Here is a 56146-nt window from a genome sequence, read left to right as displayed (position 1 = left end):
GTGGGTGGCCCGGTCGGTGCTTCGGCTGATGAGGGTGCTGCCCCCGTTCGACCTGGACCGCTACCTGGAAGCTCATTTCACCAAGGTGGCCGATCAGACCAGGCTGATGCTCGACGGCTGGATCGCCGAAGGTGAAATCCGGGCATTGCCGGTGACGCGTCTGCGTGAGCTGCGGAACCGTCTCTCGGCCGGGGAGACGGCGTGACTCCCACGGGCGAAAGCGTGCTGGGCACATTCACCGAATGCCAGCCACTGTTCACCGCGCTCGGCGACGACCGGCGGCAGGCGATCATCGCCCTGCTGCTGAAAGCGGGCGGGGAGGCCAGCGTGGGAGAGATCGCCGTGCAGCTCGGTCTCTCCCAGCCGGCCATCTCGCATCATCTGAAAATTCTGCGGGCGGCACGACTGCTCACCGTCGAACGGCGCGGCACCCTCCGGTTCTACATGCTCAACGATGCCGAACTGACCGATCTCCTGGCCCCGTTGCGCGAACTGGTGGACCAGATCACCTCCTGCGCCGACCGGTCCGGCACTCATCGGTGTCCGAGGTAGATCCGCGCGGGACTACTCTTCGTCGGCATCCCATTCCGACTCACCGGCGCAGGCGATCCAATGCAACGCGTGGAATCGTTCCGCCGTGAGCATGGGATCCAGGTCGCCGAGTATTTCTCCGGTTTGCTCGTAGATATCCTCCATGAAGTGATTCAGGAAGAAGTAGTAGTGCAGTTCCGCGAGTATCTCCGGGCCGGGGCGCAGGCCGGCCTCGCGGATGAACGGCTGCAAAGGCCGGCCCAGCGCCGGTAGATGATCGGCGACCAGTGAACCGTCCATTCTTGCGCTGGGATCGACGAGACTCGGAACTCTTCCCGAGGCCCAGAGCAGGACATACAGGGATTCGGCTCGCCAGGTCAGCAGGTTCGACTGCATAGCTGCCTGCTGCCACAGCATCTGTTCTTCGGGCAGTTCGGTCAGTGCGAAGACCCATTTCTCTCGCTCGGTCAATTCCTCGAGGAAATCTTCCGCTCGCAGCCATTCCGAGATCTCTCTCGGATCCGGATGGAAGATGACACCGAGCAGCGCGTGCAGGGCGAGGGTACGTCTGGCCAACTCACCGGGTTCGCGGAGCCGGATGGGGAGGATCTCCGCTATCTCGGGTAGGGAATCCACTTCCAGTCCGTGCTGTTTCAAGCGGTCCTGTGTCGATACGGTCATCGAATACCTTTCCATCGCACTGTGTGTCAGCGAGACCGCGGCGGAACCCTTCGGGTGGAGGGCTGGGCGATCTGGTCTTCGAAGGTGCGGTTCACCCTTTACGGTGCGCAGCGCCGATCTCGCCCCAGCTACGAAATCCACTGTCGCTCAAATCTTTTCCTATACCTATGATCGTCCACGGTCGAGCCGTCAGTTTTTCGCGCCCAGGTTCGTGATGCAAACGGCGGGAATCCGGGAGATCGGATGGGTACCGGCTGTGAAACACCTCTCTCACCGCCGCCGAAGCGGGTCGCGGGGGCGTTACCGTGTACGCCGACCTGCCACGCGACCCCAGCCGCCCGCTGCGGAAACTTTCGGAACGAGGAATCCATGTCGGGATATGTGTTCGATACCAAGCACGACCGCTACCCGGTTGCGGCCCATATCTTCCTTCTGGAGCACGGCCGAATCCTGTTGTCGCGGCGGGCCGGTCGCGGGTACGCCGACGGGCGGCTCGGGTTGCCGGCCGCCCACGTCGACCGCGGTCAGGCTCTTACCGTGTCGGTGGTCCGTGAGGTGGCCGAGGAACTGGGGATCGCCCTTGCCGCGGCCGATCTGCGCCCGAGCGGCACCATGTTCCGCTGGGCCGGGGAACCTCGGGTCGATATCTTCTTCGCCGCGGAGTCGTGGCAGGGCACCCCGGAGATCCGCGACCCGCGTAAGTGCAGCGAACTCGTCTGGGCCGACCCGGACGATCTGCCCGCAGACACGCTCGATTTCGTGGCGACCGCGTGGGCGGATGCGAGAGAAGGCCGGATGTTGCGGGAATTCGGCTTCGCGTCGGTCCCGATGTGAAACGTGGCCGACATGCTGCGCCGTACCGACGGCCGGCCGCCGGATGTGGTCGGCAGTACCTGTTGCGATACATTCGAATCCGCCGCGACCTGCGGCGATATCGATTCCGACCCGTCCGCGGCGGAGTTGCGTATTGGCCTCGCCGCAGGGTGTGGTGCTGTGCTGCCGGGGTGAAATTCTCCGCACTCGTTCAGTTCGTCTCGTTCGATCGCCGCCGGCTCGCGGCCGCCGCACTGGCGGTGTCCGCGCTCTCGGTGGCCACCGCATGCGAGGCCGGCCCCGGCACTACTGTCGCGACCGCGCCTGCGAGCACAACCGGCCAGGATGCGACGACACAGCAGTTCGCCGACCTGGAAGCGGCACACGGTGCGCGGCTGGGGATCTTCGCGGTCGATACCGCCGACGGCCGCAGCGTCGCCTACCGTGACGGTGAACGGTTTCCGATGGCTTCCACGTTCAAGGGCCTCGCGTGCGGTGCCCTGCTGCACGAGCATCCGCTGTCCTCGGGGTTCTTCGACCGGGTGATCCGGTATCCGCGCACCGATCTCGTCGAGAACTCGCCGGTCACCGAGCAGCATGTCGATACCGGGATGACGGTGGCCGCCCTGTGCGATGCCGCGATCACGGTGTCCGACAACACGGCCGGTAACCAGATTCTGAAACTGCTCGACGGACCCGCGGGCTTCACCGCGTTCCTCCGCACCCTCGGCGACGACACCTCCCGGCTGGACCGCTGGGAAACCGAGCTGAATACCGCGATCCCCGGCGACGAACGCGACACGACCACGCCCGCGGCATTGGCCGCCGACTATCGCGCACTCGTCGTGGGCGACAGTCTCGCCGAACCCGAACGCGCGCAATTGTCCGCGTGGCTCGTGGCCAGCGCGACCGGCGGCAACCGCATCCGAGCGGGGCTGCCCGCCGACTGGAAGGTCGGCAACAAAACCGGGTCCCCGGCGTACGGTTCCGCCCTCGACGTCGCCGTGGCCTGGCCGCCGGGACGGGCCCCGCTCGTCATCGCGGTGCTCACCACGAAATCCGAGCAGGATGCCGAACCGGCCAATGATCTCGTGGCCGCCGCCACCCGTGCCGCGGTGGAAGCGCTCGGGACCCGATCGGCCGGCTGAGCGCTCGCGGCGTTCGGAGCCTTCGCCGTTGACAACATCGATCTCGGCTGCGCCAGTACTGTGTGCTCAGTCGATCCACGACACATCGAAAGGTGAGTTGACAATGAATTCGGGTTCCGCAGAAGCATTGGAAGGTATTCGCCAGGGCTACCTCAACGGCGACCCCGTCGCCACTGCCCTCTTCATTCCGCTGTTCTTCATCGCCGGCGCGTTCGCGCTCCTGCAGGGGCAACCGTTCTGAACGCACTACAGCAGCGGTAGCCGAGAACATCTGAGGTGAGCGCGGGCACCGTGTCTCGCGGAGCAACACGTGGGGCACGGTTCGGCACCGCCGGTGGGCCCGTGCTCGGAGGAGACAAATCTCCAAGTCGATGAGCGACGTCGCCACTGATACTGCGTGTATGAGCATCGAGCAGATCACACCGAAACTGATCGTCGAGGGAGCCGACAAGGCGATCCGCTACTACAGCGAAGCATTCGGCGCCGCTCTCCAACAGCGGCACGAGGCCGCCGGTCGGGTGGTATTCGCGGCGCTCGGGCTTCCCGGTGGAGCCGTATTCGAGCTGAAGGATGCCGACGAGGTCGATCAGGATCCACTGCGACTCGGTGGTCGCGGGCTGCTTCTCACCGTGGTGTCGGCGGATCCCGACGGCCTCGCCCGGCGGATGGTGGATGCCGGGGGCGAGATCGTGTTCGAGGTGGCGGATCAGTCGTACGGCGTGCGGCAGGGTCGGGTGCGTGACCCGTTCGGTCACGAGTGGATCATCGGTACGCCGATACCCACCGAAGGGTGAACAACCCGGCGGGCCGGGTCGTATGCGGGCCGGTCTTCTTCCGGCCCGCCGTGCCGTCATGACCGGCCGCGGTCGAAAGTCACGTACCGGACGACTCGACCGGTGGACAAGGACAAGATGTGGGACACAGTGGGGTGGGATGCCCGAGCCCGGTTCGCCGAGTCGCCCTGATCGGCTCGGCGCTGATCGTGGCAACCCTGATCGGCGGATGCGGGATCTTCGGCCGGGCCGAGAACGATCCGCCCGTCGCGCGCGATCCGGATGTTCTCGTATCGATCGATGAGTCCCCGGGGTTCCTGAATCCGGAGCGGGCGGGCAGCAGGCGCCTGCCCTTCTTCGAGTTACGAAGGGACGGAACCGTTTTCACCACGGTGCGTGAGGGCGCCGAGGAGAGTGAATTCGGCGTCTATCGGGCGCAGCTCACCACCGAGGGCGTCGAGCAGGTGCGCGCGTGGTTCAGCGACCTCGCCTTCGACGACGCTCGCTACCCGGACAACTCGACTACGGATCAGCCCACGACATCGGTCTACGCGAACTTCGACGGTCCGGTCGGGGTATCGGTCTACGGTCTGGACACCGAGTCCGGCCCCCGCTCCGGCGATGCCGACCTCCGCATGCTGGAGGACGTGATCGATCGGTTGCGCGAACTGCCCGACGACGAGGAGCTCACGGTGCTGCGGCGCGAACCGTATACGCCGGCCACGCTCGATATCGCCTTCCAACCGGCGGTTCCGGAAGGCGGCGAAGGGCTGTCCGCGCCGGCGCGATGGCCGCTGGCTACCCCGCTCACCCGCCGCGACCTGGGCGTCGGCGGCTACGGTGCGGTTCTGTGCGCCACGCTCGACGGAGCCGAAGCCGCTACGATCGCGGAACTCGTCGCCGGAGACGAGCGCTACCGGCAACCGCACTGGTCGACCGGGGCGGCAGCTCGATCCGGGCAGCCCACATCCGTGTTCGTGACGGTGAACGCGGTACTTCCCGGCCGAGCGGGTTGCCGTGCGGTGAAACCCGATCCGGCAGCTCTGAACCACGTTGTCGTCGAACCATTGCAGGAGGTGGCGATCGCCGATCCGGCAGTATGGGACGGCAGGTACCCGGCCGACCGGTTCACGATCGCCGACCGCCTGGAACTCTATGCCGCGGTGCCGATTCTGGTGCGGGAGCTCGAGGCCGTGTCGGACGCGGAGGATACGCGCCGCGAGGACGAGCGGCCCGTACTCCGCGTGCCGACCGGGTCCGACCTCACGTGGTACGACTACCGATTCGTTGCCGCCGAGGTGGGTGGGGCGCGCTGCATCGATCTCGAAGCCCGCTATGCGGGTGTGGAACCCGATCGATGGGAGCCGCCGATCTGGCGCGCCCGCGTCGATCTCACCGCCGAGGTGGTCACCGAACTCGATCTGGACTGATGTCTCCTGCGGCGGAGCCGGACGATCTCCGCGGCGAGCTCACGTGGGCAGCACATGCGGGGGTATCGCTCGGTCTACGGCATAGACGATGCGGAGAGCGGGGCGGCCGGGGCACCCGGTACTGCGGTGACCCGGCCGGAATCTGCTCGCGATCAGGCCGGGACCCGCTCGGCGGCGAGGAAATCGTCGACGAAGCCCAGTGCCCGATTCTCCAGGTCCGCGTAGTGGGCGTCGCGGATCGCGCCGGTGAGGGCCTCGTCGAGCAGTAGATTGCCGGCGTCGTCCAACCGCTGCCGCTTCTCCTCCGCGCCGGGCAACAGCCCCACCGACGACTGCGCGAAGCCGCAGTAGTAGGCGATACCGTCGTCGAGTTGCGTGCTGAGTGCCTGCTGCATGAGCTCGACAGCCACATCGTCGTCCGCCGCGCCGGCCAGGCCGAGCCACAGGATCCGCTTACCCGCGAGGCGGGGTGTGCTGCGGCCGTAGGCGAATCCGTAGTTCCACACCCGATCGATCCAGCCCTTCAGGATCGCGGGGACCTGCATCCAGTACACCGGGAACACCGGGACGATCACATCGGCCGCGAGGACGCGCCGCATATGGTTCTCGGTCTCGGGGGAGTAGGTCTTCTCCCGGTTCCCCCATTCCGGCAGGTCGGCGGCGGTCATCCGGGGGTCGAAGTTCTCGGCGTGCAGATCGAGCAGGTCGATGCGGTAACCGGCCGCGGTGAGCCGGCGGGCGGCCAGCCCGGCGATATGGGCGGTGAGCGAGTCGCGGCGCGGGTGGGCGACGACGATGAGGGCGGTGCGGGTGGTCGTGGCATCGTCGGTCGTGGGGTGCGACACGGGGTCCTCCATCTCGATCCGGCTCTCCGGATACTCGGTTGTGCGGTCTGATCTCATTCCACACGGCATCAGGTGGACGATCTATGGGCAAAGATCTACATCTGATAGGAGTTCGTCTACCCTCGATGGAGTGGATCCATTGAGCACCCTGCTGAGCGGTATCCGGGCCGAGGGCGCCGTACTCACCAACGCGGTCCTGGAAGCTCCGTGGAGTATCCGGTTCGCCGACCGCGCGCCGCTCACCATGATCACCGTGCTGCGCGGCGGGGGCACCCTGCTGCTGCCCGGTGGGATCGAGCGCCGGATCGTCGCCGGTGACACCGCGATCGTGCGCGGTCCGGAACCGTTTCTCATCGCCGACCACGCGGATACGGTCGGCCTGACCCACGAACAGTACGAGATCGCCTGTTTCGCGCCGGACGTGAAATGCGATGCCGCGCTGGACGACGGCCACTGGGGTGACGACCTGGACGGGGAGACCGCGCTGATCGTCGGCGCCTACCGGGCGTCGGGGCGGCGCCACGAACGCCTGCTGCGCGCGGTGCCGCCTGTTCTGGTGGTATCCGACGATGTGGAGGTGTGCGCGTGGATGGAGTCGGTGGCCATGGACGCGGCGCGGCGGCCGGCGGGCGCGCAGGCGCTGCTGGACCGGCTGCTCGACTGGGCGCTGGTGTGCACGCTGCGTGATTGGTTCGACGGTCAGGACATGGGCGCGCCGGGCTGGTATCGCGGGCCGGCCGATCCGGTGGTGGGGCCGGCCCTGGAGGCCATGCACGGTAAACCCGCCGCCGGGTGGACGGTCGCGTCGCTGGCTTCCGAGGCGGGGGTTTCGCGGGCGCTGTTCGCGCGACGGTTCTCCGAGGTCATGGGACAGTCACCGCTGGCGTATCTCACCGAATGCCGGATGGACGAGGCGGAGGAACTGCTCGCCGATCGCAATCTCACGGTGGCACAGGTGGCGAAAGCGGTGGGTTATGCGGACGCGTTCGGGTTCAGTGCGGCGTTCAAACGATATCGGGGCGTCCGTCCGAGCGATTTTCGGACGACGGCCGAGCTCGGAGCATGAGCTGAACTCCGCGGTGCCGACACCGTCGGACCGGTGGGCGGCGACCGCGCGGCGAGGAGGCGGTCGGCATGCCCCGGCCGAGTGTGAGAGGCTCGGATCGTTCCGATCGAAGATCACGAAAGGTTCGATATGCACACCGATATCCGACGTTTCGGCTTCGCCGCGGTCCTGAGCGCCGTGGGCGTGGCGACAGCGTACGCGGCACCGGGTGCGGGAGCGGCCGTGACCGGGGTGGATATCGCCGCTGGGCCGGACGGGCTGCGTACCGGATGCGCCTACACGGTGACGGCGACGGTCGACGCGCCGCCGTCCGAGGCCGGTGAGGTCACCATCATCAACAGCGGTGGTTCGGTTCCGGGTAACGGAGAGCGGTTGGGCCAGGCTGTCTACCACCCGGAGAACGGGACGGCGACCTTCGAATGGACGCCGAAATACACCGGGCACCAGAACATCACCGCCCAGCAGTTCACGCCGGGGCAGTACACGTCGGCGAAGTACATCGAAGTCGATGTGCCGGGGCAGGGACTGAACGCCGGCAGTTCGTGCGTGCCGCTCCCATAGACATCCGGGGGCGCTCCGACAGTTGCGCGGGCGGGGTCTCGTCGCAGAGTTGCCGTTACCCTCCCGATACGGTGTGCTCTGCTGAGCATCGGTATCGGGAGGATCGGACAGTGGCCGCATCGGCAACGGAAATCTCCAGCGAGTACGAACCCGTGGCCTTCGACGGCAAGGTGTATGTCGGGAACCTGCGTCTCTTCTGAGCCGCCGAATCGGCCGCCGTCCCGCGAGCTCCGGTAGTGCGGACGCAGTCGAGAAACGGATCGGGATACCGGCCGGCCCGGCGACGGCCCGAACCGCGCCGCGCCCGCGATCGGGCGACCGGTGCCCTCACCAGCGGAACTGCTCGGGATGCTTTTCCGCCTCGGACCGAAGTCTGTGCAGCTGAGTCGCGAAGAATTCGGTGTGCCCGCAGTCGAGGCAGCTGACGGCCGACAGCCCGGAAAGCGCGTTCGCCCACACCACGCGCCCGGCCGGGTGCAGCCCGACCTGACCCGCGAGCTGGAGATTGCCGACCCGACGCCCGCCGCAGAGTTCGCATGCGGGCAGTCCTCGTGGCTGTGGTGGCGTCATACATCCCACACCTACCAGATCCACGTGGCCGGCCCGCGCGGGTTGCGGAGCCGCGGTGACGGAGCGGTGCGGGCCGCGCCGTCACCGGCTCGGAGCGGCGCGGGTCTAGCCGGTGCCGATCGACTGTGCCAGGAACGGCCAGGAGGTACGCAGATCGTCCTCCCAGTAGCCCCAGGAGTGGGTGCCGACCGGCCGATCGTCCAGCGTCACCGGGATGTTCAGCTCGCGCAGCCGGTCGGTCAGGTTCACTGTGCAGTACCGGATGGCCGCTTCGATCGGGCCGCCGAAAGCGAGCTGCACCGGAAGCGGGATCCGGCCCTCCTGGACCCGGCGATCGAACGGGGTGTCGTGCGGGGCCGCCGGAATACCGCTGCCCGTGCTCAGATAGACCTCGGTGCCGCGCAGCCCTTCCGCGTTGACCAGCGGATCGTTGGCGCGCCACAGCGGCGCGTCCGCCGGGCCCCACATGTTCTCGACGCTCTGTCCGCCACCCCACAGTTCCACAGTGAGCCGGACGAATTCGTGCCCGACCGGGTCCGAGGTCTGGGCACAGCCGCTGTAGGAGGCCACACTCTTCCAGAAACCGGGTTTCGCGATGGCCAGGTTCAGCACGGAGGTGCCGCTCATCGAGACACCGGCCAGGGCTCGGTCGCTGTTCGCGCCCAGGAACTGTTCGATCACGGGCGGTAATTCCTCGTTGAGGAAGGTCTGCCATTTGTTGCGGCCCAGCACTGCATCATCCCGGATCCAGTCCGTGTAATAGGAGTTGCTGCCGCCGTACGGGGTCACGACATTGACGTCTTTGCCGCTCAGGAAGCTGAAGGCGTCGGTCTGTACATCCCAGCCGCTCTCGTTCGGGCCGCCGCCCGAACCGTTGAGCAGATACAGGGTCGGCCGCGGCCGGGAGGTATCGGCGGCGCGGACGACCTGGATCGGGATGGGCCGGTTCATGGCGGGGGAGAAGACCGTGACGGTCTGCTGCCGGTCGTTCACGTTCTCCGCGGAGACCACGTGTGCCGCCTCCGGTGCCGCGGCGGCGGGACTCGCGCTGCCCGCCAACCCGGCGGCGGCCAGCACGCCCGCCAGCCCCCAGCGCAGTGCGCTCGTACATGTCCATCGGCGTGCACTCACAATGGCGACCTCTCGTGTACTCGTCGTGGGCCACGGCCGGACGGCCGCGGCACCGGGAACGGCATCGGGAGGTGGTTCGGGTGGGTCCGGTGTCCGGTTTGGTCGGCTGCCGGATTTTTCCGGAGACCCGGCGCAGCCGCGGCGGGTATGTCCGGGTGTGCCGAGCGCGTGCGCGGTCGGGCGGCCCGGCAACCGCCCGGCCGGTGTTATCTCGCGGCGGTGAGGTCGTACAGGGTGATTTCGCCGATATCGGTGCCGGTGAAATTCTCCTTCACCCAGGCGGTGATCTTCGCGCCCTCGGTGTCCGCGGAGGACGCCCGTCTGCCACCGAAGCCTCCGGCCAGGAAATAGTGGATCGCACCGTCGGCGACATACTGCTGGAATCGTTCGAGTGTCGGCGACGGGTCACCACCGGTGTAGCCACCGATCGCCATGATCTGCCCGTCGCCGGCCAACTGGTAGGTCCCCTGCTGCATCGCCCCCACGGTGGCCGCGGTCCACGTGTAGGATCCGGCGTCGCGGTCCAGCAGTGCGGTGACCGCGGGGTCGGCGGTCATGGCGGCACCGGGCGGTCCCGCGCCGCCTCCGGCCGGGCTTCCGCCCGGCCCGCCTCCGCCGCCGGGCCCCGCCGGGCCGAAACCGCCCGGCGGACCGGGCATGCCACGATCGATCTGCGGGCCCGCCAGCGGCATCGAACCGGTATGCGGAGTACGAACGGTTTCCACCGTGTAGGCGACCGGCCCGGCCAGCCCGGTGCCGAATACGGCGACCAACGCCACCGCCGCCGTTTCCCGGCGGGATCCGGCGGCCAGGGCGGCCACCGCGACGACCGCGGCGCCGGCGATCGACCAGCGCAGCCACGGCACGAAGTCCGGGGTGCGGGCGAGAACTGTCCAGGCCGCGCCGGCGGTCGCCGCCACGGTCGCGATCAGGGACAGGCGAACCCACCAGCGGTCACGGTGCGGCCACAGCATGGAGAGGGCGGCAGCGATCATGCCGGCCAGCGCGGGAGCCAGTGCCACGGTGTAGTACTCGTGGAATATCCCGTTCATGAAACTGAAGACGAGCGCGGTGACCAGGCCCCACACACCGAACAGGACCAGTACGGCCCGCCGCGGTTCGGCGCGCCGCGATCGCCCGCACAGGACGAGCGCGGCGATCCACAGGATCAGGGCGGCCGGGACGAACCAGGAGATCTGGCCGCCGACGGCGGTACCGAACAGCCGGCCGACCCCGCTGTCGGCGAACGGGCCGCGGCCACCGTGCATTCCGGGGGGCGGACCGCTGAACCCGCCGGGTGGGCCGCCGGGGCCGGGGCCGTGCCCACCCTCGAGCCGGTCGAGTCCGTTGTACCCCAGGGTGAGTTCGATGATCGAGTTGTGCTGTGATCCACCGAAATACGGACGGTCTCCGGCGGGCCACAACTGAGCGGTCAGCAGCCACCAGCCCGCGCCCGCCACCATGGCCGCGCCCGCGGCGAACAACTGGGCGATCCGTTTGCCGAGCGCGGGCGGCCCGGCGAGGAGGTAGGTGAGCGCCAGCGCGGGGAGTACGAGCAGGACCTGCAACTGTTTGGCGAGAAATCCCAGGCCGACGAACAGACCGCACCACAGCAGCCAGCGCAGGCGGCCGTCGCCGAGGGCCCGGCTCATCGCCCAGACCGCGGCCAGCATCAGGAACACCAGCAGTGCGTCGGGGTTGTCGAACCGGAACATCAGCGCCGCCACCGGCGTCAGCGCCAGCAGCAGACCGGCCAGCAGCCCCGCCGCCGGACCGGAATACCGCCGGACCGTCGCCCACAGCAGCGCCACCGAAGCGACACCCAGCAGAACCTGCGGTACCAGCATGCTCCAACTGTTCATACCGAATATCCGGACCGACAGCTCCATCGGCCACAGCGACGCCGGTGTCTTGTCGACGGTGATGGCGTTCGCGGCGTCGAGCGAACCGAAGAAGAACGCCTTCCACGACGTCGCCCCCGCCTCGACCGCGGCGGCGTAGAACGGATTGGCCCAGCCGTTCGCCGACAGATTCCACAGATAGGTGGCGGCGGTCCCGAGCAACAGCAGTGCCAGGCCTGCCCACTGCCATCGATCACGCGGACGGGAAGGATCGGCCCCGTCCCGCCGCGGGCCGGTTCTCACCCCGGACCCCGGGTCCGGCGCAGTTACGGTATCGGTCATGCGGATACCCTGGCCGAAGATCATCCGCGCATCCTGGATCGCAGCTGGGAACTGCCTGTGAATCGGCGCCATCGGGAGGCCGGTCGCGGCGCGGGGCCGGATGGAGCACCCGCGCGGTCCGCCGATCCCGCTCGGTGAGGTCGGCGCCGCCCGGCGCAGTGGGCAGAACGAGATGGGCGGTCGGCGGCGCGACGACGGTTACCGACGGGCGCCGACCGGCTCGGATGCGGAAGCGGGCTCGGATGCGGAAGCGGGCGATCCCACTGCGCGCGCTGCGGGCCGAGGCCGGAACACGAGCCGCAGACCGACGAACCGGGCGAGAGTGGCGACCATGTTTGCGCCGACGAGAACCAGTAGTTGCAGATGGATCGACGCCCCCGGCGCCCAGCGGTGCAGGGCGAACAGAGAGCCACTGGTGACCAGGAGTCCGAAGCCGAAGATCAGCAGGCCCTGGATGTGCTGGGAGACAGCCCGGGACGAGCCGCGTACGCCGAAGGTGAAGGCCCGGTTGACGGCGGTATTGGCGATCGCGGTGATGAGCAGCGCCGCGAAGTTCGCTGTCTGCGCACCGGTCAACGGCTGGAGCAGCAGGTACAGGATCATATAGGCGAGAGTGGAGGCCACTCCGACGATGCCGAACCGGACGACCTGTCCGACCATGCCGACCGGCACACCCTCGACCAGCGGCTCGCGTCCGACGGCGTGCCGGAGTTCGTCGAGCGGCAGCGACCGAGTGGCCAGGGCCCGGCCCAGCCGCCAGATCCCCAGCAGGTCTTTACGCGCGGTGTCGAGGATATCGACCCGGCTGTCGGGGTCGTCGATCCAATCGACGGGCACCTCGTGGATGCGCAGGCCCGCGCGTTCGGCGAGAACGAGAAGTTCGGTGTCGAAGAACCATTCGCCGTCCTGTACCAGTGGCAGCAGCCGGCGGGCGATATCGGCGCGTATCGCCTTGAAACCACATTGGGCATCGGAGAATCCGGCCTGTAGCGCGGCCTTGAGGACGAGGTTGTAGCCGCGGGAGATGAATTCCCGTTTCGGCCCGCGTACGACCCGGGACGCCGCCGACAGCCGGGTGCCGACAGCGAGATCGGAATGACCCGAGACCAGGGGAGCGACCAGGGGTAGCAGCGCGTTGAGATCGGTCGACAGATCGACATCCATATAGGCGACCACCTGGGCGTCGGATCGTTCCCAGACCGCCCGCAGGGCCCGGCCCCGGCCTTTTGCCCGAAGATGCACTACGGCGGTATCACTGAGTTCGGCGGCCAGCTGCCGAGCCACTTCGAGTGTGGTGTCGGTGGAGGCATTGTCGGCGATGATGATCCGGGCAGGGAACGGAAATCCGTTGTGCAGGAATTCGTGGAGTTCGCGCACCCGGATACCGAGATCTGTTTCCTCGTTGTATACGGGTACGACCACATCGAGAACCGGGGCGGCGCACCGTTCACCCGGTCCGGTCGCCGCTGCCACCACGGAGATCTCGCTCATACTGTCGACTCTCGGTGACCGAGCTCCGGTATCCCTGGGACAGAGCTGGCAGTTACCTGGCAGTGTGGCCGGTGCCCCGGTCGGACCGTTCGCGGGGCAGCGCCACCGAGAAGGTGGCTCCGCCGCCGGGGGTTTCGTGTACCCCGACGCGGCCGCCGTGGGCCACGACCAGAGCCTGCACGATCGACAGACCCAGGCCGGATCCGCCGCTCGCGCGGTTGCGGGAACTGTCGACGCGGTAGAAGCGCTCGAACACCCGGTCGGCATCCTCGCTCGACAGGCCCGGCCCGGTATCGACGATATCGACGTGCACCTCGTCGCCGGCCGCGGACAACCGCACAGTGACCGGCGTGCCGGGCGGTGTGTGCCGGACGGCGTTGGCGACCAGGTTCATCAGTATCTGGTGCAGCCGGGCCGCGTCACCGAGCACGATCGACGCTCCGGCGCCGCCGTCCACGTCGAGCCGGATCCGGCGGTCGGGTTCGTCGGGCGCCGCCTTGTGCTGCACAGCCACCGCGGCCGCGTTGTGCACCACCTCGGCGGCCACCGCGAGCATATCCACCGGTACCCGGTCCAGTGGCCGGTCGCTGTCGAGCCGGGCGAGCATCAACAGGTCCTCGACCATGAGACCCATTCGCTGCGCCTCGGTTTCGACCCGGGCCAGCAGCGCGCCGGCATCGGTGCTCGCGCCCTGCCGGTACAGTTCGGCGAAACCTCGGATGGTGGTCAGCGGGGTGCGCAATTCGTGACCGGCGTCCGCGACGAATCGGCGCATCTTCGCTTCGGAACGGCGCGCGTGCTCTTCGGAGGCTTCGGTGGCGCCGACCGCCAGCTGGATCTGGGACAGCATGACGTTCAGCGACTGGGCGAGATGGTCGACTTCGGTATCGACGCCGCGCACCGGTACGCGGCGGTGCAGATCGCCCGCGGCGATGGCGGCGGCGGTCTGTTCGACCGTGTGCAGTGGCCGCAGGCTGCGCCGGACGACCAGATAGCCGAGAACGGCGAGGATCAGCAGCGCGACGGCTCCGGTGAGTACCTCGATGAGGACGAGACCGGCCACGGTGCGCTGGTTCTCCTGTAGCGGAAGCCCGATGGTCACCGTTCCGTACTCGTTGGTCGTCGTCAGCACCCGCCACTGCACCGCCGTGCCGTCGCTCGAATCCACGGTGACCGGCCCCGGGTCGCCGGTGGTCGCCGGTGTCGAGGCGGATCCGTCCACCGAACCCGGGATTTCGAAGAACACCGCACCGTCGGGGTTGCGGCGGAGTTCGTAGAAGCGGCGCGGCTGTTCACCCGAGGACGGGGGTGGCGGTACCACCGGATCGGATAATCCCGCGGGTACCCAGGTGGTACCGCCGTCGCGGGTGCTGATCTGTTTCATCCGCCGCGGTTCGGCCCAGCCGTGCGCGGCGTCCTGGAGTTGTTCGTCGACCCGGTCGGTCAGCGACCGTGCCATCGCCGAGGTGAGCACCGCGCCGGAGGCCAGCAGGACGAAACCGGTCAGCCCGGTCATGGCCAGTACCAGCGCTATGCGCAACGGTACGGCGGATACAGCGCGGGCCAGTGCCTCGCGCGGGCCCTGCCTCACCGGTCCTGTTTCGGTGGTCGCAGCACGTATCCGACACCACGCAGGGTGTGGATCAATTTGGGTTCGCCGCTATCGATCTTGCGCCGCAGATACGACACATAGGACTCCACGACCCCGGATTCACCGCCGAAATCGTATCGCCAGACATGCGCGAGGATCATCGGCTTGCTGAGTACCTTGCCCGCGTTCAGCATGAGATAGCGCAGCAGGGTGAACTCGGTCGGGGACAACGCGACCGGTTGCCCGCCCTTCCACACCTCGTGGCTGTCCTCGTCCAGTTCGATATCGGCCACTTCCAGCCGGGTGGTGGTCGCCGGGGAGACCGGTCCGGTGCGGCGCAGGATCACCCGCAGCCGGGCGATCACCTCCTCGAGACTGAACGGCTTGGTCACGTAGTCGTCGGCCCCCAGTCGCAAACCGGTCAGTTTCGCCTCGATGTGATCCTTCGCGGTCAGGAACAGCACCGGAACGAACACCTCGTCGGCACGCAGGTGTCGCAGCACCTCGAAACCGTCCATACCGGGCATCATCACGTCCAGGATCAGCGCATCGGGCCGGAAATCCCGGGCGGCGGCGAGTCCCGCGGCGCCGCTGGTCGCCGTGGCCACCTCGAACCCCTGGAAACGCAGACTCGTGGCGAGGAGTTCGGTGATCATGGGCTCGTCGTCGACGACCAGCACCCGGGCGTCCGGTGTATCGCTGTGCATATCGGTCAGGCTGCCCGCACAGGTATCGGCCCACCTCGAGAAAACCTGGGTGTCTGCTGTGTATCCGGGGCATCCGGTACTCCGGGACGTTCGGCGATCACCCCGGTGAACCGGTCGTGTGGTGCGTGCGGCGGTCGGGGTCCTCACAGTTGCGGCTCGTATGTGCAGCGAACTGCCAGCGGCGCCCCGGGAGATTGCCAGGTGGGCGGGGCACCGTGGGTTCGGAAGTACACGAGACGGAAAGGACGCCCCATTGTTCCCCGCTGTTTTCGACGCCGTACACGCCGCGCTGCCCTTCTGGCAGCCGGGACCGCCCATTGTTCCGCTCCCCGGGTGGTTCCACTGAGTAGATAGGAGACACAGGGATACGGAAAACCGAAGACGGGTTACGGAAGCGGTTGCCGGGCTGTGCCGGCAGCCGCTTCCGGCGTCCGGGGTGACGAACGCCCGTGTGGGTGGGGCCTGCCGGCCGGGTGGTTCCGTCCCTACGGGCTGCGGGATCGCCGCGGCTCCGGCGGCCGCCCACGTATCGCGCCGGTGACACCGGTACCCGATTCACAGCGTATTGACAGCGTCTTTGCACGTTCTTTGACAGTTGGTGATCTGTACTTGATCTGTTCGCCCCGGCGTGGGCGACCGTTCGACTGCCGATCACGAAGAAGCCAGGAGATGCCGACCGATGCGACTCTTCGACCGATTACGCCCCCGGCAACCGGCGGGAGCCCGCCCGGTACCGGCCGAAGACGTCCCCACCGATCCCCTCGGATATCAGCAGACCGCAAGCAGACTCCACGCGTTCAACCGCTACGAGATCAAGTACTTCGTCGACGAGATGAAGGTTCCCGAACTACGGCGTGAGCTCGCGGCCCGGATGGACACCGATCCCTATTCCCCGCACGGGGGCTATCCGGTGACCTCGCTGTACTACGACACACCCGATCTCCGCTTCTACTGGGAGAAGATCGAGGGCCTGAGATTCCGGCGCAAGCTGCGGATGCGGTTGTACGGCGAACCGGCCGAGTGCACCGAGCACACCCCGGTGCAGATCGAGATCAAGCAACGGGTGAACCGGGTGACCCAGAAACGTCGTATCGCCCTGCCCTACGGGCACGCCCTGCGCTGGCTCGATCGCCGCGAAGCGATCGAATGCGCCCCGGCGCAGCGTCCCTTCGTCGACGAAGTCACCACCCTGGTGGGCAATCTCGACCTGCGGCCGATCGTCACCACGGGCTATCTGCGGGAAGCGTTCGTCGGCCGGGAAGCCGATCTCGGGTTGCGGGTGACGATCGATCACCGCGTGCACGGCCGCGACCGGGACTTCCACTTCGCCTCCGGGGGACAGAACCGGTTCACGATTCCGCCGAAACTGGCGATCGTCGAACTCAAGGCCAACGAGCGGGTGCCGTACTGGGCCACGGATCTGACCGCGCGGCTGAACATGTCGGTGATCAGGGTCTCGAAGTATTGCCAATCCGTCGAAGCGTTCGGGCTGGCGCCACGCTCCCGGATCGGCGCGCCGGAAGCGATCCATCCTGCCGGGGCCGCCCACCACCTGCCTACCGCCGGCTGAGACCGCTCCGCGGTCGGCCCCTTCTCCTTCCCCGTTCGCACACACCGGATCAGGACACTCATGAATTTCGACCTGCAAGATCTCAGCGGAACGTTCACCACCCTCGACATCATCGTGTCGTTGTCGCTGTCGTTCGTACTGGCCGCGATAGTCGGCTGGGTCTACCGCTATACCCACAAGAATGTCTCCTACAGCCAGTCCTACGTGCAGACATTGGTGATGGTGGGCATGATCGTCTCGCTGATCATGCTCGTGGTGGGCTCCAATATCGCCCGGGCGTTCGCGCTGGTCGGTGCGCTGTCGGTCATCCGATTCCGCAATGCCATCAAGGAGACCCGCGATGTCGGGTTCATCTTCCTGGTGATGGCGATCGGGATGACGACCGGTACCAGGTTCTATCTCCTGGCTGTGGCGGCGACCGTCGCGATCTGCCTGGTCATGCTGATCATGTACAAGTTCAACTGGTTCAAGCTCGACGTCCAGCGCCAGGTGGTGAAGGTCCAGGTACCGCCGGAGCAGGAGTACACGGCGCTGGTCGAAGATGTGCTCATCCGGTACTGCGCGGAATTCGAGCTGGTATCCACCGAAACAGTCCGATCGGGCGCGCTGAACGAGCTCTACTACACCGCGCAACTGAAGAAGGGCAGGAAATCCGCCGAGCTGATCGCCGCGCTGAGCGGGGTCAACACCGGCCAGCGGGTAACTGTGCTGACCGGGTACGACCAGACGGATATCTGATGGTTTCCGGTAGCCCCGGGCCGGAACCGTTGCGGCGCAGAGTTGTCCACCGGATACCCACTTCGCTGCGACAGCACTGGAAGATCCTGGCGGTATTCGTGGCTTTCGTCACCGTCATGGCCACCGTTTTCGGCTCCACCCGGATCAGTCCGCAGATCACCGGCGACGCCTCGGTCATCGCCTCGGAGATCACCGACAACATCACCGGCACGGTCGATCTGTTCGACACCTCGGTATCGCACGAGGTATCCCTCGATATCACCGATGCCGAATACCAGGACATGATCACCACTTTCCAGAAGACCGGCGACAAGAAATGGGTCACCGCCGATCTCACCGTCGACGGCACCTTCGTCAACGATGTGTCCATCCGGTTGAAGGGCAATTCCACCCTGATGGGTGTGCGTGGTGACAATGCCCGGCCGGGTGGGGAAGGGTTCGCGCCACCGGAAGGTATGGAGATGCCGGAGGGTATGCCGGCGGACGCGAACCCGATGGCGGGGATGGGTGCCCAGGCCTCGCCGGAGGATCCGACCTCGTTGCCGCTGCTGATCAGTTTCGACGAGAACGAATCCGGTCGCGCGTATCAGGGGATGACCGAACTGTCGGTGCGTCCCGGGACCCCGGTCCTCAACGAGGCGATGTCGTTGTCGCTGACCGCGGAGACCGGCCAGTCGACCCAGCGCTACGCGTATACGACGTACTCGATCAACGACAGTGCGGCGACCACGCGGCTGCTGCTCGAACACCCGGACGACGGCTACGCCAACTCGCTGTTCGACTCCGACGGCTACCTCTACAAGGCCGACGCGAATTCGCGGTTCGAATATGCCGGTGACGACCAGTCCGCCTATTCCGGTCAGTTCAAGCAGATCAACGCCGCGGGCAGCGGCAATCTCCAGCCGATCATCAACTTCCTGAAATGGATGGATTCCGCTGACGCCGCGGAGTTCGACAACCACCTGGCCGATTGGGTCGACGTCGAATCCTTCGCCCGCTACGTCGCCACCCAGAACCTCATCGCCAACGGCGACGATATGGGCGGCCCGGGCCAGAACTACTACCTCTGGTACGACCTCGGCACCGAGAAGATCACGGTGGTCTCGTGGGATCTCAACCTGGCCATGCGAGGTGCGGCCACCGGCGGTCCGCACGACAGCGTATCCATGGGCTTTCCCGGCGGTGGTATGCCGCGGCCCGCGGGGACCGAGGGCGCTCCGGCCGCGGCGGGCTCCCCGCGGGGGAGCGGCGAGACGGATCCCGCCGAAGACGCCGGCGGTCGGGACAGCCGGGGCGGAGCGCCGGCGGGGCGCGGACCGGGTGGTGGTGGTCCGATGCGCGACAACCCGCTGAAGACCCGATTCCTGGAGTCCGACGCGTTCACCGCCTTGTACGAGGCCGCCTACTGGGAGCTGTTCGACGAGATGTATGCCGGTGGGCGCGCATCCGAACTGCTGGAGGAGCTCGCCGCGGTGATTCCGGTCACCGAGGGGCTGACTACCGAGACGTTGCGTACGGCAGTCGAGGAGATGCGCGTCTGGATCGACCAGCGCACGTCGACGCTGACAGGTCTGCGTGCTGCCTGATCCCGGGTGGTGGCACTCCCGGGCAATCCCCGCCACCACCCGGAACGCGGGCGCCGGACGAATCGACTCGCTACTGTCCGGTGATCGTGCCGAGCGTCGAGAGACGCTGTCGTGCGGGGCCGACCCCGGAATCGGACGCTGTTCCCTCGGCCCCATGTCGGCCCGGCGCCCCGCCGCGGTCAGGCGCAACCGACAGGGTCGGCGACCCGCCCATCGCATACGCTCACTGATCCCTCGGAATCAGTCGATCAGGGCATCCGGAGCGGAAAAGTCCTGGAGGGTCACCGCATCGCCGGGGCGGACACACTGATCGGGGTGACGTGCCGGGAACCCGTTGACGAGCACGAGACCTTCCATCGTCAGCGCGACGGCCTGCCCACGTCCGATATGCGGATGCCGCGCGGTGAGTGCCTCGTGGACCGGAACTCCGGTCGGGGAGCTCTGCATGTTCGCAATGGTGGCCGACCTCGATGAACGGTGGCGGCATCGGGTTCCGACGTACCGTCGACCACCATATGAACACCGGGTGCCGGGTATCGCCGGTCCGGTCCTACTGTCCGAAAGGTCGTGGCGAGTGAACGCGCGTCAGGGCACAACGGGTGCCGGGCAGTCGCTCACAGCGTGATCGGATCGGTGTAGACCGCGCCGGAGGCCCCCACTTCCGGCGTATCCACGCCGATGATGCTGTATCCGCGAATGGTGAGCGGTCCGCCGCAATTGTGCACGGTGATATGGGCATCGCGGCTGTAGTAATAGCCGGTGGTTCCGGCCTCGAGTTCTTTCTCGCCGATCTCGATCTTCGCGATCTCCCCGGGGCTCAGCCCGAAATCGAATCCGGCGCCCGCGGAGAGCTCGGGGCCGATGCTCAGGTCGAGACCGGGATCGATACCGTCGGTGTCGATATCGACACCGAGGTCGGCCCCGGCGTCCACGCCCATATCGGCTTCCAGGGAAAGGCTTGTATCCAGTTCGAGCAGGCAGGCCACGAGATATCCGGCTTCGAGGGTGCCCGACCCCGAGCCGGTGAACCGGCCGTAGGTGGTGTTGTCGAGGAACACTTCGCGGTTCGTCGGCATACCGTTGAGGGGTGCGACGGGCCGCGCCGCGAAATCGGTATGGCCGACTGTGTACTCCACCCCGCCGGCTGTATAGGTCTTCTCGTGCGGCGCGGTGGCCGCGGCTTCGGGAACTGCGCCGACAGCGCATCCCAGAGTGGCAACCAGGGTGACGAACACACGATTGCGATACATACTTCTCCCAGTTCCGGCAGCCTGCGCGGCTACGCCGGCCCGTGTCGATCCTGGTGCGCGAAGATCATGGAAAGCTCACGAGAGCCTGCAAGTCTGCTGTGTATCGGCCAGTCGCGCTCGCGGGCGGCTCGTACCGGTCCGGACCGCTGGTCGGATTCGGTTCGCCCGGGCGCGCGGCAAGGACGGCCCGCACCGCGGCGGTGATCGCCAGGACCGGTGGAAGGGGGCGCTCCGGGTCCGGTGGGTGTGCCCAGACATCCCCGCCCGCGGAGTCCGGCATCGGCAGTACGACGACCGTACCGGCGGACAGCACCGTCACATGGGTGGCCAGTGCGGCAAGGGCTCGTTCGGCTCGCTGCAGGCCGGTCACCAGGTGGATCTCGTATCGGTGCGTGCCCGAGGACCGGATGACCGGTCCGGTCAGGTCGTTGGTGTCGAGATAGTGCCGTACGGCGGTGGCCAGTGGTTCCGATATCCGGATGCCCGCGACGGTACCGCCGGTGACGAGGGTGGCTCCGGCGGCCACCCCGGTACTCGTCCGGTCGGGTCGCGCACCGGGTACGAGCTCACGGTAGCCGCGGGTCACCGGTTCCGGGGCACGGGGAGCCGACGCGAGTTGTGGCGGCCCGGCCGGGTTCTGCTGTATCCGCAACGGATTCATACCCCCACGGTGCACCGCGATCCGTCGAAGAAGGTGCGGGACGGCCGAGAGCGCGCTGTGAATCGACCGCGATCTTGTGAATCTGCTTCGAATATGCTGGGAGAACGCTGTTTCCACCTGTCGCGATGTGATATCAGGGGCTAGCGTTCCGCCCGACGCGGATGCCTGGGACGGCCTCCGCTCGAGGAAAGGATCGACGACATCGTGCCGAGAAGAGTTGGTGCCGGCCGGGTGATCGCAGGGTGCGTGACGATCGGTTTCGCGCTGCTGGCCACCGCGTGTGGTAGCGAGACAACGGAATCCACCACCCCGACCACCACGGTCGCCACATCGACAGCGAGCACGGCCGCGGCGCCGGACGGCTCGCCCACGGAATTCCGTGAATGCCTGGAGCAGCACGGTGCCCAGCTTCCATCGGATATGCCCGAACCGCCGGCCGGGGATCGGCCGGACGGGCCGCCGCCGGGTGGACCACCGCCGGGTGGGATGCCGCCGGGTGGGATGCCGCCGGGTGGGATGCCGCCGGGTGGCACACCGCCCTCCGGGCATCCGCAGCCGCCGGATCTCCCCGAAGGCCAGGCGGAAGCCTTCGAGGCCTGCGCCTCGCTCGCGCCGGCACCACCGGCCAACTGACCGGCACCGGTGGCGCCGATCCGTGCGATTCGCCGAGAGTCGAGCGGGCCGGTTCCGTGACCGCCCGGGCGTGACGCGACCGGCGGCACCTACGGGACCGGGGCGGCGCGGAGAATTCCGCGCCGCCCCGGTATCGGGTCGATCGGTGCGCCCCGCCCGGGGCGAATCGGTGAACCGCTAGACCGACGCGGTCGCCAGTGCCTCGGTCGACTGCACGGCCTGCCCGACCCCGGCCACGATGGCCGCGGCGCGCAACGCCTCGAAGATCACCTCGCGCGAGACACCCGCTTCGCGCAGCGCGTGCTCATGCGCCTCCAGGCAGTGCTGGCAGCCGTTGATCGACGATACGGCGAAGGACCAGAGCTCGAAATCGGCCTTGTCCACGCCCGGGTTGCCGATGATCTGCATCCGCAGCCCCGCCCGCAGATCGTCGTACTTACCGTCCAGGAACGCCTTGCCCCGGTAGAACACATTGTTCATACCCATGATCGAGGCGGCGCCCAACGCAGCGTCGTAGGCCTCGGCGGAGAGTGTGTCGGCCGCTTCCGCTGCGATCTCACGCAGCGTCGAGGTCGATTTGGTCGCGGCGGCGGCGGCCAGCAGGGTGCCCCACAACTGCTGCTCGTTCAGTACGGTCGTCCGGCTGATCGAGGACAGGTTGAGTTTCAGGTCCTTGGCGTACTCGGGTAGCGCGGCCTTCAGATTGTCGATGCTCACAGGTTCTCCGGATCTCAGACGCTCGCCGCCAGCAGTTCGCCGGCGTCGATGGTCGGGTCGCCCTTCTTCCAGTTGCAGGCGCACAGTTCGTCGGACTGCAGTGCGTCCAGCACCCGCAGCACCTCGTCGACATTGCGGCCCACCGAACCCGCGGTGAGGGAGACGAACTGGATCTCGTTGTTCGGGTCGACGATGAAGGTGGCCCGGTCCGCGACACCGTCGGCGTTGAGCACACCGGTCGCGGCGGCCAGTTCGCGCTTCAGATCCGACAGGATCGGGAAGGGCAGGGTTTTGAGGTCTTCGTGCTGGGCCCGCCACTGGAAGTGCACGAACTCGTTGTCCACCGAGGCGCCGAGCACCTGGGCGTCGCGGTCGGCGAACTCCTCGTTCAGCTTGCCGAACGCGGCGATCTCGGTCGGGCAGACGAAGGTGAAATCCTTCGGCCAGAAGAACACGATCCGCCATTTGCCCGCGTAGTCGGCGCTGGTGATCCGGGTGAAATAGTCGTCCGGCTGCTGCGCGTCGACCTTGGACAGGTCACCGCCGATCACCGCGGTGAGGTCGTAGGCGGGGAACTGGTCGCCGATGGTCAGCAGGGGCATGCCCGAATCTCCTTCTGGTCGATGTGATGTCGGCTGGTCGATTTCCAGCCGGTAGGGCGAAAGCTCGTAAGTAATCTTGCCGAACGAGCGTCAAAAGGCAAAAGTGATGAGTCGCACTAGACTGATAGGCGTGCCCGATCAGTCTTATCAGCCCACCCTGTCACAGCTGCGTGCGTTCGTGGCGGTCGCCGAATACCGGCACTTCGGCACGGCCGCGGCGCGGCTGGAGGTGAGCCAGCCCACGTTGTCGCAGGCACTGGCCTCACTGGAGAACGGGCTCGGATTGCAGCTCATCGAACGCAGCACCCGGCGCGTCCTGGTGACCGCGGCCGGTGCGCGGCTGCTCCCCGCGGCCACGGCGACCCTCGAAGCCGCGGACCGGTTCCTGTCCGCGGCCACCGGCGATATCCTCACCGGAGTGCTGCGAATCGGCATCATCCCGACCGCCGCCCCCTATCTCCTCCCGGCAGTGCTGCCGACGCTGCGGCGCAAACTCCCCGCGCTGACCCCGCAGGTCATCGAGGACAAAACCGCCCGGCTGCTCGACGAGCTGCGGGCGGGCGTACTCGACGTCGCGGTTCTGGCCCTGCCCACCGAAACTTCCGGGCTGGTCGAGATACCGCTGTACACGGAAGAATTCGTCCTGGTGGTGCCCGCCGGTCACGAGCTGGCCGGGCGTACCGATATCGAACCCGCCGCCCTCGACGCGTTACCGATGCTGCTGCTCGACGAAGGCCACTGCCTGCGCGACCAGACCCTCGAGTTGTGCCGCTCCGCGGATATCCATCCGAGCGCGGCCGGAGACACCCGCGCGGCATCGCTGTCGACGGTGGTGCAATGTGTGGCGGGCGGGCTCGGGACCACGCTGATCCCGGAGATGGCCGTGGTGCCGGAAACCGGTCGCGGCGCCCTGGATACGGCACGCTTCACCGGCCCCGCACCCGGGCGCACCCTGGGGCTGGTGTTCCGGGCGTCCAGCGGGCGGGCCGACGACTACGCCTACCTGGCGGAGATCATCCGCACCCAGCGGCCGTTCTGACCCGCCGGCCGGGTCGCGGCCGGGGCACGCCGGACCGCGGCCGCGACCTCGGGTTGTCGTGCCTCGTCGTTCCCCGCAGCCGGCCGGAAGCGCGTAGGGTCTGCCCCGTATCGCACGCGGACCACCCCGGGACCCGCCGCCCGGGGTTTCCCGAGCCCGGATCGGCCGGTTCGATCCGGCCGGAGCGCCGCGCTGTCGCTGGCGTTGCCGGAGCCGGGTCCGGGGTTGTCACGTGGGCGCAGACAATCGGGGAGGCGTGATGAAGATCCTGGTCCTGGGTGGATACGGGGCGGTCGGCGGACATCGTCGCCCGGCGCGGTTCCGGCTGCCGGGGCGGAACGGGTCGCGTCGGCTCTACCGGCTCGACTTCTCCGATCAGCACACCCTGCGGCGGGAGCTCGGCGTGCCGGTGCGTACCTACTTCGGACTCGATTCCCGGTTCGCCACTCTCGCGCTCGCGACCCTGACCTGGATTCCAGGGGCATCGCATGCGCCTCGGGTGCATCTGCCGGGATCCGAGGAGTGGACTGTGCTGGCCCGTGGCGCCGACGGGACCACCCGCTGGGCCCGGGGCCGGAACCAGTCCCGTGCCACTGCGGCGGTCGCGGCGGCAGCGACCGCGCGCGTGGCGCAGCTGTCTCCCGGGGTACACCCGCTGCACCGAGTGCTGCCCTTGGCGGAACTGTCGGTGGACGGAATCGAAACCGGCAGTGCGCGAACATAACCCGTTCACCGGCACGGCACGAACGACCGGACCGCGAGTCAGCCGTGCCGTCCCACGTTCTGCTCGAACCCGCCCGCGACGTTCCCGGGCGGGGCGTAACGCGCCACGACATATTTGGCCGGCATATCGAAGATCGCGCCGGCGGGACAGTCGGCGATCGCGACACCGACCTTCGTGGTCGACTTCCACACCACCTGGGTGAAATGGCCGGTCGCGGTGGAGAACACCGGGTCGGCGTAGTCGTACTGCTGCGCCTCGGCCATCCATACCTGGATCGCTTGATCGACGGTGACATCCTCCCCGCCGCCGGCGTAGAGGTTCTCCCCGTACTTTCCGCCCGCCTGCGAGTGGGTGAATTCGCAGCGCTCGGCCCATTTCTGCGCATCCGCGGCGAGGGTCGCATCCCATTGCAGTGGGGCGGCGCCGTATTCGGCTCGATGCTGATTGTGCAGGGACAGTGCCCGTTCGGCGAATGTCTCGGCTTGCGCCGGAGCGGCTGTCGGGAGTGTCGAGACCACGGCGGCCGTCACGACACCAGCGATCATTGCGCAGAGATTTCTCATCGAGCTCCTACCCGGTAGTGGCCCGCGAAGTCCGGGTGCCACCCGACCGCGCGGCGGCACCGGCTCGACGGACCGGATGATCAACCGTCGTAGTGTGGCCGACCGGCCCAGGTCCTCCCAACGCCGAGAACGGGGCCGCCTGATCGGCGACCCCGTTCTCTCGCTCCGCAGAACCGCTACGCGAGTTCGGCGACAGGCTGTTTGCGCGCCAGCAGCGCCGAGGCCGAGGCCAGCAGGCCGACCACCGCGACCGCGGTGACCAGGTAGAGCCCGGGCCGGTAACCGTCGATACTGTCGGTGGCGGCACCGCTGATGAGGCCCGTCGCGATGGCCAGCACCACCGCGCCGCCGATCTGGAACGAGGTCTGCACCAGACCCGAGGCCAGACCCTGTTCGTGGTCGGCGATACCTTCGGTGGCCTGCGACATGACCGCGGAGAACCCGAGGGCGAAGCCGAGTCCGAGCAGCAGGAACGCGGGCAGGTAGTCGATCGCGTAGGCGGGATCGGGGCTGCCGCCGCGAGTCAGGAACCAGGTGTAGCCGGCGACGAACGAGGTGAGCGCGGCGAGGATCATCGGGCCGGTGCCGAACCGGTCGATCAATTTACCGGCCATCGGGGACAGGATGGCGACGATGATCCCGGTCGGCGCCATGGCGAGCGCCATCTGCAGCGGCTCCCATCCGAGGGTGTTCTGCAGGTACAGCGAGACGATGGTCTGGAAACTGAGGTAGGAGCCGAAGATGGCGAGCGCGGCCAGATTGGCCCGCACGATGGACTTCACCCGGAAGATGCTCAGACGAACCAGCGGATGGCTCACTCGTTTCTCGGTCACGAAGAAGGCGCCGAGCAGTCCGACCGCGAGGATGGTGGTGGCGATGACGGTGGCCGTGAAACCGGTCTCCGGAGCGGTGACGATGGTGTAGACCGCCGCGAGCATCCCGCCGGTCAGCAGTGCGGCGCCGGTGAAGTCGATCCGGCCCTCTTCCTTTTCGATCGTGCGCGGCACCACGAAGTAGGCGGCGACGATGACCGCGGCGACGACGACCACCGGCATGTAGAAGGTGAGCCGCCAGTCGATACCGGTGAGCAGGCCCGAAACGATCAGCCCGGAGGCGTATCCGGTCGCACCGAAGATGGTGAAGATCGACAGGGCCCGGTTGCGATCGGGACCTTCCTTGAAGGTGGTGGTGATGATCGAGAGCGCGGCCGGTGCGGTGAAGGCGGCGGCGACGCCCTTGACGATCCGGGTGGCGATCAGCAGCCAGCCGGCGTCGACGAGTCCGCCGATGAGCGAGGCGATGCCGAAGACGACGAGAGCGGTCAGGAAGACCTGGCGGCGGCCGAGCAGGTCGGCGGCTCGTCCACCGAGGAGCAGGAGCCCGCCGTAGCCGAGGATGTAGCCGTTGACGATCCACTGCAGCGCGGAAGTGTCGAGGCCGAGATCGTGGCCGATGGAGGGTAGTGCCACGCCGACCATGGAGACGTCGAGCGCGTCGAGGAACATCGCCAGTCCGGCGACGAACAGGATCGCCCACAACTTGGGTCCCCAGCGGCCGACGGCCGGTGTGGCAGACGTTGCGGCGCCGAGTTCCGGCGGGGTTGTTGCGGTGAGAGTCACTCGACAGAACTTAAATGCACGAGCATTGAATGTCAACGCATGTAATGCTCAGTCATGTAATGCATGGGCATAAAATGACTTGACATGATAATCTCGGATCATGTACCACGACTCCGACAACGATGTCTGCGCGAAGTGGTCCGAAACGTTGCGTCTCTACCACGTCACCTCGTGCGATCTGGAGAACGCGCTGCAGGCGCGGCACGAGCTCGGGCTCAGCGAGTTCGAACTGCTGCAGGTCCTGGGCGGGCGCTGCGGTGCGGAGCAGGCGGAGAAGGTCAAGATGAAAGATATCGAGGCCGAGATGTACCTGAGCCAGAGCGCGCTCTCGCGCACGGTGACCCGGCTGGAGAAGGCCGGGCTGGTGCAGCGCGCCGCCTGTGATTTCGACCGTCGTGCCAACTTTCTGGCGCTCACGTCCGAAGGCCGTACCCGGCTGGAGGATGCGCGGCCGACTCATCAAGAGGTGCTCCGCAAGCATCTGGTGTGATCATCACCTCTGGAGTGCTCGAATCCGACTGTCTCCCATCGGATGTGAGTAGCGCCACCGGACAGGGCCGGTCGGTGTGCCGTCATCGGCCCACGGGTCGCACGGCCGGGTCGTGATCGGCCACCGCCCCGGATTCACCGGTCGGTGGCCCGGTCCGCAGCCGCGGGTGCGGCCGGGATATCGAGAACCGACAGAAAAGCCGAGGCCGCCGGGGTGCGGGTGGAGCTGCTCCAGACGATGTACTCCACCCGGGCGGGGGCATCGGAGACGTCGACGGTCACCAGACCGGTGAGCCGGGGTACATACGCGGAAGGCAGCATCGCCACCCCCAGGTCCTGTTCGACGAGGCGGGCGATGTACTCCGGGGTCGATACCTCGAACGGGACATCGCGTTCGATCCCGGCCGCGGCGAAGGCCTGATCGGACTGTGCGCGCCCGGCGGTTCCTGCCGGCAGGTCGACAAAGGTTTCGCGGGAGAGTTTCGCCAGGTCGACCGATATCTCGCGGGCGAGCGGATGTTCGGGGGCGACCACGGCGACGAGCCGGTCGCGGGCGAGTTCGTGGACGACGACCCCGCGGGGATGCGCGGTGGTCGGCAGTCCGAGGAAGGCGATGTCCAGCATGCCTTCGCGTACCTGTGCGGTGAGGTCGTCGCTCGCGCCCACCCGCAGGCTGACGCGGACGTGCGGATAACGGCCGCGGAACTCGCGCAGCGCACCGGGGAGATCGACCGCGGTGACGGAGGGGATCAGTCCGACAGCGAGCCGGCCGCGGACCTCACCGGCGGCTGCGGCGGCCGCGGCGGCCGCGCGCTCGGCGGCATCCAGGCATTGGCGCGCGGCCGGTAGGAAGGCTTCCCCGGCGGGCGTCAACCGGACCCGGCGGCTGGTGCGTTCGAACAGTCTGGTGCCGAGTTCGCGCTCCAGGCGGGCGATCTGATGACTGAGCGCGGACTGGACGACCAGGCAGCGCTGGGCGGCCCGGGTGAAGTTGTTCGTCTCGGCGACGGCCAGCACGTAGCGCAGCTGTTGGAGCTCCATGGATCGATCTTGTATCGAGATCGATGGAGTGACAAACATGTGTTGGACTCATCAATGGTCGCGGGGTGAGACTTCGGGGGTGAAAAGTCCAGTTGCACAGCGTGTTTTCGGCGGAACCGGTGGATCCCGCCAGGGCGATCTGCCCCGCGCGGCGCTCACCGCCTTCGCGCCGCTCGCCTGGGGTACGACCTATATCGTCACGACCGAGCTGCTTCCGCCCGGGCATCCGCTGTTCGCCGGCCTGGTCCGGGCCCTCCCGGCCGGGCTGGTCGCGCTGGCGATCGCCCGCACGCTGCCGCGTGGCGTCTGGTGGGGCAAGGCCGCGGTGCTCGGGGTGCTCAATATCGGCCTGCTGTTCCCGCTGCTGTTCATCGCGGCCGAGCGGCTCCCCGGCGGCGTGGCCGCGACCCTGGCGGCTGCGCAACCGCTGGTGGTCGCGCTGCTGTCGGTGGCCGTCCTGTCCGAGAGCCCGTCCGCCTGGCGGATGGCCTGGGGCGCGGTCGGATTGGCGGGTGTCGGTCTGGTGGTACTCGGCCCGGCCGCGGACTTCGACGCTGTCGGGGTCGCCGCCGGACTGGGCGGCGCGGCCTCGATGGCACTCGGGCTCACGCTCACCAAACGCTGGGGCCGACCGGCCGGCGTGACGCCGACCGCCTTCGCCGGATGGCAGCTCACCGCGGGCGGGTTGTTCCTGATGCCGCTCACGATCTTCGTGGAGGGCGCACCGCCGTCGATCGATGCGTCGGCTGCCCTCGGCTATCTGTGGCTCGGCCTGTTCGGCGGATTGATCGCCTATGTCGTGTGGTTCCGCGGGGTCACCACCCTTCCGGTGAACTCCGTCGCGATCCTCACCCTGCTCTCGCCGCTGGTCGCGGCCGTACTCGGGGCGGTACTGCTCGGCCAGACCCTCGGCCCGATCCAGCTCGTGGGATTCGGGCTCGCGCTGGCCGCGATCGTCGCGGGTCAGCTTCCCGTACCGGTGCGTCGGCCCGGCGCACCTGCCGCCCTCGTAGCCGAGGAGATATCGCGATGAAGATCGCCGTTGTGGGAGCTGCCGGAATGGTCGGGTCCCGGGTCGTCGCCGAAGGCGCCCGCCGAGGACACCGGCTGGTGGCCGTCTTCCGGAACGGCCGGCCCGATGCGCTGCCACCCGGGGTGGTCGCCGCCCGCGGTGACGCGAACGACCGCGCGCGGATGAGTGAGCTGTTCGTCGATATGGACGCTGTCGTGGTCGCGACCCGGCCGGTGCCGGGGCAGGAGCATACCGTGGGGGCGAGTACGACGGCCCTGCTCGACGCGGCGGCGGCGAACGGGCTCCGTGTCCTCCTCGTCGGCGGTGCGGCGCCGTTGCGAAATCCGGCGGATCCCGCCCGGCTGGTCGTCGACAGTCCGGAGTACGTGCCCGAATCGATCCGGGCCGTCGCGGATGCCAGCGTTGCGCAGCTGGCGGCCTGCCGCGACCATCGGGCCGACTGGGTCTATCTGAGTCCGCCGGCGCTTCTCGAACCGGGATCGCGCAGCGGAACGTACCGGCGTGGAACCACCACGCTCCTGGTCGGCGCGGAGGGGACGTCCCGGATCTCGGCCGAGGATCTGGCCGTAGCGATTCTCGACGAACTCGAGAATCCCGGCGGGGTACGGCATTTCACGGTCGCCGACCAGCGGCCCGCGGGGGATCGGATGGGGCGGCTTCGCGGCCGTCCCTGATCTGCCCGACGCCCGGTGCACCACCATCCGGCATCCGTCACCGCGTACGGCGTCGTCGCGGTCGACGGGTGACTCCGTACGCCGGGCGGTGGGTGGATCGGCCCGGGTCTTGACAGGAAACCGATTGGTTGCCTATTTTCGAATAGGCAACCATATGGTTGCGGGAGGTGAGATGGACGATGTGTTCAAGGCGCTGGCCGACCCCAGCCGCCGGCAACTGCTGGACCGGCTGCACGCACGTAACGGGCAGAGCCTGAGCGAACTCGGCGACGGGCTGGGGATCAGCCGGCAGGCCGTCACCAAACATCTGGCCGTGCTGGCCGAAGCGAACCTCGTCACCGCCGTGCGGGCCGGGCGGCACCGGCTGCACTATCTGAATCCCGTACCCATCAACGACATCGCGCAGCGGTGGATCGGCAAGTACGACCGCGGCCGGCTCACCGCCCTCGCGGACCTGAAACGAGCACTGGAGGAACCTGTGAGCGCACCGGAATTCGTCTATGTCACCTATATCCGGACCACCGACCGTGCACTGTGGCAGGCCCTGACCGATCCGGCCTTCACCGGGCGCTACTGGGGCGCGACCTTCGAATCCGACTGGCGGCCGGGATCGCGGATGGTCTGGCATGAGCAGGGTTGGTCGAGTAGCGATCCGGAACAGGTGGTGCTGGAGGCCGAGCCGTACACCAGGCTCTCCTACACCTGGCACACCTTCGATCCGGCGTTCGCCACGGCCTTCGGGGTGGCCGCCGACGAGGTCGCGGCCTGGGGTCGGGAGGCTCGCTCGAAGGTCACCTTCGAGCTCGAACCGCAGGGTGAGGTGGTGAAACTTACTGTCGTGCACGATGGTTTCGAGCCGGGGAGCGCGGTCCTGAAGGGGATCAGTACGGGGTGGCCCAGTATCGTCGCGGGCCTCAAGACCTTGCTCGAAACCGGCGACACCCTGCCACAACCCGTCGGCTGACGCGGGGGTACGGCCGGCGCCCACGATTATCGAGCCGGACTACCAGGATCCATCGGAGGCTCAGGCGCGGGTCTGCGCCAGTGACAGCACGACGGCGGTGGCGGTGTCGACCAGGCGGTCCCGCGGCACCGGGAGGCGTCCGTCGATCCAGTCCACATAGAGGGCGACGAGGGCGCCGCCCAGTGCGGTGCCGATGATCGCGAGAACTTCCTCGCTGTCGGGTATCAGCGCCCCGGCCGCCGCGCCCAGCGCCGGCACCACGGTACGTAGGAAGAGGGGGAGCCGGTCGGCGCTGTGGGCGCGCAGGGTGTCGTCGGTGAGGGGTTCGCGCAGGAGTACCCGGGCCCGTCGCGGATCCTCCTCGAAATAGGTGGCGCAGATCAGCAGTGCCGAACGCACGGTGGTGTGCAGATCGCCGCCGGAATCGATCGCGCTGAACCGGGTGCGGAGTTCGGTCTCCAGGCGGTCGTAGACGGCGATGAGCAGTGCGCGGCGGTCCTCGAAACTTTCGTAGAAGTACCGGGGGCTCAGATTCGCCAGGCGGGTCACCGCCCGCATCGTGACAGCGGCGGACCCGTCGGTGCCGAGCAGCTCGAAACCCACATCCACGAGTTGTTCGCGACGTTCGGCGGATCTGGCGTCCAGCGTCCGGCCGCGCCACAGTTTGGGTGCGCTCACCGATTCATCCTCGCATCGGCCGGCGGATATTGACATCACCCGATTCAATAGGAATCATACGATTCAAGTTGGTATCCGACCGCGGCCCCGGGGTCGCGCTCGTCGCGAAAGGCTCGTGTCGTGTTCAGTGACGAACAGTTCCAGCAAGCCCTGCGCCGTCCCCGCCTCGCGCGGCCGGCCCCCGAATTCCTCGACGCGAACCGCGCGGTGCCGATTCGGGTGATCCCCGAATCGGAACTACAGGCCACCACCGAGGAATGGTTCGTCGACTTCGAGCGGAAACTGGAGTACTACGGCAAACTCGGTCAGGACCTGTCCTGGCTCATGGAATGGGCGAAGAAGTACTGGTGGAGCTTCCTGGTCCGGGATATGAGCCGTAACCACGAGCTGTACGCGGCCGACGTCCGCTATACCGATGTCACGACGTTCGGCCGCACCATTGTCGGTATCGACGAATTCGTGAAATACAACTTCGCCTTCTTCGACGCCATCCCGGACTGGCGCTACGACCCGCTGCCCGGCCAGGTGTATCTGGATGTCACTCCGGAAGGGCGGGTCCGCGTGGTCATCCGCTATATCGGCAGCGGTCACTGGGACGGGCCACTGCGCCTCTACCCCTATGACAGCAGCGCTCCGGTGCTGTACGGCAACGGCCGCTTCATCCAGTGCCCCGCCGTCGACCGCTATCACTTCGACGCCGACGGACTCATGGAGGAAGGCGAAACCCTCTACGACGCCTTCGACGTCACCCAGCGCGGTGGGATCCTGCCCCGCGACGACAGCTGGCAGTTCAAGGCGCTCATGTCGGCCTCGAAGATCCCGGCGCTCCTGCAGCGCATCAAGTTCTAGCCGGGACGTTCAGGTCAGCGAACGGATATCGGCGATCTCGTACTCGGCCACCGACGCGCCGCGAATCGCCGAATTCTGCTCGTCGCCGGTGCCCGCGCCGCGGAATGCCGCCACCGATTCCCGGTCCGCCCAGCGCTCGAAGATATTGATACGCGCGGGATCGGTGAGATCGGCACTCAACGCGAAATCCAGGCAGCCGGGTGCCGAACGGGCCTGGTCGATCACCCCGAGACAGCCGGCGAGGTAGGCGGCGCGGGCCGGTGGATCGACGATGAGATGGCCGGCGACGATGAGCATATCGAGTCTCCCTCGGTATCCGGTGGCGGTGTCACAGGTCGGGACCGGCCGGCGCCGCCGAATTCATCGCTCATCCGCCGTCCTGCCACTCGGCCGGGGTGGTCCACCGCGCACTGATGGGCAGACCGGACATCTTCTCGCCGAACGGATGCGATACGCGCTCGTGGTGGATCTGCCGCGCACGGTGGCTCGATCGACGCAGCTCGTTCCCGGCCCGTTGCCCGTCCCGAGCTGGAAGTGCGGGTCGTCTGCCGGTGGGGGACCCGGCCCCACCGGCGGACGTGCGCTCAGACCCGGGACCCGAACCGCTCCAGGACGGCACTGGCCTCCTGGGTGGCGGTACCCTCGGCGGCGAGATGCGCCATGGCTTCCGGGATGGGGCGGCCGTGGTGCTTCATGGCCTGCGCGTAGAGCCGACCGGCACGGTAGGAGGAACGGACCAGCGGGCCCGCCATCACTCCGGCGAAACCGATCTCCTCGGCGACCTTCGAATGCTCCACGAATTCCTCGGGTTTCACCCAGCGGTCCACCGGATGATGACGCGGCGAGGGACGCAGGTACTGGGTGATGGTGAGGATATCGCAGCCCGCCTCGTGCAGGTCGCGCATGGCCTGGGTGACCTCCTCGGGGGTCTCGCCCATACCGAGGATCAGATTGGATTTGGTGACCAGGCCGTCGGCGCGGGCCGCGGTGAGCACCTCGAGGGAACGTTCGTAGCGGAAGGCGGGACGGATCCGCTTGAACACCCGGGGCACGGTTTCCAGATTGTGGGCCAGTACCTCGGGGCGGGTGGAGAAGACCTCGGCGAGCTGATCCGGTTTCGCGTTGAAATCGGGGATGAGCAGCTCGACACCGGTGGCCGGATTGAGTTTCTTGATGGCGCGTACGGTTTCGGCGTAGAGCCAGGAGCCGCCGTCCTCCAGGTCGTCGCGGGCGACCCCGGTGATGGTCGAGTAGCGCAGACCCATGGCCTGGACGCTCTCGGCGACCCGGCGCGGTTCGTCCCGATCCAGCGGGGACGGCTTACCGGTATCGATCTGGCAGAAATCACAGCGGCGGGTGCACTGTTCACCGCCGATGAGGAAGGTGGCCTCCCGGTCCTCCCAGCATTCGAAGATATTGGGGCAGCCGGCCTCTTCGCACACCGTGTGCAGGCCTTCGCGTTTCACCAGACCCTTGAGCTCGGTGTATTCCGGACCCATGGTGGCGCGGGTGCGGATCCAGCCGGGTTTGCGTTCGATCGGGGTCTCGGCGTTGCGCGCCTCGATCCGCAGTAGTTTGCGCCCGGCGGGGGCTTGGGCGGAGGTCATGCTGCGTCCATTGGGCATGAGCGAGGGCCCTCCATGGTTACGCTGCGCTGCCGCCTCCGGGCCTGACTCGTTCATGCTGTGGCGCCTTTCGGATCGCGTGCCGCGGTGGCGGCGGCGTGGTCCGCGTCGGCCGGGGTGACGGCCCGCGGAATATCGTGCTCGGTGACCGCGATCTCGCCATCGAGTGCGGCCGGAACGGATTCGGCGATACGCGGCGCGACCTCGGCGACGGTGACCTCGCGGCCGAGCTCCTGGCTCAGGCTGGTCGAACCGACGTCGCGGATCCCGCAGGCGACGATGGCGCCGAACGCGCCGAGGTCGGGATTGCAGTTCAACGAGATGCCGTGCAGTGTGACCCCGCGCTGCACCCGGATTCCGATCGAGGCGATCTTGCGTTCCGGCAGCAGACCGGCCGCGGGCAGCCAGACCCCGGACCGTCCCGGGACCCGCCCGCATTCGACACCCAGATCGGTCACCGTCCGGATCAGCGCCTGTTCGAGGCGCCGGACGTAATCGACCACATCGATCGGTTCGGCGAGCCGGATGATGGGATAGCCGACGAGCTGGCCCGGCCCGTGCCAGGTGATCTTGCCGCCGCGGTCCACGTCGATCACGGGGCTGCCGTCGGTGGGCCGGTCGGCCTCTTCGGTGCGGCGGCCGGCGGTGTAGACGGAGGGGTGTTCCAGGAGCAGCAGGGTGTCGGAGTCGGCGCCGTCGGCGCGGCGGGCGGCGATCTCACGCTGTAGATCCCACGCCTGCTGGTAGTCGATGAGACCCAGTTCTCGCACGTCGACGGGGGTGCTGTCGTAGCGAGCCGACCGGGTTGCGGTGCGGGTGTTGTTCACCTTCACGACGTTACGCCCATCTCCAGGGTGAGCTGCATCAGCGTCAGATCCATCCAGCGGCCGAACTTGCGGCCCACCTCCGGCAGTACCCCCACCGTGCGGAAACCGAAGCGTTCGTGCAGGGTGATCGAACCGGTATTGCTCGATTCGACGGCCGCGACCATCGCATGGATATCGCCGGCCTGTTCGGCGCGGGCGATCAGCTCGGCCAGCAGGGTCGCGCCGATACCGCGCCGCTGGAACCGGTCGGCGATATAGACCGAGTTCTCGACGGTGTGGCGATAGCCGGATTTGGGCCGCCACGGGCCGTAACTGGCGTATCCGGCCAGCTCTCCGCCCACTTCGGCGACCAGCACGGGGCGGCCGTGCTCGGTGCGGTTGCGGAACCAGGCGATGCGCTCGTCGAGTTCCACGGGTTCGTCGTCCCAGATGGCCGTGGTCTCGGCGATGGCGCGATTGTGGATCTCCAGGATCGCGGGTAGATCCTCGGTCCGCGCCGCCCGGACCGAGGTGACGGTGCCGGTCATCGACCCACCGCTGCGGCCAGCGCCGCGCCGACGGTGGCGTGCCGGAATTCGTAACCGGTCTCTTCGAGTACCCCCGGCAGAGCTCGCGGACTGTGCAGGACGGCTTCCTCCGCGAACTCGCCGATCACCACGCGCAGCGCGAGGCCCGGAACGAACAGCGGCGTCGGCCGATTCAGGGCCTTACCCAGCGCGCGGGTGAAGGCGGCATTGGTGACCGGGGCGGGACCCACCGCATTGAGGGGACCCCGTACCGAATCGTTGCCCAGCGCGTGCCGGATCGCGCCGATCTCGTCGTCGAGGGAGATCCACGGCTGGTACTGGCGACCGCTGCCCAGCCGACCGCCCAGGCCGAGTAGGAACAGGGTCCGTAACTGCGGCAGCATGCCACCGGACCCGCTGAGCACGACCGCACTGCGCAGCAACACCGTGCGAGTTCCGGCCTCGGTGGCCGCACGGGTCGCGGCCTCCCAGTCGTGACACAGCGTGGGCAGGAAACCGGTACCCACCGGTCCGCTCTCGTCCACCGCGCGATCGCCGGTATCACCGTAGTAGTGGACACCGCTGGCGTTGACCAGAGTCGGTACCCCGGCCCTCGCCACCGCCGTCGCGAGGACATCGGTGGGTGTGATCCGGCTGTCCCGGAGCAACTGTTTGTACGTGCCGGTCCAGCGTTTGTCGCCGATACCGGCCCCGCACAGGTTCACCACCGCGTCGACCCCGTCGAAGATCCGCGGGTCGAGCTCACCGTGCGCGGGATCCCAGCGTCTCTCGTCGGGAGCGGCGGCCGGTCGCCGGACCAGCCGGATCACCTGCTCCCCGTCGCGGCGCAATGCCGCGACGAGCGCAGTTCCGATCAGACCGGACGAACCGGCCACCACAACCGACATCGTCGTCGCCCCTTACAGGCCGAGATCGGCCTCGAACGCCGCCTCTTCCAGGCGGTGCCGAATGGTCGTGAGGAACCGTCCGGCATCCGCTCCGTCGACCAGCCGGTGATCGTAGGTGAGCGGCAGGTAGCACATCGAACGGACGCCGATGAACTCGCTGCCGGACTCGTCGGTGACCACGGTCGGGCGCTTCACGATGGCACCCGTGCCCAACATCCCCGCCTGCGGCGGAAGCAGGATCGGGGTGTCGAACAGGGCGCCCTGGCTGCCGATATTGGTGATGGTGAAGGTGCCACCGGCCAGTTCGTCGGGCTTGAGGCCGCCGGTGCGGGCCCGGTTGGCGATATCGGCGATGGCGCGCGCCAGACCGGCCAGCGACAGATCGCTGGCGTTGTGGATCACCGGGGAGAGCAGACCCTGTTCGGTATCCACCGCGATACCCAGGTGCACCGACGCGTGGTAGGTGATCTCCTTGCTGTTCGCGTCGTAGCTGGCGTTGATGTTCGGGTGCACCCCGAGCGCCTCGACCACGGCCTTGGCGAAGAACGGCAGGAAGGTCAGGTTCACGCCCTCACGCTTGGTGAAATCGGCCTTGGCCTTCTTGCGCAGTGCGGCGATCTTGGTGACATCGGCCTCGTGCACCTGGGTGAGCTGCGCGGTGGTCTGCAGCGATTCCAGGGTCTTGGTCGCGGTGATCTGCCGGATCCGGTTGGCCTTCTGCGTGGTGCCGCGCAGCGCCGCCAGAGCGGGGCTGGGGGCCGCGGCAGCCCTGACCGGTGCCGCGGCGGGAGCGGCGGCCGCCGGTGCCGCGGCCGGAGCCTGCTTGGACTCGGCCGCGGCGAGTACGTCCTGCTTGCGGATCCGGCCGCCGACACCCGAACCGGTGATCGCGGACAGATCGACGCCGTTCTCCTCAGCCAGTTTGCGGACCAGCGGGGTGACGTACGGGGTGGCGCCGTTGCCGGAGGTGACCGGGGCGGGGGCCGGCGCGGCGGGTGCGGCAGGTGCGGCCGCCGGGGCGGTGGCAGCAGGAGCAGGTGCCGGCTCGGGAGCAGGTGCCGGAGCCGGTGCGGGTTCGGGGGCCGGCGCCGGAGCCGGTTCGGGGGCGGGAGCCGGGGCCGGCGCGGCGGGTGCGGCCGCTGGGGCGCCGGAGCCGATCACACCGAGCTGACCGCCGACCTCGACCACATCGTCTTCGTTGGCGGTGATCTCCAGCAGGGTGCCCGCGACCGGGGAGGGGATCTCGGTGTCGACCTTGTCGGTGGAGACCTCGAGCAGCGGCTCGTCGACCGCGACCTCGTCGCCGATCGCCTTCAGCCACCGCGTCACGGTGCCCTCGGTGACCGATTCGCCGAGTTCCGGCATCTTCACCGAAGTACCGGAGGCCGCGGAGTCGGCGGCGGGGGCCTGAGCCTGGGCGGGCGCCGGCGCGGCCTCCTGCGCGGGTTCGGCGGGCGCGGGGGCGGGTTCGGCGGCGGCCGGTTCGGGAGCCGGGGTGGGCGCGGGAGCCTCGCCGGCGTCACCGATGACACCCAGTTCGCCACCCACCTCGACGATGTCGTCTTCCTTGGCGACGATCTTCGTCAACACACCCGCCGCGGGGGACGGGATCTCGGTGTCGACCTTGTCGGTGGAGACCTCGAGCAGCGGCTCGTCGACCTCGACCGTGTCTCCTTCCTGCTTCAGCCACCGTGTCACCGTTCCCTCGGTGACGCTCTCACCAAGAGCGGGCATCTGGACGGAGAAGGCCATGTCCGTTGACTCCTCTAACTGCTCGACGGGTCTACAACAGTTCGTTCCGGTGGATCCTGCCGCGGGTCGCGGCGGTATTCCAGCCGACGTTCATTCTGCGCGGCGCCGGAGATCCGTGTGGTTGTTGTTCCGTCCACCATCCTTGCATTCGCCGCGCGACGCGTTTACCGGAGGGCATCCAATTTTGGTAGCTGGCACCATGGAATCACCGCCGGATGTGGCGGGATTCGGGTGGCGAACAGGAGGTCGGCGACAGTGGGTTTGCTGGACCGTATCCGTCGTATCGGTGCCGGGCGCGGGGGTGCGTCTGGTGGCTCGGGTGAGGAAGCCCGCTACCTGCGGGAATGGATACGCACGCATACGGGGGTCGAGGGGTTCGTCGAGCCCAAGACCACTGTGACCGATGTCACTGTGGTGCTGATTGCCGCAGATGGTGAATGGACCCGGCGGATCGTCGGCGAACGTGGCGCCCGCCGTCTCGCCCGGGATCTGAAAATTCCGGTGTACGACGTGGCCCGGACCGGATATCCGCAGCGTATGCGGGATTACGACGCGCGCCGGCGGATCGAGCGCAAACGCGCCACCGAACGTGAACTCGACGGAATGTGAGCCGGTCCGGCCCGCCCGGCAGCTCGGCGGAACGCGAGACGTGACCATCTCGGTGTCCCCGGTGCCGGACACCGCGGCACCTTGTGGCCGAACTCGTTCGGTTCCACCGGGGATCCCCGGTACGCGGCGGGGTGGGCGAAGACGGTTGCCGGCCTGATCCGGCCCGGCGCCCGGCACCGCGCGCCGGGGTGGCGCCGCCACTTCCGAGTGACCGCGCGACCCCGGCTGGTCGTCGTGTTTGCTGTGCGCCCCGAGGGTCGCGCGGCAAATCACGGCCGGGTCGCTATTCGGCGGCGATGTCCTCCAGGACGGCGATGAGGGTGCGGACCGGAACCCCGGTGCCGCCCTTGCCGATGTAACCGAACGGCCCGCCCGTGTTGTAGGCGGGACCCGCGATATCGATATGAGCCCATTCGACCCCGGCCGGGACGAACTCCTTCAGATAGGTGCCGGCCAGCAGCATGCCGCCCCACCGGTGCGCGGAGGCGTTGACCATATCGGCGACCTTGGAGTCCAGATCGGCGCGCAGTTCCTCGGGCAGCGGCATCGGCCAGCCGTGTTCGCCGACCTCCTGGGAGATCCTGGCGACCCGGTCCCGGAACTCGTCGGTGCCCATCACACCCGGGGTGCGGGTACCCAGCGCCACCATCTGGGCGCCGGTGAGTGTGGCGACATCGATCAGATAGCCCGGGTCGTCCTCGCCGGCGCGAACCATGGCATCGGCCAGGATGAGCCGGCCCTCGGCATCGGTATTGGTGACCTCGATCGTGGTGCCGCCGTACTGGGTGAGCACATCGCCGGGCCGCTGCGCGGTACTCGACGGCATGTTCTCCGCCATCGGCACGGTCGCGATCACGGTGATCGGCAGACTCAGTCGCGCGGCGAGCAGGGTGGTCGCCACGACCGCCGCGGCCCCGGCCATATCCGAGGTCATGTTCTCCATATTGGCGGCCGGTTTGATCGAGATACCGCCGGTGTCGAAGGTGATGCCCTTACCGACCAGCGCGACCTTCTTGTCACCGCCCCGGTAGGTGAGCCGGACCAGGCGCGGCGGGCGCGACGATCCCTTACCCACTCCCAGAACGCCGCCGAAACCGCCCTCTTCCAGCGCTTTCTCGTCGAGAATCTCGACCTCGAGTCCGGCGCCCTCGGCCAGCAGCGCGGTCCGGCGCGCGAATTCCGCCGGGTACAGGTGGCTCGGTGGGGTGTTCACGAAATCGCGGGCGGTCGCGACGGCCTCGGCGGTGAGCTGGGCGCGCAGCAGCGCGTCGCCGCCGAAATCCGGTTCCGGCACGAGCAGTTCGACCCGGGCCAGTGGTGCGGCCTCCGGTTTCGGTGCGGATTTCGCGGAGCGGAACGGGGTGAACGAATAGGCCCCGAGGTAGAAACCTTCCACCGCGGCACCGATGTCCAGGCCGGACAGGGTGGTGACCGCCCGTGCGACACCGGTCAGGGAGCGGGCCGCTACACCGGCGCTGCGCCGGATCCGCTCGGCATCGATATCCGGCGCACTGCCGAGCCCGACGGCCAGCACACTGGCGATATCGTCCAGGCCGGCGGGCGCGGGGATCCGGACGAGCTGTTCGGCCTTGCCCGTCGCGCCGACGGCCGTCAACTGGTCGAGCAGCCGGGTGCGCAGGTCGGTGTCGAGCACATCGCCGAAGAGGTCCCCGGGGACGAGGACGGGACCGTCCTCGGTGGTGGCCAGGCCGATGACGAGGACATCGGTACCGGGCTCGATGGTCTGGGTGCGTGCCAATTCCGGTCCGAGCGGACGATCTGCGACTGCGGTCATGGCCCCAGGCTATTCGGTGGGCCCCGCATGCCGTACCGCGACGCCTTCGAGCAGCATGTCCACCGCGTCGACGAGCAGCCGGTCGAAATCGAGGTCGGGTCGCGGACCGGCCGGCCCGAATGCCTTGTCCAGGGCCGGGCGCGCGGCGACCAGCGCTGCCAGTTCGGCCGGCGCCGATTCCGGTCCGCCGATCCGGTCGGAACGTTCGCTGGACCACACCAGGGCGAGTCCCTGCACGAGTGCGGAATAACTCAGGTACGTCGAGATCAGCTGTGTTCTGGACAGGTCCAGTTCGTCGAGCGCGCTGAGCGTTCGGTCCAGCGTGTCGAACAGGGCGGGACCCAGCGGCGGCCGCATTCGTGCCAGCACCGTGAGGATCCACGGATGGCGCCGGTAGATCTTCCATTCCTGCTGCGCCTCGTATCTGACGCGGGCCCGCCAGTCGGTCAGATCCGGCGGCGGGGGCGGTGTTTCGGAGAGCACGAGATCGGTCATCGCGACGAGCAGTTGTTCGCGATCGTCGAAGTACCGGTACAGCGCCGCGGTGGCCACACCCAGTTCGCCCGCGAGGCGGCGCATGGTGAGGCCCTCGGTGCCCGCACGGTCGGCCAGGGCCACCGCGGCGGCGGTGATCGCGAGTGCGGACAACCGGCGCGGGCGGGGGCGCGGCGGGGTGGCCGGTGTCCGGCGCCGGGCTCGATAGGCGCGGGCCTGGCAGGAACGCGAACAGTACCGCCGCCGTCTGCCCCGGTCCGGTTGCCGCAGGACTCCACCGCAGATCGCACACGCTGTCACCGCGTAATTCCATCACACGAAATACCGTGACGAAATAGTGGTTTTCCGCAGATGAGCCGCATAGGTTCGCTGATAGGAACATCATTCACAGGAGGCGGTATGGGAACGGAACTGACCGTGCGACGGGCCGGAACGAGTGATCTCGAACCGCTGACGAAGGCATTCCGGAAAGCGACCACGGACGAGGCGGTCACCGAATGGATCATGCGCGACTACCCCATGGAGCAGTTCCTCGACGAATGGGTTCCGCAGATCATCGACCGGGGTCTGCGCGACGACGAGATCTGGGTGGCCGGCGGTGACGGTGAGATCTGGGCGATCTCGTTCTGGCAGAAGCTCACCTCGGCCGAACGCCTGCTCGCCGACGCCGCCACCGCCCGCGAGCACGCGGACCGGGCACCCGAGCTGCGCCCGCTGCAACGTTCCGCCTATGTGACCGAACTACTGGCCCGGGAGCATCCGCGCAGGTTCCCGCACAGCTACCTGGAACTGATCATCACGGTGCCCGAGTACCGGGGCCGGGGCGCGGGCGCGGCCGTCCTCACCGACCGGACCCGGCAGTTCAGTGCCGCCGGGACCCCGGCGTACCTGGAAGCGAGCACCGAACGGTCGTCGCGGCTCTACGCCCGGCAGGGATTCGTACCCACCGGCGAGACGCATACGCTGCCGGAAGACGGTCCGACGCTGATCCCCATGTGGTTCGAGGCCTGACACCCGCCGGCCCGGCACGTCGGTGACCGGGCCCGCCGCGGTGCGGAACCGAGGCCGGCGCGCGCCGGGATAAGCTCGCCGGGTGAACGACGCCGAGCTGCAACAGGGCCCTGTCCACGGAGTACATATCGAACTCGGGGCGAAATTCGCGCCGTTCGGAGGCTGGGAGATGCCGGTCTCGTACGCGGGCACGGTCGCCGAGCACACCGCGGTACGCGAATCGGTGGGGCTGTTCGACGTCAGTCATCTGGGGAAGGCGACCGTACGCGGCGCGGGGGCGGCCGATTTCGTGAACTCCGCGCTGACCAACGATCTGGGACGGATCGGGCCCGGCCGGGCGCAGTACACCCTGTGCTGTACCGCCGACGGCGGTGTGGTCGACGACCTCATCACCTATTTCGTCCGTGACGACGAGATCTTCCTGGTGCCGAACGCGGCCAATACCGCCGCGGTGGTCGAGAAACTGGCGGCGGCCGCACCGCCCGCTATCACGGTCACCGGGGAACACCGCGAATACGGCGTCTTCGCCGTACAGGGCCCGCGGTCGGCCGAGGTCCTCACGGCGCTCGGGCTGCCGGTCGACCTGTCCTATATGGCGTTCGCGGATGCCGAATGGTCGGGACAACCGGTGCGGGTCTGCCGGACCGGCTACACCGGTGAACACGGCTACGAACTGTTACCGCGGTGGGACGGCGCCGAGAACCTGTTCCGGGCCCTGGTGGACGGGGTGCGGGCGGCCGGTGGGCAGGTCGCCGGGCTCGGCGCCCGCGACACCCTGCGGACCGAGATGGGTTATCCGCTGCACGGACACGAACTGTCCGCGGAGATCACGCCGGTCCAGGCCCGCGCTTCCTGGGCGGTGGGCTGGGCCAAACCCGATTTCTGGGGCAAGGCCGCACTGGAGGCCGAACGGTCCGCGGGTCCGCGCCGGACCCTGCTCGGCCTGGAGGCGCTGGACCGCGGAATTCCGCGGGAGAACCAGGACGTGCTGGTCGACGGCGAGAAGGTCGGTGTGACCACCTCCGGTACCTTCTCGCCGACGCGGCAGATCGGGATCGCGCTGGCGCTGCTGGATCCCGCGGTGAAGACCGGGACCGAGGTCGCGGTGAACGTGCGCGGGCGGTCGCTGCGCTGCACGGTGGTGCGTCCCCCGTTCGTCGAGGCACGAACAAGCTGAGACGGTCGGCCCGGTCCACGTGACCGGCCCCGGTACGGCCGGCGGGGGAGCGGGCGGGCACGCGGAACGGACCGCCGCGGATTCCGCGCGGGCCCAGGACATAGACTGCTGGTCATGACCGCTGCTGCACAGTTCGCCCGTATCCCTCATCCTGCGCCCACCCCGGCGCAGCGGGTACAGGAGATTCTGTCGGCCCCCGGTTTCGGCCGCTTTTTCACCGACCATATGGTCACCATCGATTACACCGAGGCCGACGGCTGGACCAACGCGGTCGTGGAACCCTACGCCGCGCTGACGCTCGATCCGGCCACCATGGTGTTCCACTACGGCCAGGCGATTTTCGAAGGACTCAAGGCGTATCGCCAGCCGGACGGGCAGATCGCCTGTTTCCGGATCGACGCGAACGCGGCCCGGTTCCGCCGGTCCGCGCGCCGGATGGCGATGGCCGAACTCCCCGAGGAGCTGTTCGTCGAATCGGTGCGCCAGCTGCTCGAGGTCGATTCGGACTGGGTCCCGGCGGCCGGTGGTGAGGAGTCGCTGTATCTGCGGCCGTTCATGTTCGCCACCGAATCGGGACTGGGCGTCAAACCCGCCTCCGCCTACAAATACCTGCTCCTGGGCTCGCCGGCCGGGGCCTACTTCCCCCGCGGCGTGAAACCGGTGCGCGTATGGCTGTCGACCGAGTACGTGCGGGCGGCGCCCGGCGGCACCGGTGAGGCCAAAGTGGCAGGTAACTACGCCGCTTCGCTGCTGGCGCAGGCCGAGGCCACGGCCAAGGGCTGCGATCAGGTGGTGTGGCTGGACGCCGTCGAACGCCGCTTCGTCGAGGAGATGGGTACCAACAACCTGTTCTTCGTGTACGGGTCGGGATCCGATGCCCGGCTGGTGACCCCGGAACTGTCCGGGTCGCTGCTCCCGGGTATCACCCGGGATTCGCTGCTGACTCTGGCCGCCGACTCCGGCTACCCGGTCACCGAGCGCAAGATCTCCGTCGAGGACTGGCGGGCGGGTGCGGAATCGGGCGAGATCACCGAGGTTTTCGCCTGCGGTACCGCGGCCGTGATCACCCCGGTCGGCTCGGTGTGCGGGCCCGACGGGGAATTCTCCATCGGCGGTGGCGAGCCCGGCGAGGTCACCATGGCGCTGCGGGATACGCTCACCGGGATCCAGCGCGGCACGTTCGCCGATGTGCACCAGTGGATGCGGGTGCTCTGAGCGGTTCCGCGACCCGGAAGCGGCCCGGGGCCGAGCGCGGAGCCCGGCCCGGGTTCGCCGATCAGCCGGGCATGAGGGCGTGCCATTCGCCGAGCGACCGTGGGCGCAGCACATAGTTGTTGTCGCGGATCGTATCGAGTGCGGCGTGCGGGTCCGGGGAGTACCAGTGCCCGGGGTAGACCTCCGGGTTGATCGGCATATCCGCCAGGTAGCGCAGGCTGCGGAACATGGTGTCGGAATCGCCGCCCGGGAAATCGGTGCGTCCGCAGCCGTCGATGAACAGCGTGTCACCGGCGATGAGTTTGTCGTCGACCAGGAAACACTGGCTGCCGGGAGTGTGGCCCGGGGTGTGCAGGAATTCGATATCGAACGCACCGACGGTCAGCTTGTCGCCGTGCCCGTGGCCGGTGAGCTCGCTCGGGGCGATACCGGTCACATCGGCCACCCAGGTCTTCTCCTGGTCGTTCACATGCACCGGGACAGTGGCCTGCTCGAGCAACTCCCGGACACCGCGCAGGGTGAACCCCATCATGGTGCCGCCGATATGGTCCGGGTGATGGTGGGTGACCAGTACCCCGGACAGTTTCAGTCCGTCGTTCTCTGCGATATCGGCCAGATCGCCGGCCGCGTAGGCCGGATCGACGACAACGCATTCACCGGTGTCCCGGTCACCTACGAGATAGGCGAAATTGCGCATCTGCGTGGCGATCGGATCTCCCACGGCGAAATCCCGGCCGGCCAGAAGTTGACGGAAGTAGAGGCGCTCGGCTGACATACCCCCACCTTATGGGGAGTTCCGGATCGGTGAGAGGCTGCGTTCGCAATATTGAGGCCTGGTGACATCGGACGGTCCCGGATTTGTGGACCGGACAGAGGGTTTCCGACTCAGACAGAGTTCGCGGCGACCGCGAAACCCAGTGCGGTCAGCGCGGTGGTGAGTTCCACCGCCGCGCCGAGCAGATCGCCGGAGAGCCCGCCGATCCGGCGGACGCCGTGGTCGACCAGGCGCACGACAGCGGCGAGGCCCACCAGTACGACCAACGGTCCCGCCCACGGCAGTTCCGGGATCGCGACGACCGCTACCACCGCGACCGCTACCATCCATCCGAATACGGCGGCCCGGGACTGGGTCCCGGCGACCATCGCGCCGAACCAGGTGTCCGGCGCGGGTTCGATTCCGCGCCGGCAGGCCGCCACCACCGCGACCCGTCCGGCACCCACCGCCGCGACGACCGCCGCCCAGTGGCCGGTGGCCGCCAGCGTGGTGAACGCGCCGGCCTGGACACCGGCGGCCAGGACGATCGCGGCCACCCCGAACGGCCCCGCCCCACCGCTTTTCATGACTTCACGAGCACGTTCGGGCGATCCGTAGACCCCGAGCCCGTCGAAAGTATCGGCCAGGCCGTCCAGATGCATACCCCGCGTCAGCAGCGCCAGTACCGCGACCGCGACGAACCCGGCGGCCATACCCGCGGGTTGCAAAGCCCAGAGCGCCACTGCCGCGGCGAGACCGAGCGCCGCCCCGGCGATCGGAGCCGAGGCGATGGCCCGTCCGGCCGTCCGCCGGTCCACCTCGCTCGGCCCGCCGACCGGCAGCACCGTGAGCCAGGAGAACGCGAGACGAAGCGACGCCGGCGTCATCGGTCGCGTCTCATCGCGCCGATCACTTCTGGAGGTCGACCGCGGTCGTTTCGGCGGCCGTGCTGACCCCGGCGTCGGCGAAGGTCGCCATCTCCGCGAGGACCGCGACGGCGGCGCGCAGCACGGGTAGCGCGGTGAGTGCGCCGGACCCCTCGCCCAGCCGCATATCCAGGTCGAGTACCGGGGTGAGTTTCAGCTTGGTCAGGGCTTCGGCGTGCGCGGGTTCGGTCGAGCGGTGCGCGGCCACCCACCAGTTCACCGCTCCGGCCGCCAGATCTTCGGCGACCAGTGCGGCCGCCGTGACGATCAACCCGTCGAGCAGCACCGGGGTACGGCGGGCCGCCGCCCGGGCCAGGAAACCGGTCATGGCGGCGATATCGGCGCCGCCGGCGACCCGCAGCAGTTCGACACCGTCGCGGGCGACGGGCCGGGCCCGCCACATGGCGTCCCGGACGGCGGCGACCTTGCGCATCCAGCCCTGATCGTCGACGCCCGTCCCGCGGCCGACCGCCCGGACCGGCTCGGTACCGGTGAGGACGGCGATGAGGGCGGTGGCGGGGGTGGTGTTACCGATCCCCATATCCCCGGCCACCAGCAGGTCGGCGCCGCTGTCGATCTCCTCGTCGGCGATCGCCGCTCCCGCGGCCAGCGCGGCGGCGACCTGGTCGGCCGTGAGCGCGTCCTCCCGGTCGATCGCGCCACTGGATCGGCGCACCTTGTGGGTGCTCACGGCCGGATCGGTATCGGTGTCCACCGCGATATCTACCACCCGGACGGTGGCGCCGGCGATTCCGGCCAGGGCGTTCACCGCGGCGCCGCCCGCCCGGAAGTTGGCGACCATCTGCGCGGTGACCTCGCTGGGGAAGGCCGATACGCCGTGCCGGGAGACCCCGTGGTCACCGGCGAACACCACCACCCGTGCCTGTTCGAACTGCTTCGGCGGGCAGATGCCCTGACATGCGGCCACCCAGTTGCCCAGCTCTTCCAGCCGGCCGAGCGACCCCGGCGGTTTGGTCAGCGACGCCTGCCGTTGCTCGGCCGCCGCGCGGGCGCCGGCGTCCGGCGGGGTAACGGGTGCGAATCCGTCTGTCACGGTTCGAGCCTTCCGATCGGGTGCTGTCACGGCGGGCGGACCGGTCCGGGATTTCTCCCGCCGGGCGGTATTCCACCTTCCGGGACAATATTGCCCGCTGCGCCCCGCACGTCGTACGGCACCCGGTCGTGCGGGCCCGCGGGGGCCCTGTCGGGGGCTTCTCCGGCGGGGCCGGGTTTCAGGGCTGTATGCGATCGCGCAGTATCGCCGCGCCGGGGCCGGTGAGCTCGGCACAGTAGTGCGAACGACCGGCCATCGCCATGACCAGCGCGAGGGTGGTGCCCTGTACCGCCGGTCCCGAGCCGGTGTCGAATGGGCCGTCGGTCGCCTGCAGCCGCAGGCCCTCGGTTGCGGTGCGGCCGGAGACCGTGAAATCGCGCGCGGCGAAGAACCGGGCGACCTCGGTCACCGAGGTGAGGGCGGGGGCACCGGTCAGCCCGAGCGGCTCGCGGATATCGGTCCCGTGCACCACGACCTCACCGAGCCATGCCGGGGTATGCCCGGACGGCGCGACGGTGTTCGGGACAGCGGCGCGGAACCGGGCGAGCGTCTCGGCCGGGCCGGCGCCCCGGAACTCCTGCATACGCCGCTGATTGTGCAGATCGGCATCGAAGCGCGCGCCGGCCATGCTGCGGATCCAGCGCAGCCGCCCGATACTCGCCGCCGCGGTGAGGTGGGCGACCACTTCCTCGACCGACCACCGGCCGCACAGGGACGGTACGGCCCACTGCTGCGGGGTCAGGGTGGCGAGCTCGTCGGCCAGTGCGGCCCGTTCCCGGTGGATCGATGCCCAGACTTCGGCGCGCGACAAGGTCTGCATCCCTCGATCCAAGCAGGACGCCCCGACAAGGTCGGTGGGCGATATCTCGCTCAGCGCGCCGTGGGAGTGCGTGCCCCGCTCGAGCCGGGCCGGCGCTCGCTCATTTCAGGCGCATCGGCAGACCGGCCACCACGAGGAACGCCTCCTCGCAGATCTGGGCCAGACGCTGATTGAGAGTGCCGATCTCGTCCCGGAACAACCGGCCGGACCGCGTCGCCGGGATAACCCCCAGGCCGACCTCCGGAGTGACGATCACCAGCCGGTCCCGGTACCCCGCGACGGCGTCGACGAGCACATCGGTATCCGGAGTGACGGTGCCGCGTGGGGCTTCCCAGGCGGCGCGGGCGTCCAGCCGGGCCGTCAGCCAGGTGCCGATATCGTCGATCAGCGTGGCGCCGGGATGGCCGGTGCCCAGTTCGGCCGCGGGGTCGGCGGCGTCCACGACGACCCAGTCCGTGGGCCGGCGGGCGCGGTGCGCGGCGATCCGGTCGGCGAAATCGGAATCCGCGGGGTCGGGGATCGCGGTGGCCAGGTAGCGGACCGCACCCCCGGCGACGAGGGATTCGGCGAACGCGGATTTACCCGATCGCGCACCCCCGAGAACGAGCGTGCGCTGTCGAGGGGGCGAAACGGGCCGGGACACCCGTCGGTCAGATCGCGTCGCCGGGGGAGACCCGCGGCTTCGGGGCGCGCATCTTGCGCAACTGCGAAGCGCGGACGAAGGAATACCAGCCGAGCCGGAATCCGGTATCGGTGGACTTCGGGAACCGTTCCCGGACCCGGCGGTTGACGATACGGCCGAGCAGGAAACCCTCGGCGATCATGAAGACCATCATGACCAGCATGGCCAGCGTGATGATCGACTGCCAGGCGGGAGCCGCGAACATGGACAGGATCAGCAGCAGCGCCATCGGCATGAACAGCCCGACCAGATTGCGGCGGCCGTCGACGATATCGCGGACGAAGGCACGCACCGGGCCTTGATCGCGGGGCAGCAGGTATTTGTCCTCGCCCGCCAGCATCCGGGCCCGCCGATCCTGCGCGGCGGCGCGACGTTCCGCGGCGGCCGTCTTGCGGTCCTCCTTGGAACCGCGGGTCTCCTTACGGCGGGCGCGCGCTTCCTTCGAGGTCATCGGCGGTGGGGCGACCGGGCCCCGGCGCTTGCCCTCGGCCTCGCGCCGACTCGGGGTGGGCCGGCCCTTACCGGCCGTGGGCGCGGCCTTGGCCGGTGCTGTATCGGCCGCGGTGGCGCTCGCGGTGGCAGTCGCGGACCGCGACCCGTCGGCGGGCGCGTCGGTACCGCTGGGCTCACCGCGTCGGAACAACTTCACGGTAACCAGGCTAATCGGTCACCCGGCTCGGCGGTGAACGGGGCGGTGGCCGAGGTGCGGCCGGTCACCCGCCGCGCCGGTCGTGACCCGGCTCACCCGGGCCGGGACACCGGATGCGGCACGGGTGGTGTGGCCACGGGCGCCGGAGATGGCAAGATGGGGAATAGCAGCCCGTCCGAGGGTGTTGGACCACCCGGAACCGTGCGCTGTTCACGGACCGACCACGCTGTCCATAGGAGAGTTCATGAGTGTGCAGAACGACACCGCCACCACCACCCATGGTGTGCAGCTGACCGATGCCGCCGCGGGTAAGGCCAAGGCGCTGCTCGATCAGGAGGGCCGGGACGACCTCGCGCTGCGGATCGCGGTGCAGCCGGGCGGCTGCGCGGGTCTGCGCTACCAGCTCTTCTTCGACGATCGCACGCTCGACGGCGATCTGGTCGCGGAATTCGGCGGCGTCAAACTGACCGTCGACCGGATGAGCGCGCCCTACGTACAGGGTGCCGCGATCGATTTCGTCGATACGATCGAGAAGCAGGGTTTCACCATCGACAACCCGAACGCCACCGGCTCCTGCGCCTGCGGCGACTCCTTCAACTGAATGCTTCCGGGCCGGTGACAGCGCCGGCCCGGCATTCCCGATACACCCGGGTTACGTGATCATTACTTGTCACGAGGCCGGTTACGACGCGTAGTCGTAGCCCCGGCGAATTGATACGGTGAACCGGGGGCAAAGCCCCGTTCACTTTCTTGTTCGCGCTGATTCCGAAGGGGCCCACTTACGTGTCCATTGCTGTATCCGCGTCCATCGCGACCGACCATCTCATGCGTTTCTCCGGCCGCTTCGCCGATGTACTGCTGCCCGATCAGCTCGAGCATGTCTCGCTGAGTTTCCTCGTCGACGACCTGGTGATCCGCCGCGGCGGGGTCGCGGGCAATATCGCCTATGCCATGGGCCTGCTCAAACAGTCACCGCTGCTGATCGGCTCGGTGGGCCGCGATTTCGACGAGTACCGGCACTGGCTGGAATCCCACGGTGTCGACTGCTCGGTGGTCCGGGTGTCCGAATCCGCGCATACCGCGCGTTTCGTCTGCACCACCGACGAGGATATGGCACAGATCGCCTCGTTCTACCCCGGCGCGATGGGTGAGGCGGGCGATATCTCGCTCACCGCCCTGGCCGAGGAGCGGAAACTCGACCTGGTCCTGGTCGGCGCGAACGATCCCGAGGCGATGTTGCGGCATACCGCGGAATGCCGTGAACTCGGCGTGCCGTTCGCCGCCGATCCGTCCCAGCAGCTGGCGCGCCTGGACGGCGACCAGGCTGTCCAATTGATCGAGGGCAGCACCTACCTGTTCACCAACGAATACGAATGGGGTCTGCTCAAGCAGAAGACGGGCCTCACCGAGGACGAGATCGCCGCCCGGGTCGGCGTGCGGGTGACCACCCTCGGTAAGGACGGTGTCCTGGTGGTCGATACCGACGGTAGCGAGGTCCGGGTCGACGCCGTGCCGGAGAACGCCAAGGTGGATCCGACCGGGGTCGGTGACGCCTTCCGCGCCGGGTTCCTCACCGCGCACACCGCGGGCCTGAGCATCGAACGCGCGGCCCAGCTGGGTTCGCTGGTCGCGGTGCTCGTACTGGAGACGGTGGGCACCCAGGAATGGACCCTGGACGCCGATGCCGCGCTCAAGCGACTCGGTGAGGCATACGGCGCCGAGGCGGCCGCGGAGATCGAACCGCTGCTGCGCTGAGCACGGCCACAACAGATCCACATGATGTACGAGGGCCCCGCTCACGCAGGTGAGCGGGGCCCTCGGTGTCTTCCCGTGACTGCTAGACCTGCACTGGATAGGTGGGTTCGGCGATCTCCGGCTTGATGCGCTCCTCCACGAAGATCCCGTGCCAGATCATGAACACCAGCAGTGTCCACAGCCGCCGGCTGTGATCGGAATCCCCGGCCCGATGGGCGTCGAGCATCGCGGTGACGGCCGCCTTGTCCAGCAGATGATCGGTCTGCGATTCGGCGATCTGCTGCCGGGCCCAGTCGTAGAGTTCGGTGCCGCGCAGCCAATGCCGCAGCGGAACCGGGAAGCCGAGTTTGGCGCGATGCAACACATGGCCGGGCACGATGCCCTCCAGCGCCTGCCGCAGCGCGTACTTGGTGGTCTCCTTGGTGATCTTCTGTTCGAGCGGAACCTGCTCGGCCACCCGGAAGACCTCGGAGTCCAGGAACGGTACCCGCAGTTCCAGCGAGTTCGCCATGGTCATCTTGTCGGCCTTCACCAGGATATCGCCGCGCAACCAGGTGAACAGGTCCAGATGCTGCATCCGCGCCACCGGATCCCAGCCGGCCGACTGCGCGTAGATCGGCGCGGTGACGTCCTGATGGGTCCATTCCGGACGGAACTCGCGCAGCACCGACCGCAGTTGTGCGTCGTTGAAGCTGCGCGCATTGCCGTAGTACCGCTGTTCGAGGGTGAGCGAACCGCGGTGCAGCAGACTCTTACCGCGCGTGCCGTCGGGGATCAGATCCGAGACCCTGCCGGCCAGCCGGCGGATACCGCGGGGCAACTTCTCGAACGGCGCGAGCGACAACGGTTCGCGGTAGATGGTGTAACCACCGAACAACTCGTCGGCGCCCTCACCCGAGAGCACCACCTTGACGTGCTTGCGGGCCTCTTTCGCCACGAAGTACAGCGGTACCAGCGCGGGATCGGCCACCGGGTCGTCGAGATACCAGACGATCTCCGGGATGGCGGCGGCGAACTCGGCCGGGGAGACGACCTTGACGATATGCCGGGCGCCGATCGCGGCCGCGCTCTCCGCGGCCACATCCACCTCGGAATAGCCCTCGCGTTCGAAGCCGGTGGTGAAGGTGATCAGCTTCGGGTTGTGTCGCATGGCCAGCGCCGCGATGGCGGTGGAGTCGATACCGCCGGACAGGAAGGAGCCGACCGTGACATCGGCGCGCATATGTTTGGCGACCGAATCCTCGAGCGCGGCGGCGATCTCCCGGTAGCGGGCCTGTTCGGACCCCGGGGTGAACGGCCGGACGCCGAACCCGGGCACGAAGTAGCGGCTGACCTCAGGGGTGCTCCCCGGGCGGACCACCGCGTAACTGCCCGATTCCAGCCGGCGGATACCGGCGTGCAGGGTTTCCGGCTCCGGGACGTACTGCAGCACCGTGTAGTGCTCGAGGGCCCGGTGATCGAGGGATTCGTCGAGACCCAGCTCGGGCAGCAGCTCCAGCAGGCTCTTCTTCTCGCTGCCGAACGCGGTCCCGCCCGGCCCGGTGGCCAGGAACAGCGGTTTGATCCCGAAGGGGTCGCGGGCGAGGAACAGTTCCCCGGAACGGGTGTCCCAGATCGCGAACGCGAACATCCCACGCAGCCGCCGGACCGCGTCGGGGCCCCAGTAGTGGAACGCCGCGACGATGGCCTCGCCGTCGCCCTCGGTCGCGAACATGGGTTCGTCGCCGAACTCGGCCGCGTGCTCGCGGGCGAGCTCCTCGCGGAGTTCCAGGTAGTTGTAGATCTCGCCGTTGAAGGTCAGCGCGTAGCGCTCCCGGTCATCGGCCGGGCCCCAGCGCAGCGGCTGGTGCGAATGCTCGATATCGATGATCGAGAGCCGGTTGAAGCCGAAGATCAGCTGGTCGTCGTGCCAGGTGCCGCGCTCGTCCGGGCCACGGTGCCGGACACAGTGCAGGGCGTCGTACACCCGCTCCACCGTTTCCGGCGCGGCCGTATCGGACGTCAGAAATCCGAGCAGTCCACACACTGCGGCGCTAACCTCGTTTCCACTGGTCGGGGGTCCGCGCCGAACAGGTCGGCGCGGCGGGCGAAATCTAGTGTCCGAGTATGCCGCACGCATCGATTCCCCGTGCGATACACCTCCACTCGGCCGGTCCGCCACAGTACGGAGTGTCGAAGCCGACCCGACGGCGTACCGGGCGCGTGTTTGGTCTACGCTGCGTAGTACTCGGACTGTTCCGGGTGGTGCCGCGCGGTGCGCGGAGCCGCCCGGGTAGCCCGAACGTGCTGTTTATCAGTATTCCCGGCGGCGGGTCCCGCCACGGGGATGCGATGTCGGATGTGTGGCGACCAGGAAGGCGTTGAGCGTGGCGCACAAGGCGAGCGACGAGATCGGGGCACGGCCTGCCCGGCGGCGGGGCCGTGTCCTGCGGCGGGCCGGGTTGGCGGTATCCCTCGGGATCACCACCATGCTCGTTTCCGGCTGCTCGATCGACAATGTGTGGTTGCGGTTCGGCTGGCCCTCGGGTGTCACCCCGCAGGCGCACCGGATGCGGGAACTGTGGACCTGGTCGGTCGTCGCCGCCCTCATCATGGGCGTGCTGGTCTGGGGTCTGACCTTCTGGACGGTGATCTTCCACCGCAAGAAGAAGAATTCGCCGGAATTTCCCCGGCAGACCGGCTACAACGTGCCGCTCGAACTGACCTACACCGCGATCCCGTTCGTCATCATCGCGGTGCTGTTCTACTTCACCGTGGTCGTGCAGAACTACGTGCACGAGAAGGTCGACAACCCGGATGTGGTCGTCGATGTCACCGCGTTCCAGTGGAACTGGAAATTCGGCTACCGCGATGTCGACCTGAAGAACGGTTTCACCTACGACGGTGTCGACACCGTTCGTGAGGGCGCCAACCAGCAGCAGCTGCAGGAATACGCCGAGCGCACCAACGAAGAGGGCCACCCGCAGCCGGGCCCGGTGCACGGCCGCCCCGAGAACGACATCCTCTCGTTCCTGCACTACAACAAGATCGAGACGATCGGCAGCAGCACCGAGGTACCCGTACTGGTCCTCCCCACCGGCAAGGTGATCGAGTTCCAGCTGGCCGCTGCGGACGTCATCCACGCCTTCTGGGTTCCGGAATTCCTGTTCAAGCGGGACGTCATGCCGAACCCCAAGGAGAACAACTCCGACAACGTCTTCCAGATCAGCGAGATCGACCGGGAAGGCGCCTTCGTCGGCCGCTGCGCGGAAATGTGCGGCACGTTCCACTCGATGATGAACTTCGAGGTCCGCGCGGTCTCGCCGGACAAGTTCCAGCGCTACATCCAGGCGCGTGAATCGGGTATGACCAACGCCGCCGCGCTCGAGTCCATCGGCGAATCGCCGGTGGCCACCTCGACCCAGCCGTTCAACACCGATCGCACGGTCAAGACCGACACCACCGAGAACAAGTAAGGACTGACTCAGATGAGGATCGAAGCTCGGCTGTTCGAGCTGCTCACGGTGTTCTTCATTCTCGTGGGCGTCATCTACGGCTTCTTCACCGCCCAATCCCGGACCGGCATCGAATGGGCCGGCACCACGGCGATCGTCCTGACCGCCGGCCTGTCGCTGATCATCGGCACCTACTTCCGCTTCGTCGCCCGCCGGCTCGACCTGCGGCCCGAGGACTACGAGGACGCCGAAATCGTCGACGGCGCCGGTGACCTGGGCTTCTTCTCGCCCGGCAGCTTCTGGCCCATCCTGCTGGCCGGTGCCGCTTCGGTGACCGCGCTGGGCTTCGCCTTCTTCGAACCGTGGCTGCTGGCACTGGGTGTAATCCTGGTCCTGACCGCCGCCGGCGGACTGGTCTTCGAGTACTACCTGGGCCCCGAGAAGCACTGAGTCATGGCGGCGCCTCCGGCGCCGCGGGGCCGGGGCCCTATTAACCCCGGTTCTTCACTCCTACGCTCAGTCGCTGCGCTCCTTCGCTTCGTCGCTCCAGAACCGGGGCGGGCCCCGGCCATCGGGGTCTGCCATCCGGATGGGTGAGAGGTACGCGGGGGATACCGTCGGCCGCGCCACGGTGCCGGATTTCGTACGGTCGATCACACCCTTTTCGAGGCGGCTCGCTCCACGTAGGTATCCGGTGTGGGATCGAGCCGAATACTTGTTTCTGCATCTACGAATCCCCGCAGTCCTTTCGGGCAGCGGGGATTCCCTGTCGGTGCGATAGCACCCCGCCCTTGTGCCGGGTTTCCGATCCCGTGGTCGGCCCGTTTCTCGAGGGTCTACATCCAGCCGGTCCAAAAAAGGCGACCACCGCGCACTTTCCCATGACCTGTGCCCGCCCGGACCAGGCGAGGTCCGACCCCGTCTTCAGTCACCCGCCTACAGTCCTACCCGCCGACCCGGACCCGCGCGCAATCCACCCGAGGCGCCCGGCCTGGACCTCTATCACGACGAGGACCCGTTCCACACACCCCATCCCCGCGAGGTCCGGACCGGATCGAACCTTCTTTCCGCTCCGGATGGTCCACCTCGGTGGGTGGGGCCCGCCCCGGTTCTGGAGCGACATCGACCATCTGCCACGCCTCGCGACGCTGCAGGACCGATACGACGAGTTTCTTGTACTCGTCGGCCAGTTCACGTGTGC

Annotated in this window: 60 protein-coding genes (1 of these 60 cut by a window edge); 28 read left to right on the top strand and 32 right to left on the bottom strand. The window is 68.1% G+C overall.

Annotated features, from left to right (window positions below):
• Positions 1–205: the final stretch of a ketopantoate reductase family protein gene (locus ACWEWT_RS27525; protein WP_452563206.1), read on the top strand. 728 nt of this gene lie to the left of the window's left edge; only the last 205 of its 933 coding nucleotides appear in the window; the start codon falls outside the window, past its left edge; its stop codon occupies positions 203–205.
• Complete coding sequence (locus ACWEWT_RS27520) at positions 202–552, top strand: ArsR/SmtB family transcription factor (protein WP_452563204.1); 351 nt, start codon at positions 202–204, stop codon at positions 550–552. The genes ACWEWT_RS27525 and ACWEWT_RS27520 overlap by 4 nt, the downstream gene beginning before the upstream one ends.
• A gap of 12 nt (positions 553–564) precedes the next feature.
• Here ACWEWT_RS27520 and ACWEWT_RS27515 read toward each other — a convergent pair whose 3' ends face one another.
• Complete coding sequence (locus ACWEWT_RS27515; RefSeq protein ID WP_452563202.1) at positions 565–1212, bottom strand: DUF4272 domain-containing protein; 648 nt, start codon at positions 1210–1212, stop codon at positions 565–567.
• Between the two features lie 369 nt (positions 1213–1581).
• Between ACWEWT_RS27515 and ACWEWT_RS27510 the strand changes: the two genes are divergently transcribed.
• The 5 genes from ACWEWT_RS27510 (at position 1582) to ACWEWT_RS27490 (ending at position 5376) form a co-directional block, all read left to right on the top strand.
• A complete protein-coding gene (locus tag ACWEWT_RS27510; protein WP_452563200.1) occupies positions 1582–2046 on the top strand; it encodes an NUDIX domain-containing protein in 465 nt (154 codons plus the stop codon).
• Between the two features lie 170 nt (positions 2047–2216).
• Positions 2217–3173, top strand: coding sequence for a class A beta-lactamase (gene bla, locus ACWEWT_RS27505; RefSeq protein WP_452563199.1), 957 nt, complete (start codon positions 2217–2219; stop codon positions 3171–3173).
• A 103-nt stretch (positions 3174–3276) separates the two neighbouring features.
• Positions 3277–3414 carry a hypothetical protein gene (locus tag ACWEWT_RS27500; RefSeq protein ID WP_452563197.1) on the top strand — a complete coding sequence of 46 codons (138 nt, stop codon included), beginning with the start codon at positions 3277–3279 and terminating at the stop codon, positions 3412–3414.
• A 160-nt stretch (positions 3415–3574) separates the two neighbouring features.
• Entirely contained in the window at positions 3575–3967 is a 393-nt protein-coding gene (locus ACWEWT_RS27495) for a VOC family protein (RefSeq protein ID WP_452563196.1), read from the top strand.
• Positions 3968–4086: 119 nt separating this feature from the next.
• Positions 4087–5376 carry a hypothetical protein gene (locus tag ACWEWT_RS27490; protein ID WP_452563195.1) on the top strand — a complete coding sequence of 430 codons (1290 nt, stop codon included), beginning with the start codon at positions 4087–4089 and terminating at the stop codon, positions 5374–5376.
• 152 nt (positions 5377–5528) lie between these two features.
• On the opposite strand, the gene ACWEWT_RS27485 is transcribed toward ACWEWT_RS27490, so the two are convergent.
• Positions 5529–6221 (bottom strand): NAD(P)H oxidoreductase, encoded by a 693-nt coding sequence (locus ACWEWT_RS27485; protein WP_452563194.1) that lies wholly within the window; start codon positions 6219–6221, stop codon positions 5529–5531.
• A 130-nt stretch (positions 6222–6351) separates the two neighbouring features.
• Here ACWEWT_RS27485 and ACWEWT_RS27480 point away from each other — a divergent pair, with 130 nt between their 5' ends.
• The gene (locus ACWEWT_RS27480; protein ID WP_452563192.1) at positions 6352–7287 is read left to right on the top strand and encodes an AraC family transcriptional regulator; all 936 of its coding nucleotides are present in this window, start codon (positions 6352–6354) and stop codon (positions 7285–7287) included.
• 129 nt (positions 7288–7416) lie between these two features.
• Positions 7417–7848: a hypothetical protein gene (locus tag ACWEWT_RS27475; protein ID WP_452563190.1), complete on the top strand. Its 432-nt coding sequence runs from the start codon at positions 7417–7419 to the stop codon at positions 7846–7848.
• A gap of 327 nt (positions 7849–8175) precedes the next feature.
• Here ACWEWT_RS27475 and ACWEWT_RS27470 read toward each other — a convergent pair whose 3' ends face one another.
• The 6 genes from ACWEWT_RS27470 to ACWEWT_RS27445 form a co-directional block, all read right to left on the bottom strand.
• Positions 8176–8418, bottom strand: coding sequence for a hypothetical protein (locus ACWEWT_RS27470; RefSeq protein ID WP_452563188.1), 243 nt, complete (start codon positions 8416–8418; stop codon positions 8176–8178).
• Between the two features lie 105 nt (positions 8419–8523).
• Entirely contained in the window at positions 8524–9549 is a 1026-nt protein-coding gene (locus tag ACWEWT_RS27465) for an alpha/beta hydrolase (RefSeq protein WP_452563187.1), read from the bottom strand.
• Positions 9550–9755: 206 nt separating this feature from the next.
• Entirely contained in the window at positions 9756–11732 is a 1977-nt protein-coding gene (locus ACWEWT_RS27460; RefSeq protein ID WP_452563185.1) for a glycosyltransferase family 39 protein, read from the bottom strand.
• Between the two features lie 198 nt (positions 11733–11930).
• A complete protein-coding gene (locus tag ACWEWT_RS27455; RefSeq protein ID WP_452563183.1) occupies positions 11931–13223 on the bottom strand; it encodes a glycosyltransferase in 1293 nt (430 codons plus the stop codon).
• A 52-nt stretch (positions 13224–13275) separates the two neighbouring features.
• Positions 13276–14739, bottom strand: a complete 1464-nt coding sequence (locus ACWEWT_RS27450; RefSeq protein ID WP_452563248.1) for a sensor histidine kinase — start codon at positions 14737–14739, stop codon at positions 13276–13278.
• A 71-nt stretch (positions 14740–14810) separates the two neighbouring features.
• Positions 14811–15521, bottom strand: coding sequence for a response regulator transcription factor (locus ACWEWT_RS27445; RefSeq protein ID WP_452563181.1), 711 nt, complete (start codon positions 15519–15521; stop codon positions 14811–14813).
• A 679-nt stretch (positions 15522–16200) separates the two neighbouring features.
• Between ACWEWT_RS27445 and ACWEWT_RS27440 the strand changes: the two genes are divergently transcribed.
• The 3 genes from ACWEWT_RS27440 to ACWEWT_RS27430 are packed head-to-tail and all read left to right on the top strand — an operon-like array spanning position 16201 to position 19415.
• The gene (locus ACWEWT_RS27440) at positions 16201–17091 is read left to right on the top strand and encodes a VTC domain-containing protein (protein ID WP_452563179.1); all 891 of its coding nucleotides are present in this window, start codon (positions 16201–16203) and stop codon (positions 17089–17091) included.
• A gap of 60 nt (positions 17092–17151) precedes the next feature.
• Positions 17152–17829 carry a DUF4956 domain-containing protein gene (locus ACWEWT_RS27435; RefSeq protein ID WP_452563177.1) on the top strand — a complete coding sequence of 226 codons (678 nt, stop codon included), beginning with the start codon at positions 17152–17154 and terminating at the stop codon, positions 17827–17829.
• The gene (locus ACWEWT_RS27430; RefSeq protein ID WP_452563175.1) at positions 17829–19415 is read left to right on the top strand and encodes a CotH kinase family protein; all 1587 of its coding nucleotides are present in this window, start codon (positions 17829–17831) and stop codon (positions 19413–19415) included. Before ACWEWT_RS27435 ends, ACWEWT_RS27430 begins: the two co-directional genes overlap by 1 nt.
• Positions 19416–19655: 240 nt before the next feature.
• Here ACWEWT_RS27430 and ACWEWT_RS27425 read toward each other — a convergent pair whose 3' ends face one another.
• The 3 genes from ACWEWT_RS27425 to ACWEWT_RS27415 all read right to left on the bottom strand — a co-directional run bounded on the left by ACWEWT_RS27425 (position 19656) and on the right by ACWEWT_RS27415 (position 21326).
• The gene (locus tag ACWEWT_RS27425; RefSeq protein ID WP_452563173.1) at positions 19656–19862 is read right to left on the bottom strand and encodes a hypothetical protein; all 207 of its coding nucleotides are present in this window, start codon (positions 19860–19862) and stop codon (positions 19656–19658) included.
• Positions 19863–20029: 167 nt separating this feature from the next.
• A complete protein-coding gene (locus ACWEWT_RS27420; RefSeq protein WP_452563171.1) occupies positions 20030–20665 on the bottom strand; it encodes an MspA family porin in 636 nt (211 codons plus the stop codon).
• A 64-nt stretch (positions 20666–20729) separates the two neighbouring features.
• Positions 20730–21326, bottom strand: a complete 597-nt coding sequence (locus ACWEWT_RS27415; protein ID WP_452563169.1) for a hypothetical protein — start codon at positions 21324–21326, stop codon at positions 20730–20732.
• A gap of 204 nt (positions 21327–21530) precedes the next feature.
• On the opposite strand from ACWEWT_RS27415, the gene ACWEWT_RS27410 reads away from it, so the two are divergent.
• Positions 21531–21959, top strand: coding sequence for a hypothetical protein (locus ACWEWT_RS27410; RefSeq protein ID WP_452563168.1), 429 nt, complete (start codon positions 21531–21533; stop codon positions 21957–21959).
• 177 nt (positions 21960–22136) lie between these two features.
• Here the strand turns inward: ACWEWT_RS27410 and ACWEWT_RS27405 are convergent, their stop codons facing one another.
• Together ACWEWT_RS27405 and ACWEWT_RS27400 are read right to left on the bottom strand one after the other, a co-directional pair.
• Positions 22137–22676 (bottom strand): carboxymuconolactone decarboxylase family protein, encoded by a 540-nt coding sequence (locus ACWEWT_RS27405; protein ID WP_062998491.1) that lies wholly within the window; start codon positions 22674–22676, stop codon positions 22137–22139.
• Between the two features lie 14 nt (positions 22677–22690).
• Complete coding sequence (locus tag ACWEWT_RS27400) at positions 22691–23278, bottom strand: peroxiredoxin (protein WP_062998489.1); 588 nt, start codon at positions 23276–23278, stop codon at positions 22691–22693.
• A 130-nt stretch (positions 23279–23408) separates the two neighbouring features.
• On the opposite strand from ACWEWT_RS27400, the gene ACWEWT_RS27395 reads away from it, so the two are divergent.
• Together ACWEWT_RS27395 and ACWEWT_RS27390 are read left to right on the top strand one after the other, a co-directional pair.
• Complete coding sequence (locus tag ACWEWT_RS27395; RefSeq protein ID WP_452563166.1) at positions 23409–24317, top strand: hydrogen peroxide-inducible genes activator; 909 nt, start codon at positions 23409–23411, stop codon at positions 24315–24317.
• Positions 24318–24576: 259 nt separating this feature from the next.
• The gene (locus ACWEWT_RS27390; protein ID WP_452563164.1) at positions 24577–25041 is read left to right on the top strand and encodes a hypothetical protein; all 465 of its coding nucleotides are present in this window, start codon (positions 24577–24579) and stop codon (positions 25039–25041) included.
• Between the two features lie 38 nt (positions 25042–25079).
• Here the strand turns inward: ACWEWT_RS27390 and ACWEWT_RS27385 are convergent, their stop codons facing one another.
• Positions 25080–25586, bottom strand: coding sequence for a CAP family protein (locus tag ACWEWT_RS27385; RefSeq protein ID WP_452563162.1), 507 nt, complete (start codon positions 25584–25586; stop codon positions 25080–25082).
• Positions 25587–25780: 194 nt separating this feature from the next.
• Positions 25781–27223 carry an MFS transporter gene (locus ACWEWT_RS27380; protein ID WP_452563160.1) on the bottom strand — a complete coding sequence of 481 codons (1443 nt, stop codon included), beginning with the start codon at positions 27221–27223 and terminating at the stop codon, positions 25781–25783.
• A gap of 100 nt (positions 27224–27323) precedes the next feature.
• On the opposite strand from ACWEWT_RS27380, the gene ACWEWT_RS27375 reads away from it, so the two are divergent.
• Positions 27324–27713, top strand: a complete 390-nt coding sequence (locus tag ACWEWT_RS27375) for a MarR family winged helix-turn-helix transcriptional regulator (RefSeq protein WP_452563158.1) — start codon at positions 27324–27326, stop codon at positions 27711–27713.
• A 134-nt stretch (positions 27714–27847) separates the two neighbouring features.
• Here the strand turns inward: ACWEWT_RS27375 and ACWEWT_RS27370 are convergent, their stop codons facing one another.
• Positions 27848–28753: a LysR family transcriptional regulator gene (locus tag ACWEWT_RS27370; protein ID WP_452563156.1), complete on the bottom strand. Its 906-nt coding sequence runs from the start codon at positions 28751–28753 to the stop codon at positions 27848–27850.
• Positions 28754–28832: 79 nt separating this feature from the next.
• Between ACWEWT_RS27370 and ACWEWT_RS27365 the strand changes: the two genes are divergently transcribed.
• The 3 genes from ACWEWT_RS27365 to ACWEWT_RS27355 all read left to right on the top strand — a co-directional run bounded on the left by ACWEWT_RS27365 (position 28833) and on the right by ACWEWT_RS27355 (position 31424).
• Entirely contained in the window at positions 28833–29786 is a 954-nt protein-coding gene (locus tag ACWEWT_RS27365; protein WP_452563154.1) for an EamA family transporter, read from the top strand.
• On the top strand, positions 29783–30460 hold the full coding sequence (locus tag ACWEWT_RS27360; RefSeq protein WP_452563152.1) for an NAD(P)-dependent oxidoreductase: 678 nt from the start codon (positions 29783–29785) through the stop codon (positions 30458–30460). The genes ACWEWT_RS27365 and ACWEWT_RS27360 overlap by 4 nt, the downstream gene beginning before the upstream one ends.
• Positions 30461–30632: 172 nt before the next feature.
• The gene (locus ACWEWT_RS27355) at positions 30633–31424 is read left to right on the top strand and encodes an ArsR/SmtB family transcription factor (RefSeq protein WP_452563150.1); all 792 of its coding nucleotides are present in this window, start codon (positions 30633–30635) and stop codon (positions 31422–31424) included.
• Between the two features lie 60 nt (positions 31425–31484).
• On the opposite strand, the gene ACWEWT_RS27350 is transcribed toward ACWEWT_RS27355, so the two are convergent.
• Positions 31485–32102, bottom strand: coding sequence for a TetR/AcrR family transcriptional regulator (locus ACWEWT_RS27350; protein ID WP_452563148.1), 618 nt, complete (start codon positions 32100–32102; stop codon positions 31485–31487).
• A gap of 120 nt (positions 32103–32222) precedes the next feature.
• Between ACWEWT_RS27350 and ACWEWT_RS27345 the strand changes: the two genes are divergently transcribed.
• The gene (locus tag ACWEWT_RS27345) at positions 32223–32951 is read left to right on the top strand and encodes a nuclear transport factor 2 family protein (protein ID WP_452563146.1); all 729 of its coding nucleotides are present in this window, start codon (positions 32223–32225) and stop codon (positions 32949–32951) included.
• Between the two features lie 9 nt (positions 32952–32960).
• Here ACWEWT_RS27345 and ACWEWT_RS27340 read toward each other — a convergent pair whose 3' ends face one another.
• The 6 genes from ACWEWT_RS27340 to sucB form a co-directional block, all read right to left on the bottom strand.
• On the bottom strand, positions 32961–33248 hold the full coding sequence (locus ACWEWT_RS27340; protein WP_452563144.1) for a putative quinol monooxygenase: 288 nt from the start codon (positions 33246–33248) through the stop codon (positions 32961–32963).
• Between the two features lie 287 nt (positions 33249–33535).
• Positions 33536–34558 carry a lipoyl synthase gene (gene lipA, locus ACWEWT_RS27335; protein WP_452563142.1) on the bottom strand — a complete coding sequence of 341 codons (1023 nt, stop codon included), beginning with the start codon at positions 34556–34558 and terminating at the stop codon, positions 33536–33538.
• A 71-nt stretch (positions 34559–34629) separates the two neighbouring features.
• Positions 34630–35403, bottom strand: coding sequence for a lipoyl(octanoyl) transferase LipB (gene lipB, locus ACWEWT_RS27330; protein ID WP_452563140.1), 774 nt, complete (start codon positions 35401–35403; stop codon positions 34630–34632).
• A 2-nt stretch (positions 35404–35405) separates the two neighbouring features.
• The gene (locus ACWEWT_RS27325; RefSeq protein WP_452563138.1) at positions 35406–35930 is read right to left on the bottom strand and encodes an N-acetyltransferase family protein; all 525 of its coding nucleotides are present in this window, start codon (positions 35928–35930) and stop codon (positions 35406–35408) included.
• Positions 35927–36817, bottom strand: a complete 891-nt coding sequence (locus ACWEWT_RS27320) for a TIGR01777 family oxidoreductase (RefSeq protein ID WP_452563136.1) — start codon at positions 36815–36817, stop codon at positions 35927–35929. The genes ACWEWT_RS27325 and ACWEWT_RS27320 overlap by 4 nt, the downstream gene beginning before the upstream one ends.
• 12 nt (positions 36818–36829) lie before the next feature.
• The gene (gene sucB, locus ACWEWT_RS27315) at positions 36830–38569 is read right to left on the bottom strand and encodes a 2-oxoglutarate dehydrogenase, E2 component, dihydrolipoamide succinyltransferase (RefSeq protein ID WP_452563134.1); all 1740 of its coding nucleotides are present in this window, start codon (positions 38567–38569) and stop codon (positions 36830–36832) included.
• Positions 38570–38824: 255 nt separating this feature from the next.
• On the opposite strand from sucB, the gene ACWEWT_RS27310 reads away from it, so the two are divergent.
• A complete protein-coding gene (locus ACWEWT_RS27310; RefSeq protein ID WP_452563132.1) occupies positions 38825–39178 on the top strand; it encodes an oxidoreductase in 354 nt (117 codons plus the stop codon).
• 283 nt (positions 39179–39461) lie between these two features.
• On the opposite strand, the gene ACWEWT_RS27305 is transcribed toward ACWEWT_RS27310, so the two are convergent.
• Positions 39462–40973 carry a leucyl aminopeptidase gene (locus ACWEWT_RS27305; RefSeq protein WP_452563131.1) on the bottom strand — a complete coding sequence of 504 codons (1512 nt, stop codon included), beginning with the start codon at positions 40971–40973 and terminating at the stop codon, positions 39462–39464.
• 9 nt (positions 40974–40982) lie between these two features.
• Positions 40983–41768 (bottom strand): TetR/AcrR family transcriptional regulator, encoded by a 786-nt coding sequence (locus ACWEWT_RS27300; protein WP_452563129.1) that lies wholly within the window; start codon positions 41766–41768, stop codon positions 40983–40985.
• Positions 41769–41867: 99 nt separating this feature from the next.
• Between ACWEWT_RS27300 and ACWEWT_RS27295 the strand changes: the two genes are divergently transcribed.
• From ACWEWT_RS27295 to ACWEWT_RS27285, 3 genes are all read left to right on the top strand, one after another.
• Entirely contained in the window at positions 41868–42479 is a 612-nt protein-coding gene (locus ACWEWT_RS27295) for a GNAT family N-acetyltransferase (protein ID WP_452563127.1), read from the top strand.
• An 82-nt stretch (positions 42480–42561) separates the two neighbouring features.
• The gene (gcvT, locus tag ACWEWT_RS27290; RefSeq protein WP_452563125.1) at positions 42562–43656 is read left to right on the top strand and encodes a glycine cleavage system aminomethyltransferase GcvT; all 1095 of its coding nucleotides are present in this window, start codon (positions 42562–42564) and stop codon (positions 43654–43656) included.
• 114 nt (positions 43657–43770) lie between these two features.
• Positions 43771–44871: a branched-chain amino acid aminotransferase gene (locus ACWEWT_RS27285; protein ID WP_452563123.1), complete on the top strand. Its 1101-nt coding sequence runs from the start codon at positions 43771–43773 to the stop codon at positions 44869–44871.
• 61 nt (positions 44872–44932) lie between these two features.
• Here the strand turns inward: ACWEWT_RS27285 and ACWEWT_RS27280 are convergent, their stop codons facing one another.
• The 6 genes from ACWEWT_RS27280 to ACWEWT_RS27255 form a co-directional block, all read right to left on the bottom strand.
• Complete coding sequence (locus ACWEWT_RS27280; RefSeq protein ID WP_452563121.1) at positions 44933–45646, bottom strand: MBL fold metallo-hydrolase; 714 nt, start codon at positions 45644–45646, stop codon at positions 44933–44935.
• 110 nt (positions 45647–45756) lie between these two features.
• The gene (locus ACWEWT_RS27275) at positions 45757–46512 is read right to left on the bottom strand and encodes an adenosylcobinamide-GDP ribazoletransferase (protein ID WP_452563119.1); all 756 of its coding nucleotides are present in this window, start codon (positions 46510–46512) and stop codon (positions 45757–45759) included.
• 22 nt (positions 46513–46534) lie between these two features.
• Positions 46535–47605 (bottom strand): nicotinate-nucleotide--dimethylbenzimidazole phosphoribosyltransferase, encoded by a 1071-nt coding sequence (cobT, locus tag ACWEWT_RS27270; RefSeq protein ID WP_452563117.1) that lies wholly within the window; start codon positions 47603–47605, stop codon positions 46535–46537.
• A gap of 178 nt (positions 47606–47783) precedes the next feature.
• Positions 47784–48425 carry a maleylpyruvate isomerase family mycothiol-dependent enzyme gene (locus tag ACWEWT_RS27265; protein WP_452563116.1) on the bottom strand — a complete coding sequence of 214 codons (642 nt, stop codon included), beginning with the start codon at positions 48423–48425 and terminating at the stop codon, positions 47784–47786.
• A 100-nt stretch (positions 48426–48525) separates the two neighbouring features.
• A complete protein-coding gene (locus tag ACWEWT_RS27260) occupies positions 48526–49068 on the bottom strand; it encodes a bifunctional adenosylcobinamide kinase/adenosylcobinamide-phosphate guanylyltransferase (protein WP_452563114.1) in 543 nt (180 codons plus the stop codon).
• A 7-nt stretch (positions 49069–49075) separates the two neighbouring features.
• Positions 49076–49756, bottom strand: coding sequence for a DUF3043 domain-containing protein (locus tag ACWEWT_RS27255; protein ID WP_452563112.1), 681 nt, complete (start codon positions 49754–49756; stop codon positions 49076–49078).
• Positions 49757–50000: 244 nt separating this feature from the next.
• Between ACWEWT_RS27255 and ACWEWT_RS27250 the strand changes: the two genes are divergently transcribed.
• Positions 50001–50357, top strand: coding sequence for a HesB/IscA family protein (locus ACWEWT_RS27250; RefSeq protein WP_452563111.1), 357 nt, complete (start codon positions 50001–50003; stop codon positions 50355–50357).
• Positions 50358–50539: 182 nt separating this feature from the next.
• The gene (locus ACWEWT_RS27245; protein WP_452563109.1) at positions 50540–51511 is read left to right on the top strand and encodes a carbohydrate kinase family protein; all 972 of its coding nucleotides are present in this window, start codon (positions 50540–50542) and stop codon (positions 51509–51511) included.
• An 82-nt stretch (positions 51512–51593) separates the two neighbouring features.
• On the opposite strand, the gene asnB is transcribed toward ACWEWT_RS27245, so the two are convergent.
• Positions 51594–53537 (bottom strand): asparagine synthase (glutamine-hydrolyzing), encoded by a 1944-nt coding sequence (gene asnB, locus ACWEWT_RS27240; protein ID WP_452563108.1) that lies wholly within the window; start codon positions 53535–53537, stop codon positions 51594–51596.
• Positions 53538–53979: 442 nt separating this feature from the next.
• On the opposite strand from asnB, the gene ctaC reads away from it, so the two are divergent.
• Both ctaC and ACWEWT_RS27230 read left to right on the top strand, forming a co-directional pair.
• The gene (ctaC, locus tag ACWEWT_RS27235; protein ID WP_452563246.1) at positions 53980–54966 is read left to right on the top strand and encodes an aa3-type cytochrome oxidase subunit II; all 987 of its coding nucleotides are present in this window, start codon (positions 53980–53982) and stop codon (positions 54964–54966) included.
• A gap of 12 nt (positions 54967–54978) precedes the next feature.
• The gene (locus tag ACWEWT_RS27230) at positions 54979–55395 is read left to right on the top strand and encodes a cytochrome c oxidase subunit 4 (protein WP_039823681.1); all 417 of its coding nucleotides are present in this window, start codon (positions 54979–54981) and stop codon (positions 55393–55395) included.
• Positions 55396–56146 lie beyond the last annotated feature (751 nt).

The sequence above is a fragment of the Nocardia sp. NPDC003963 genome (assembly GCF_053605105.1).
Note: the sequence above shows the minus strand (reverse complement) of the source record. Positions and strands in the feature narration are given on the sequence as shown.

Coding starts and splice junctions, on each gene's coding strand:
- ACWEWT_RS27515 (WP_452563202.1), bottom strand. CDS start 1,212: ATGACCGTATCGACACAGGACCGCTTGAAACAGCACGGACTGGAAGTG.
- ACWEWT_RS27510 (WP_452563200.1), top strand. CDS start 1,582: ATGTCGGGATATGTGTTCGATACCAAGCACGACCGCTACCCGGTTGCG.
- ACWEWT_RS27500 (WP_452563197.1), top strand. CDS start 3,277: ATGAATTCGGGTTCCGCAGAAGCATTGGAAGGTATTCGCCAGGGCTAC.
- ACWEWT_RS27495 (WP_452563196.1), top strand. CDS start 3,575: ATGAGCATCGAGCAGATCACACCGAAACTGATCGTCGAGGGAGCCGAC.
- ACWEWT_RS27475 (WP_452563190.1), top strand. CDS start 7,417: ATGCACACCGATATCCGACGTTTCGGCTTCGCCGCGGTCCTGAGCGCC.
- ACWEWT_RS27470 (WP_452563188.1), bottom strand. CDS start 8,418: ATGACGCCACCACAGCCACGAGGACTGCCCGCATGCGAACTCTGCGGC.
- ACWEWT_RS27460 (WP_452563185.1), bottom strand. CDS start 11,732: ATGACCGATACCGTAACTGCGCCGGACCCGGGGTCCGGGGTGAGAACC.
- ACWEWT_RS27455 (WP_452563183.1), bottom strand. CDS start 13,223: ATGAGCGAGATCTCCGTGGTGGCAGCGGCGACCGGACCGGGTGAACGG.
- ACWEWT_RS27450 (WP_452563248.1), bottom strand. CDS start 14,739: ATGACCGGGCTGACCGGTTTCGTCCTGCTGGCCTCCGGCGCGGTGCTC.
- ACWEWT_RS27445 (WP_452563181.1), bottom strand. CDS start 15,521: ATGCACAGCGATACACCGGACGCCCGGGTGCTGGTCGTCGACGACGAG.
- ACWEWT_RS27440 (WP_452563179.1), top strand. CDS start 16,201: ATGCGACTCTTCGACCGATTACGCCCCCGGCAACCGGCGGGAGCCCGC.
- ACWEWT_RS27435 (WP_452563177.1), top strand. CDS start 17,152: ATGAATTTCGACCTGCAAGATCTCAGCGGAACGTTCACCACCCTCGAC.
- ACWEWT_RS27430 (WP_452563175.1), top strand. CDS start 17,829: ATGGTTTCCGGTAGCCCCGGGCCGGAACCGTTGCGGCGCAGAGTTGTC.
- ACWEWT_RS27425 (WP_452563173.1), bottom strand. CDS start 19,862: ATGCAGAGCTCCCCGACCGGAGTTCCGGTCCACGAGGCACTCACCGCG.
- ACWEWT_RS27420 (WP_452563171.1), bottom strand. CDS start 20,665: ATGTATCGCAATCGTGTGTTCGTCACCCTGGTTGCCACTCTGGGATGC.
- ACWEWT_RS27415 (WP_452563169.1), bottom strand. CDS start 21,326: ATGAATCCGTTGCGGATACAGCAGAACCCGGCCGGGCCGCCACAACTC.
- ACWEWT_RS27400 (WP_062998489.1), bottom strand. CDS start 23,278: ATGCCCCTGCTGACCATCGGCGACCAGTTCCCCGCCTACGACCTCACC.
- ACWEWT_RS27390 (WP_452563164.1), top strand. CDS start 24,577: ATGAAGATCCTGGTCCTGGGTGGATACGGGGCGGTCGGCGGACATCGT.
- ACWEWT_RS27385 (WP_452563162.1), bottom strand. CDS start 25,586: ATGATCGCTGGTGTCGTGACGGCCGCCGTGGTCTCGACACTCCCGACA.
- ACWEWT_RS27375 (WP_452563158.1), top strand. CDS start 27,324: ATGTACCACGACTCCGACAACGATGTCTGCGCGAAGTGGTCCGAAACG.
- ACWEWT_RS27370 (WP_452563156.1), bottom strand. CDS start 28,753: ATGGAGCTCCAACAGCTGCGCTACGTGCTGGCCGTCGCCGAGACGAAC.
- ACWEWT_RS27360 (WP_452563152.1), top strand. CDS start 29,783: ATGAAGATCGCCGTTGTGGGAGCTGCCGGAATGGTCGGGTCCCGGGTC.
- ACWEWT_RS27355 (WP_452563150.1), top strand. CDS start 30,633: ATGGACGATGTGTTCAAGGCGCTGGCCGACCCCAGCCGCCGGCAACTG.
- ACWEWT_RS27340 (WP_452563144.1), bottom strand. CDS start 33,248: ATGCTCATCGTCGCCGGCCATCTCATCGTCGATCCACCGGCCCGCGCC.
- lipA (WP_452563142.1), bottom strand. CDS start 34,558: ATGACCTCCGCCCAAGCCCCCGCCGGGCGCAAACTACTGCGGATCGAG.
- ACWEWT_RS27325 (WP_452563138.1), bottom strand. CDS start 35,930: ATGACCGGCACCGTCACCTCGGTCCGGGCGGCGCGGACCGAGGATCTA.
- ACWEWT_RS27320 (WP_452563136.1), bottom strand. CDS start 36,817: ATGTCGGTTGTGGTGGCCGGTTCGTCCGGTCTGATCGGAACTGCGCTC.
- sucB (WP_452563134.1), bottom strand. CDS start 38,569: ATGGCCTTCTCCGTCCAGATGCCCGCTCTTGGTGAGAGCGTCACCGAG.
- ACWEWT_RS27305 (WP_452563131.1), bottom strand. CDS start 40,973: ATGACCGCAGTCGCAGATCGTCCGCTCGGACCGGAATTGGCACGCACC.
- ACWEWT_RS27295 (WP_452563127.1), top strand. CDS start 41,868: ATGGGAACGGAACTGACCGTGCGACGGGCCGGAACGAGTGATCTCGAA.
- ACWEWT_RS27285 (WP_452563123.1), top strand. CDS start 43,771: ATGACCGCTGCTGCACAGTTCGCCCGTATCCCTCATCCTGCGCCCACC.
- ACWEWT_RS27280 (WP_452563121.1), bottom strand. CDS start 45,646: ATGTCAGCCGAGCGCCTCTACTTCCGTCAACTTCTGGCCGGCCGGGAT.
- ACWEWT_RS27275 (WP_452563119.1), bottom strand. CDS start 46,512: ATGACGCCGGCGTCGCTTCGTCTCGCGTTCTCCTGGCTCACGGTGCTG.
- ACWEWT_RS27265 (WP_452563116.1), bottom strand. CDS start 48,425: ATGCAGACCTTGTCGCGCGCCGAAGTCTGGGCATCGATCCACCGGGAA.
- ACWEWT_RS27250 (WP_452563111.1), top strand. CDS start 50,001: ATGAGTGTGCAGAACGACACCGCCACCACCACCCATGGTGTGCAGCTG.
- ctaC (WP_452563246.1), top strand. CDS start 53,980: ATGCTCGTTTCCGGCTGCTCGATCGACAATGTGTGGTTGCGGTTCGGC.
- ACWEWT_RS27230 (WP_039823681.1), top strand. CDS start 54,979: ATGAGGATCGAAGCTCGGCTGTTCGAGCTGCTCACGGTGTTCTTCATT.